Here is a 57,671-nt window from a genome sequence, read left to right as displayed (position 1 = left end):
TCCAGTAAGACGAGGAAGTTCACCAAACGGCCGCAAACTAATCGTTTCACCTGGCAAAGAGTAAATTTCCGACAATCGCATTCTGGACTCGCGTAATTCACTTAGATCTTCATAAAGATGACAAAGCCTTACGATAGGTTCCATTAGCAGTGAATACAAAATCAAAAATCCTAAAAAACTACCAAGAGATAATTGTTCATTCAAAACTTGATTTACCCCATAGGTAATCACTGCCACGAGTCCAATTTGTTCAAAAAACTTACTGACAAGTTCTAAAATTTGAACCCGTTTCCCAACTCGCAGATTTGTAAGAATGGTCCTTGCGATTTCATTTAATCCCTTGGAAAGATAACGACTTTCAATAGAAGATGACTTAATGATTTGGATACCTGAAAAAAGAGATAAAAAGAAAGTTGTGGTTTTCTTTTTGGATTCAAAACTATGTTTTTGTAATTTTTTGATTTTGGAGCTGGAACGAACCACTACCAAAGAATAAATGATCAGAAAAAATAATCCAAGAAAGGATAACCCAACATCCAAACGGAACAAAATGAAAAGATAAATTGGCAATGTAATTAAATCTAAAACCAAAAACAATCCAGATCGTTGCGTAATTTCCAAGATCCTTTGATTTTCCTTTAATCTTTGCGTAAAATCTCCTGTTTCAAATTTCCGAAACTCAGGCAAAGTTAAATTCAGAATATGTTGGAAAAATCTTACAAAATAATTATATTCTAAATTTTGCATGAGCCCAATCGAAATCAAATTTCTAAATAGAGAGAACATCGTTTGAAAAAAAACGGCAAAAGTGACACCAATGACGATCGTAAATAAGTAGTTTCGATCTGAAAACACCAGAACTTGGTCTACAACTTGACGCACTAGATATGGTAAAGACAGAGATAAAATGGCAGAGAAGAAGGTTGCCACCATCACCCAACGGATTTCTTTTTTTTTCGGACTAAACAACATCCTTAGTTCTTTAAAAAAACTCAGTAAACTGACTTCGGCTGATAAACTGGCAGGAGCAACTGAAAATTGTAAGATCACACCATCCCAAATTTTGAGAAATTGATCTTTGCTTAATTCATAAACTCCTTTGATCGGATGTGATATTAGAACTGCATCCAATTCTGAATCTACCAAATACAATAAACATGGTATGTTTTCATCATCTGTAATGAAAACTGGATTCTCCAAGTTTGTTAACTCTATAAATGGAATTTGTAATTGTTTGGTTAAAAATCCATGTTTTTCTAATTCGATCGCAAGTTCAAAAATACCTGGGATCATATTGCGACTTAATTCATTTTTGATTCTAATTTTCCAATTGGAAGGAAGTGGTTTATCAAAAACTCGTAGTGCCAGTTCCGAACAAACCAAACCAACCAAACTCAATTGATCTGTTGTTACTTGTTCAATTAAAATGGTTTCTGTCGGTTTTTTGATTTCATAACGTTTGGAAACAAACGGTCGAATTGAATTTTCTTCTTTTTCTTTTGATTTGTAAGTGGAATATCGTAGTAACCTAGATTGAACAATCTCTTCTAGTTTGTTACCCTTTTCTGCACCAATCACCTTTCGAAAGATAGTTCCAGGAATTTGATACAGTTCGGAATCTTCGGCTGTGACAGCACTTGCCAAACGTTTCTGTTGTTTGAAGATGGCAATTTCACCGAGGATATCTCCCGATTTCATAATCGATATGATTTTCCTTGGGTTCTCCGTTCGAATTTGTACCTTACCTGATCGGACAATGTAAGCCGATTCCCCCTCTTCTCCTTCCACAAAAATGAACTCTCCTTGTGGAACTTTGATGAGTTGGATCGATTTTAAAATGGATTTGATTTCATCAGGAGAAAGTTCATCAAAAAAACTTAGTTTTCTTACATAATGAAATTTTTCTTGTTCTTCTTCTCGATGTTTAGCTTTCTGTGCAATCTCTGGATGTGAATCCACTAACTTCAAAAAACGAGAAGTAGGTAATAATAAAACTATGGATGGTTCTAACGCATAATAATCATGTTTCGAAGGAGTTTTGGTTAATGTAATCCTCTCACCAATAGATTCACCAACTTCAACAAATGCATAACGTCCTAAATTTAGGTCCTGTTTGTTTTGTTTCATACCAAATTTTCCTGTGAGCACAAAATGAATGTGTTCAGGCATTTGGTTTGCTTTGATTAAAGTTTGTCCGATCCTTAAAAATTTTAATTCAATAAAAGGTAAAAGTGCTTCTCTTTCCGTTTCTTCTAATTCTGCTAATAGATAATTGGTTCGAAAGACTGCACGAATTTTATCTAGATTGCGCCTAACATCAGATAACATTTATTTTTCCGCTAACAATAACATATGTGTCACTGGAAAATCAAAGGGAACCAAGTCTTCCGATTTGTTTGGATTTTGTGAGTTTGAGATAAAGAGTTTTACCTTACCTTCATATCGATTTTTGACCAACCACTGATTTCGATATTCAGAAGATTGAGGAGAAATTCGAAATCCAATGGATTCTAAATTTTTTTTCCACTCATCAAAACTCCAAAAACAAAAAGATTCATGCATTTCACTATCCCAATTGTCCGTGTAATCCTTTTTGGAAAGATATTCGCAAATGTCTTTGAGTTTCATACGGTGGTATTCTATACCATCGACGTAAATGGCACTCGTCCTAAGCACATAACCTTCTTCTTTACGAAAGTCCTGTTGGAATTGGAAAAATCGTTCTTTGGTGGATAAAGAGTCGAGGTATTCTTTGAAATTGGAAAACTCTTCGGGACTACGGCCGTGATTTCTACTCGAGTCCTCTTCCATCCAAACAAATACTTCCCTTTCTTTGTCTTCGGGGCCTACCACATCCCGATTGATCCAGACCCCACCCATCACGAGTTCCTCATACCGATTTTTGAGAAAGGATAGTAGTTGTGACCGACCCCCATAGGACTCGATCTCATGCGTGAGAGAAGAGGTATGAATTGTATTCATACTCATCCTTGGAAAAACAAGTCCACTCACAGCATTCTTTCGTAAAAAGAAAACATTGGAATTTGCAAACTCACCATTTTCTTTTCTTTGTTCACAGATCTGGTAAAGATGACGTGCAATCTCCACTCCATAAAAATCAGACTCGGCAAAATTCGGATCTTTACCAACTAGTTTGATCCAAGAACCAACGGCACATCCAATGTCGCCAATGCGACCTGGTTTCACATATGGTTTGGTCTCTTGGAATTTGAGTTCGGCGATTTCATCCATCTCACGAACATAAGTATTATAATCTCTTGATTCTGTTAAATCTCCATCATCACCAATTAAGGTGTCAGAAAACAACATATCTACTTTTTCAAAAAGACCGTAGTCTTTCCACAAACGGATGCAAGCTGGGTCTAGGCTTTTAAGGATTGCTTCATCGGAAGAAGGAATTTGGATTGGATGATCACTATTTGATTGGGCAAGAGATCCAGAAGGATTTTTGTTTTCGGCTTCTTGTTTTCGTTTGGAGACAATGTCTTCCAATTCTTCCCAAGGAAGTTTTGCATAAAAGGAAAGTTTGGGTCCTGGAACTTTTTCCACAGGAAGCACAAAAAAACCAAGTTCCAAATACAAATTGGCAACTGGTGTGGAACAAAGAACGATCGTATTTTCTTTTGTTAACTGAAGTTTCAGTTCTGTTTCCACTTCAATTTTTTTTAATGTATACGAAGCAAAGTTAGGTGACTGACCAACATCATCGATGGGAATCACAAAACTAGGAATGCAGAGTTCCCTAGAAAAATCCTGAATCATCATTGCCCTTTGGTAAAGGGAAAGTGGATTGCGTCTTGTGTTGTTATGATTGGCCGAAGTAACGGCAAAGATGATGGCAGTTGGGTGTTTGGAAATCGATAATGGATTTCCAAACACATCCAAGGCTTCCGAGAGTCCATGTTTTACCAAATGGAGTAAATACTCTTTTTGGTACCTGGTGAGGAGATGGTGACGCCCCGGAAGGAGTAAGTACATTTTGTACTATGCTTTAGGGTTTTCTAAAACAATCGCGATTCCTTGTCCTCCACCGATACAAAGGGAAGCAACACCATACTTCACACCTCGTCTTTGCATCTCAAGAGCCAATGTCAAAGTCACACGGTTCCCAGAAGCTCCGAGTGGATGTCCAATCGCAACAGCTCCACCATTGACATTGGTGATTTTTGGATCCAAACCAAGTTCTTTTTGAACCGCTAAGTACTGTGCTGCGAACGCTTCGTTCACTTCCACAAGACCAATGTCTTTTAAACTGAGACCTGCTTTTTGTAACGCAGCAGGGATTGCAATCGCAGGACCAATTCCCATCTTCGATGGTTCGCAACCAGCATGACCCCAGGACTTCACAATCGCGAGTGGTTCTTTGCCGAGTTTTTTTGCTTGGGATGCGGAAGCTACGATGAGTGCAGAAGCACCGTCATTGATTCCAGATGCGTTTCCTGCAGTTACGGATCCATCTTTTTTGAATGCTGGTTTTAAAGTAGCAAGTTTTGTAGCACCCGCTTTTCCTTTGATGAATTCATCTTTATCAAATACAATTGGGTTTTTGCCACTGATAGTGATAGGATGAATTTCTTCTTTTAGAATTCCTTTGTTAGTTGCTTCTTCAGCTCGTTCTTGTGAAGTTGCTGCCCAAGCATCTTGTTCTTCTCGGGAAATTTTGTATTGGTCAGATAGATTTTCTGCCGTCATTCCCATCGGAAGTTCCACATAAATGTCTGTTAAACCTTGTGCGAGTGAATCTTCAAATTCAGCATTTCCATAACGAACGCCAAATCTTGCATTTCGCACTACATAAGGTGCATTACTCATGGATTCCACTCCACCAGCAAGAACGGTATGAGCCTCACCTAACATGATTTTTTTGGCAGCTTGGATCACTGCTTCCATTCCTGAACCACAAAGCCTGTTGAGTGTTAATGCAGGACTTGCAATCGGAACTCCTGATTTTAACCCGATGTGACGAGCCAAATAAATTCCGTCTTTTCCTGTTGGGATAACATTTCCAAAAATACTTTCTTCAATTATAGAAGGATCAACTCCAGTTTTTTGGAGTGCTGCTTTTGATACTTCGACCCCAAGGTCTACGGCACTCATGTCTTTGAGTGTTCCGCCAAAACTACCGAATGCGGATCTCAGTCCGCCCAAAATGTAAACTTGTTCCATAGATACCAGGAATGGGCAAAATTGGTCACCTGTCAGCTAAGAATTGAAATTTCACTTGAAAGAGAATGCCACTTAAATAGACTTCCTGCATGAATCGAGAACCAATGTTCGGCCTAGACACAGGTTTTATTTCCAAACAAACCGCAGGCCTCATTCGAGGGATCCTCCAAAAACGTTATTCCATTGGAGAAAGCTCCATTCCCTTATTTTCTTCCCCTTCGCCTCTGTATCCAGGTTTGGAACTCATTTCCGACAAAGGGCAAAACCCAATCGAAACGAGATTGGTTGTGGGAAGCATTCGGATGGGATACGGCCACCACAGAATGGCACTTTCTGTGTATTCCCATTCTTTGCAAAAAAACATCCCCACCTATTTGCATGACTTACTTGCCATCACATCTCCTGAGTCCAAAGCCATTGCGGACATTGATTCCGGTTATAGTTTTTTTTCTAGGATGAGTTCTGAAATTGGTGGGCCTGTGGAATGGGTTTGGGGACAACTTATGTCCCAAGGAAATCTTACCTCTCTTGAATTATCATGCCAACTTGCCGAGTTGTACAAAGGTCTTATGAATGGGATCCCAAAAGAAAGCCCAGTGATCACCACATATCCGTTAAATGGTCAAATTGCAGTGGCCTCTGGATTCAACAAAACCATCCATCTCATTTGTGATAACTACCCACAGTATTACTTACTCGTACCTGGAGCTTTGAACTTAGTCCAATCTCCTTCCTCTTATACCAAGTTCATTGAGATGGGAGTTCCCAAAGACAATATCGCTGTCGCTGGACATTGGGTTTCAGAAGACATTGTTTCCAATGCAGTGACTGATTCGGAAAACCGAGTGAGAAGAATTGATTCCAAAAAAGTCAGAAGGTTTTTAATTCCGATCGGTGGAGCGGGTGCACAAAAAGGATATATATTAGATCTCATTCGATTGACCAAATCCTATCTCACCAACAAAAAAGCCGTGTATTGGATTAACACTGGTGACCATGTGAAAGTTCTTAAGGCAATCGAAGAGTATTTGATCTTTCAAAAAATACCTTATCTATCGATTGATTCTTGGGAAGACTTACTCACTTTCATTACGCGTCATCCTTTAAGATCGGATGATCACGAAAACAATCCTCCTGTTGTATTATTTCATTTTCCAACTCACACAGAAGCATTTTCTGCAACAGACAAATTGATTCGCATTGCAGATGTTCTTGTGACCAAACCATCTGAGTTGGCTTTTTTTCCGATTCCTAAACTCTTTATCCGCAGGGTAGGAGACCATGAAGCAGCCTCTGTTGTACGTTCTTTGGAACTCGGAGAAGGAACTGTGGAGTGCAGGGAAGTAATGCATGCAAAAGAACTGGTTCAAATTTTTACCGAGTCCGATGATTTGTTACTCAGAATGAACGAGTCCATCATTAAAAATACGATCGAAGGGATTTATAGCGGAAGTAAAACGGCCGTCGAGATGGCGACCGCTAAATGAACTAAAAATAAGAACTTAAGAAGAAAACTTTTTTTCTAACTCTTGTTTGGTGGCATCCCAAATTCCTGCAATTTTTTTCCCTTCTGTGACGGAAGTATCTACATCCCCTTCCTTTACAAGTGCTTCTGCTTTCACCACTACTTCCGAAAGTGCAGTTAGTCCAAAATTGGCGGCCACACCTTTGATTTGGTGAAGTTCCGATTGTAGATCTTTGGGATCTTTGGCTACCATAAGCCGGTCCAAATTTTGAACACGAGTTGCCATATTTTCCAAAAGCGAAGTGATCATTTCCTTCAGCCATGCCTGGTCTTCCGGATCATTCATATCAACTAGAGATTCTATACGCGACCAGTCTATTAACAAGTTCACACCACCCTCTCAAAAGATAACAGACTCATAAAAGCGTGTAAATTACATTTTAAAAAATCATTTGCAGGGCTTTCGAATTGGTTTTTTTTGTAAATCAATATGAAAATTCACCCCACCGCCATCATCGATCCCAAAGCGGAATTGCATGAGTCCGTAGAAGTTGGACCATTTTGTATCATCGAAAAAGATGTCAAAATTGGAGAAGGTACTGTCATCGAATCCCACGTGAAAATTTTGTCTGGGACCCGCATTGGTAAGTTTAACAAAATTTCCTCGGGCGGAAGTTACGGTGGATTGCCACAAGATTTGGCTTTCAAACCTGAAACCAAAACCTATTTAGAAATCGGGGACCACAACCACTTTCGGGAAAATGTCATTTTCCACAGGGGGACTGTAGAAGGTAAAGCAACGGTTGTCGGAAATCATAATTACCTAATGGGGAATGTCCATATTGCGCATGACGTAGTGGTCGGAGACCATAACATCATGGTTCAAAATACAATGCTCGCAGGTCACGTAGTCATCGGAAACAAAGTCTTCATTTCTGGATCTGTTGGGGTTCACCAATTTGTAAGAGTAGCCGATTATGCTATGTTAGCAGGTCTTACTAAAGTAGTCAAAGACGTTCCTCCATATGCGACAGTGGATGGCCATCCAGGACTGATCGTAAGTTTGAATGTGGTTGGTATGAAACGTGCAGGAATTTCTGCAGACGTTCGTTTGGCTATCAAACGAGTTTACAAAGTCATTTACCACAGTGGATTTAACACAAAACAAGCATTAGCTGAGCTTAAGAAAGATCCAAACCCAGCTCCTGAAGTACAAAAAGTAATCGAATTCTTTGAAACAAGTAAACGTGGTGTTGTTGATCACCGATTTGTTTCTGGTGGATCCGACGAAGAATGAGAGTTCTCGTTACCGGGGGAGCCGGTTATATTGGAAGTCACATTGTCCTAGAACTAATGGAACTTGGACATGAAATCATCATCGTAGATGATATGCAAAAAGGAAACGAAGCCAATTTGTTTCCTGGAAATGAATTTATCAAAGGTGAAATCCAAGATCCAGAAATTCTAAAAAAAGCTTTTTCCAAAAAGGTTGATGCCGTATTTCACTTTGCCGCTTGGAAAGCAGCAGGCGAATCCATGACAGATCCACTCAAATACACAATGAATAATTTGAATGGAACCTTCACTTTGTTAAATGCAATGGTAAACTACGGTTGCCAATATTTTGTTTTTTCATCCTCTGCAGCAGTGTATGGAGCACCAAAATACTTACCAATTGATGAAAACCATCCTTTACAACCAGAGAATTATTACGGATATACAAAACTTTGTATCGAAGAAAATCTCGAATGGTTTGATAAACTTAAAAATTTAAAATCAGCAAGACTTCGTTATTTCAATGCCGCTGGTTATGATCCAAAAGGTCGCATCAAAGGTTTAGAAAAAACTCCAGCCAATTTACTTCCTATCATTATGGAAGCGGCATCTGGAATGCGGAATGGTTTTGAAATTTATGGAAACGATTATGAAACAGAAGATGGAACTTGTGTTCGTGATTATATCCATGTCAGTGATTTAGCAAAAGCCCATGTTTTGGCCCTAAACTACATCATGTCAAATAATCAAAGTTTAACGGTGAATTTAGGATCTGAATCTGGTTATTCCGTTAAGGAAATGACCGATTTATCAGAAAAGGTTGTTGGAAAACAAATTCCTCACAAAACAGCTCCTAGGCGACCTGGAGATCCAGCAAAGTTACTTGCCTCTTCTAAAAAAGCAAGGGAACTACTAAACTGGAAACCAATTTACAGTGATGCAGAAACCCTACTATCTAGTATGTGGAATTTGTATAAAAACTTATAAATTTGTGGAAGTGATCTTTTCACATTCCGGGTTGATGGATCTTACATAATCCATAGCCCGGTCACCTAACACCTCTGCTCCCATAAAACTACCTTCCAATTTGATTTCACCTAATTGAAATGATTTTACCCACTCTTTTGTGAGTTGGTTTGAAATTGGGGCATAGGACCAGTGCCATTTTTCTTCTTGGTATCCCTTATTGTTCCGAGTGGAGAGTGGGCTATACGGCTGGCAAAATCCATACTTCGCGGCATTTTCTTTTAGCCAGTTGTATAAAATTTTTCCTTTTCCATTGGACTCAAAATAACCGTTGTCCAAGGCATTGAGATCAAAATCAGTTCCCCAATGGTGGCGAGAGGTTCCTGGCGCACTAGAAAATTCTAAAATCAAACCAATGATTTCTTCCGATGACTTTCCTTTGATCGGTATCCGCATTTGTTTTTTGCCAGTAAACTTTGATTCCCAAATTCCTTTTTGGTGGCTGAAATTACGAAAACTAGAAACCAAAAAGATATGTTGTTTATAAGAACTCGGTTTTGATTCTTCAAAATCATTGATCATCTTATAAAGTGCTTTTTTTACGTCGGGACGTAAAAAATGTTCTTTGGAATCTTCTTCCAGTATAACAGGCGATAACGGCCCAGGTGAGTTAAACTTTCCGGTTAAGTAAGAAATCTTATCAACGCCTAAATATAAATCAGGTGAGGTTTGTTTGATCGGTTTTTCACCGCATACACATGATAATGATAACAAAAACAGAAATAAAAATTTCGTTCGGAACATGATTAGGTTCATTTAAAAATCTTGGACTAATTCGCAAATAAAAATTTGCCTTCGCTAAACCTTGTCATCAATTCTGAAACTTCTTTTGGATCATCTAATGGAATGGATCCTGCATCTTCCTTTGCTTCCTCTAACAGATCACGATCCAAAACCAAATCGGCAATTTTAAATTCAGGAAGCCCACTTTGTTTGACTCCCAAAAGCTCTCCTGGTCCACGAATCGCGAGATCTTTTTCCGCTAAAAAATAACCATCATTGGATGTAACCAGTGCTTCCAAACGATCCCGTCCTTCATCACTGATAAAATCCCCAGTCATCAAAATACAAAAACTTTCTATATCACTTCTTCCAACACGACCACGTAACTGGTGTAATTGGGAAATTCCAAATCGATCTGCATGTTCCACAACTAAGATGGTTGCGTTGGGAACATCCACACCCACTTCCACAACGGTAGTGGTAACCAAAATTTGAATTTCGCCTGATTTGAATTTTTCCATCACAGATTCTTTTTCTGCACTTTTCATTTTACCATGTAAAAGTCCAATTTTAAGATCAGGAAATACATTGGTTCTTAAATTTTCATACGCAACGGTACAAGATTCTAAGTCTACTTTTTCAGATTCTTCTACTAATGGATAAACGATATAACATTGCCTTCCTGAATTGACATACTTTCGAATGGAATTGTATACACCTGTTCTACGATCTTCTTTGTACCAACGAGTATCGATGGGTTTACGACCTTTTGGTTTAGTTTTAATATTCACGAGAGTTAAGTCCCCATACAATGTCAGACAAAGTGTCCTGGGTATGGGTGTGGCAGTCATCGCCAAGATATCAGGATTTTTCCCTTTGGAACGAATGGTTTCCCTTTGGTCCACACCAAACTTGTGTTGTTCATCAATGACCACAAAACCCAAATCGGAAAATATCACATCTTCTTGTAAAAGAGAGTGTGTTCCAATAATGATGTTGGACTCCCCCGTTTTGATCCGGCTCAATTTCTCTGCTCTGGATTTTTTGTTTTCGCCACCTAATAATAGTTCAATTCCAAGGAATGGCATATTTCCCATAAATTTATAAATGGTTTGGTAGTGTTGCCTTGCGAGAATTTCTGTTGGGGCAAGGAATGCCACTTGGATGTGGTTATCGATATAGTGAAGTCCCACAAGTAGTGCTGTGATGGTTTTTCCAGAACCAACATCCCCTTGTAATAAAAAAGCGGAAGGAGAATCAACATTTGTTTTGGATAGAATTGTTGTGACTGCTGTTTTTTGATCTTCGGTCAATTCAAACGGAAGATTTTTTTCTAAATTTGCGCGAGATGGTGAATTGGGAAGAGGCCATAACAAACGTTTGACTTTTTGTCGTTCCCTTTGTTTGTATAAAAGTAATCTTTGGAAATAAAAAAACTCCTCATATGCAAATCGTTTTCGTGCAATTTGTACGGTTTCCATCGTATCGGGGAAGTGGATCTTACGAAAGGATTCATCACGGCCGAGTAATTTTCTTTTTTTGATGAATATGGATGGGAGATTTTCTGCGATCTCACCACTTTCCAATACTTGGTGGATGAGTTTGCGTAATCCTTTGGAATCCAAACCATCTTCTTTTAATGCTTCGGTTGATGGATATAATGGAATGATCCTTCCTGCATGAATCGAATCTTCTGGATCCTCTGCATCCGATAAAAACTCATATTCAGGATGAATGATTTGATACCCTTTGAAGTATTCTAACTTTCCCGAAACCACAACTTTTTTATCAATGCTAAACAGTTTGTGGAAAAAATTAACTCCTCTAAAAAATACTAAATTGATCCTTTCGTTATTTAAGGTACGAAATCCAACTAGGAGTCGACTTTTTTTACCGTGCACAATGTAACTATCAACAATACTACCAAGTAAAGTGACAACATCACCTTGTTTTAAGATAATATCTTTAGTGAAATTGCGATCTAAGTAACGCCTTGGAAAATAAGTTAACAGTTCGTAATATGTAGAGACCCCATGTTCTAATAATACAGATTTCCGTTTGGGTCCAATCCCTTTTAAGTTGGATAAACTTTGCGTTACATCAAGCATGTTGGTTATATTTCATCCGTTGCTTTGGGTGGACCAAAAGGATTTTCATTCCCTATTGTGGGATTTGGATTATTTTTTTCGGAATCTAATATGAGATAACAATACTTACATCCATAAATTTGTGCCTGTTTTTTACCTTCACTATTGGTATAAGTAGAAATTGCTGCATATAAATACTCATCTTTGCGTAAAACTGTTCCACAAACAGGACAAAGGCGAAGCCTTGGAAGATTTGGATCTTTTTCCTTTCCATACACTTTACGTGGATCTCCCACTCTGAGATTTTCTTCTTTTTTAAGGCGTTCTTTTTCTTTTTGATTTAAACTTTGATTATCAACAGCAGAGAGTGCATATAAAAAAAAGGCTACTGTAAACAAAACGCCACAAATCGTTAGAAAGGTGACCATTTAATTTCCTCGAATGTAATCTTCGGAACTCACAGTGGAGATTGGATTTTGAGAAATGAGTTTTAATTGTTTTTCGGAACAATCTACTTCAATTAATGTATGCCAATCCTCACCTCTCAGTTGGCAAAGGTTGGATTGTACAACATCTTTTCCATCTAGAACAATTTCAGCAAAATACCCACCTTCTTGGAATCCATGTAACGAATCCACCGCACCGAAGTTAGATGGATTGATAAAAACAGTATTTCTTGTTTTTTTGATTCCTTGGTCTTCGTGAACATGACCAGATACCACAAGAGAAGGAGATTCATCATCCAAATACCGACGAATTCCTTGGCTGCCACATTTCCCAACACCTGGGATCGTATCAAAATACCCATATGCAGGATTATGAATCCAACAGATATCAGGAAGCTCTTCCCGAAAGAAATCCTCTGGTTCACTATAGTTTTTTCCATTTTTTGTGTACTCATGGAATACTACGGTTAGTTTTTCAGGAATCCCCGAAGTCCAAATGGGGGCACCACCATAACCAGAAACTTTGATATTTCGAAATTCAAAACTTTTACGATGTAATTCCCGTTGGTATAACTCTGTGTATTGTAAATCCAAATCATAATTCCCCGGCAAACAATATACAGGTGATTTCGCATACTTCAGAATGAGTTTTTCGATGATTTCGTATTTCTCTTTCATAGTTTTAGCAGCTAACTTGTATAAGTCTCTATACTTTTGTGATTTTTCTACAATCGCTGTGGAGTATTTTTCTGGAAAACGAATGGCATGAGTTGTAAAATCAAAAGGTGTGGAATCATCTTTTCTTTCTGTTAAAAGATAATACAATTCTTCTTGGACACCACAAAAATCAATGATACGATCAAATGAAAAAAATGCTTTGTAAATGATATCGCCAGAAAATAAATAGAGGTCTGCTTCCGTCGTTTGCAGAATTCTTTTTAGGCCGTGTAGCCCGTCATGGATATCTGTAAGATAAATAATCTTCATTTATTCATTTTCCCAGAGTAACATCTGAATATCACGATCCTCTTCTATATAATCGATCTTGAGATATTCTGGACCAAAAAAATCGACGAGTGGTTTTAATATTGTAGAAGATCTAACAAAGATATACAATTCATTATTGTCAGCGACTAGATACTGGATTTCGATTTTCCCAGCGATTGTTGGTACTAAATTTAAAAAATAATTGAGATCAAATAATAACTCCCATTGCAAACCAGTGATAGATAAAATATGGGGTGCAGCATGGATGATGGATTCAAAAACCTTTTTTTTGTGGAAAGGATCAATTTTAACAAACCACCTAACAAAATCAAAACGCCTAGGTTTTGTATCCCAAACTCGATATCCTACAATTTTTAAGCGGGCTTTATTATCTTTTACTAACACGGGTTTGAGTCTAACTCGATACCGAATGGAATTTACCTTTAGGAATCTGGCAATCCATAGCCATTCCATGCGGTAAGTCCCAGTTAAAATCACTTCCCCTTTGGCAGATCCCACTTCCATACTCTCCAAGTCTGGATCCTCTGCGATGATTTCCGTTTGTATGACTTTCTTTAAGCTACCGAGGAGCAAGGTAACTTTATAATTACTCTTTGGGACCACTTTTGGTGGCAAAAAGAGATTGAGTGGATTGAAACGGAGAAGATCCGTTAAAAGCATATTTTAATTTTATTTTCTATTGCCTTTTTGGAAAGCAGATTTAGAATACAGAACTCATGAAGATTGGAATCATTGGTGCTGGAAGTTTTGGCACTGCACTAGGTAGTATTTTGGCAGACAAAGGTTACGATGTCACCCTTTGGACAAGAAGTGAGGAACAGGCTCGTTCCATCAATCAAAACCATATGAATTCCAAACATATGCCCGATTTGGTCTTACCGGATCTGCTCAAGGCAAACACTGACCTGATTCAAGTGGTAAAGGACAAGGACATGATTGTTTCTGCTCCTCCAAGCCACGCCCTTTCTGGGATCCTAAAGGAAATCAAAGACCATATCCCACTCAAAGTGCCAATTGTTTCCGCTTCCAAAGGAATCGAAAATGAAAGTTTACGTCTTGTTTCTGAAATTTTTGAATCCGAACTGCCTGGCCAATACCATTCTCAACTTTCCTATCTGTCAGGTCCAAGTTTTGCGAAAGAAATGGTGAAACGGGTTCCCACCATTGTCTCCATTGCTTCGAAAAACGAAGCCACCGCCAAACGAGTGCAAGAGATCTTTAGTTTTACTTACTTCCGTACCTATTGGACTCCCGACGTTGTAGGAGTGGAGGTTGGTGGTGCCTTAAAAAACGTGATCGCCATCGCCGCAGGTGTCGCCGACGGACTTGGGTTTGGACAAAACACAAGAGCTGCCCTCATCACACGTGGGTTAAATGAAATCACTCGAATGGGGATCAAAATGGGTGCTGACCCCATGACCTTTCTTGGTCCTTCCGGAATGGGTGACTTGGTTCTCACTTGTTGTGGGGAAGCATCCAGAAACCGAACCGTAGGATACAGGTTGGGGAAAGGGGAAAAACTCAAAGAAATTTTGGCTTCTATGAATGAAGTGGCAGAAGGAGTTAAAACCACACTCTCTACCAAAAACCTGGCTGATAAACTGGGAGTCGAGATGGCCATCACCCAAGAAGTGTATCGCATGTTATACGAAGATAAAGATCCGAAAGAGGTGGTCAAAGCTCTGATGAGCCGTGACCTCAAACGCGAAGGGGTTTAAACCAAACGAACGAGTAAGATGATATAAGTTACAATTTGTGTCATATAAAAAGTAAAACGAATGTTAACGGCAATGACATTTGTGGCTATCAAATGAGTGAGGGACTGTAATACCCTTGCTCCTAAGATCACAAATCCAGCTTGGTTTACAAATTCATCTAACTTTCCTAAACTCACAGTCAAAAATACAACCGCAAGAAAGAGAGGTAGATTTTCTAAACTATTGAGGTGAGCGCGATTCAGTCGCCAGTTGAAGTCACTTCCATGTTGGATGCCTGCTGGAAATTCATTGGATTTCTTTTTACCGAGTAACACTTGTACACTTCTGTAACTGGTGAGAGTGACACCGAGTCCGAGTGTCCAAAGCGTGAATAAAATCAATGCCAAATAAATGGGTTCCACATTTTCTCCTTCGTATCCTTTCGCATTGTGATTCCGAATTGATACAGGCGAGAATTCTAAATGACTCTTGTTCATTTGTAAACCCATTTCTGAGTTTTTTATGACAAAAGAATTTCTTTTTTAGCCCCATCCGATGGACTGAATCTTAGCCCATACTCGTAGCCATGCTAACGAGAAAAAATGGTCTGGTGCTTCTGGAATTTCTACGAGGCGGATTTGGTGGTCATGGGCAAATTGAGTTGTATATTCTTTTGGAAACCATTTGTCCTCTGAGGGAAGGAAAATCGTCACATCGGTTTGTTGTTTCAAATCGGTGTTCTCCACACGAAATCCTGGTAAAAATAAATTTCGTAAAAACTGAGTGAGAGAACTCACATGAATCCTCGCATTTTGAACAGGAAAAGCCAGGTGATTGATCTCACCTGTTGTCAACCATGTTGGTGTGGCGAGAGTTTCTAAAATCTCTTGGTTGGGACTTTTGTCATCAGAGGTCCCTGGTAAAAGTAATAAACGACTGAACTCTTCAATCGAATCGGAAGCATACAAGTATTCTAAACTTAAAACACTATCTAAGATGGGTGATAATAAAAATAATTTTTGAAAGGGAACTTGTTTGGCATACAATAAAAGTGCCGCCCCTCCTCCACTATGGCCAATTCCATACAATGGTTTATCTAAATAATTTTGTTTGTTTAGATAATCATCTAACAAAGAAATGGCGGTTTTCGGATCGTAGTTTCCTTCCGAATTTCCATGGGAAGGGGGATTAAATCGAACCAACCGTAAACCGTATTCTGTCAGTTCCGAATCACGGATCCGATAGGACCTTGCATTCCCACCAGTACTTGGCCAAAGAATGAGAATTCCTTTTGCATCTCTAGGTGAAACACCTGATTCAATGATTTCCAGAGAATGCATCTAACAATTTACAATGTAGTGATGATGGGCTTTCCATTTTGCACAATCACTGTATGTTCACATTGTGCTACATAACTTAAATTTCCTTGTCTGTTGCCAGCAACAAGAGTCCAACCATCCGATTCTTCGTAAGCTGTTTGGCTACCTGTGGAGATAAAAGATTCAATCGCAAGCACAAGGCCTTGGTTTAATTTTCTATGGTCACGTTTGTCTTCGTACACCAATACTTGTGGTTCTTCGTGGAGTTTTTTTCCCGTTCCATGACCAGCTAGGTTTTTGATCACCGTAAAACCATTTTCTTTTGCGGCAGAATGAATTTCTCTTCCAATATGACGAAGGTAATTTCCAGTAAACGCCTGTTTCGTGGCACGCATGGTTCCTTCAATGGCAGTCTCACAAAGTTTTGACAAATGATGATTTGAATTTCCAACAACAAAAGATATACCTGTATCAGCATAATACCCATCAAGTTTTGCAGAAACATCTATGTTCACCAAATCCCCGTCTTTCAAAATGGTTTCCTTTTTGGGGATGCCATGAGCGATTTCAAAATTGGTACTAATACAAGTGTAACCAGGGAATTTGTAATCAAATTTGGGAGCAGAAAAAGCACCTGCCTTCTCAAACTCTTGTTTGGCGGCCATGTCAAGTTCCAATGTGGAAACACCTGGTTTTGCTAATAGTTTTAATAATTCACGAACTTTTGCGACAAATTTGCCAGCTTTTAAAATTCCCTGTAGGTCTTTTTCATTTTGGATTGACATTTATACAATTTCTCCACCACAACTAGAACCCGCGCCAGCTGTACATCCATAACAATGGTTTGCTACAACGATTTCGCGACCAAGAAAGGAGTGCAAATCGAAATCTTTGATGTGTTTCACTTCTTTTGATTTTAAATCCAACATTTGATTGAAATCACAATCATACACAGACCCATCATATCCCACAGAAATTTGATCGAGACACATCAGTCCATCTACAGTTGCTGGGTTGTATGCATTCACCAAAGTTTCCATGTACATTTCAAACTTACCACTTCGTGTTAGGGAACCTAAAAAGCGATTGATGGGAAGGTTATTGATACAAAACAATTGGTTAAATATAATTCCGTATTTTTTAAACAGATTCTCTTTGTATTCTTTTTCTAATTGAGCCTGACCCGAACTTAAAAAAAGTCCATTAGGATTGTATACCAAATGAATCGGGAGGTTTGTGCCGTAACCAAGTGCGTTTAACTTCTTTAAGGCGGTAATAGATTTTTGATACACACCCTTCCCTCTTTGGTTGTCCGTCACATTTTCCAAAACAGAAGGTAAGGATGAAATAATCTCAACCTCGTTTTCCTTTAGAAACTCATACAACCATTCATAACCGGGTTCTTCTAAGATGGTAAGATTACATCGATCTATCACTCGTTTGCCAAGACGTTTTGCTTCTGTTACCAGATATTTAAAATGTGGATTCCCTTCGGGAGCGCCACCTGTGATATCCACTGTTTCAATCTCAGGGATTTTCGAAATGAGGTTGATACAAAGTTTTGCAGTTTCTTTGTCCATCATCTCCGTGCGAATCGGAGAAGCATCCACATGGCAATGCCGGCAAGCTTGGTTACACCACTTTCCTACATTGATTTGAAATACCTTTAAAGAACGCGCTTGGATTGGTTTTCCAACGGTTTTTAAAAATGGATTTCCACTAAAACTTTGTAAGGTGGAATATTGTTCAGTTAGTTCCATAAATCAAAAAGAAAGTTCGTCAATTTTGTTTTGCATTTGCACACTATGCACTAAGTTAATGCCTGCTGCCATTGCTGCCGCCACATGCACTGCTTCATTCATTTGGGCTTCATCAGCACCTTTTTGGAGTGAAGTGGTTGTATAGGCATCGATACAGTATGGGCATTTGAGTGCATGAGCCACTGCAAGCGCAATGAGAGCCTTTTCCCTTTCCGAAAGTGCTCCTTCTGCCATCACTGCATTGTAGTATCCAAAAAATTTATCTGCTAAAGCGGGATTTGTGCGTCCAATCTCTCCAAATTTTCCTAAGTCTTTTGCGTTGTAATAATGATTTTCTGCCATGGATTTCCTCTTTCGTATAAATTGGACGGATTCCTATACTCGTCAAGGCGAGCCTTTTCGATCATTCGAAAAAAAATATCAAATCGATCAATATTTTAGGCAAAGGATACAGTTGGTAAGTATTGGATTGGAAAGGTTAGTTTTGTGGCACATTTGATCGAAACAGTGCCACAAAACAACGACTAGATATTTTAAGTACTAAACTTTGGCCTTCGTTTTTCAATGAGAGACAAAAATCCTTCCTGCCCATCAGGAGATAAAATCACCTTGGTAAAGAGATCTGCATCCATTTGGAATAAGGATTCCATCTGTGCGCGGTAAGGTTCTCGTAAGGCAGTTTTCATTCCACGACTGGAATTGTAGGTGAGTTTGGATAAGGATTCAGCAAACTTCATTGCTTCAGGTAATAAATCTTCTGCACTAAACAATTCATCCACAAGCCCAATTTCCTTTGCTTCTGGACCTTTGATTTGTTTCCCTGTGAATAATAAATCTCGAGTGGCCTTTACTCCAACTAAGTCTTGCAATACGATGGTTGGAATCGAAGGAAAATTTAGACCTACAATTGCTTCTGAAAAACCAATCCTTCCTCCTTTGTCCACCATATATCGATAATCCGAAAACAAAGCAAACACAGCACCAGCAGCCATACAATGGCCATTGATCACGGCAATGGTAGGAACAGGAAAATGGAAATAGGTCTGAGCAGTCCGTAACAATTTTTCCACGGAACGCCTAACATCAGCTTCTCCTTTTCCATACATGAGAGTGGGTTCAATCCCATTGGAAAAAAACTGAGTTTGTGCGGAGGTGAAAAGTAAAACACGCAAGTTTGGATTGTTTGCGTGTTTGTTTAGAATTTGTTGGAATAAAACAAAAGCTTCAAAATCAAATGTGTTCTTTTCATTGGACTGCATCTTGATTTCCAAGATGCGGTCTCCATGAAAGATCTCTGCAAAAGGAGTCATATTAACTGTTTTTGTAGAGCTCCAAAATTCTGTCTTTGTATTTTTCTGTGATCACATGACGTTTCATCTTCATTAGGTTTGTGAGTTCATCCCCAACTTCAAATGGTTTTGTGATAAGAGTCACATACTGCACTTGTTCAAAGTTTTTAAATCCAGTTTTAACACTGTTAAAATTACGAACTTCTTTTTTGTAGAATTCGACAATCTTAGGATGAGTGATCAGTTTCTCTGGACTCTTTTCAGTGATTCCGTTTTCTTCTGCCCAAGGGATGAGTGCATCGAAATCAGGTACGATGACAGCACCTAAAACCTTTTGATCTTGTCCCACAACCATCGATTGTTTGATGTAAGGTGACTCATCGATTTTGTTTTCGATTGGTACTGGTTCTACGTTTTCACCACCAAGTAATACAATTGTATCCTTCGCACGACCTGTAAGAGTCAGGGTTTTTTTGAAATTGATCATTCCAATGTCACCCGTGTTCATCCAATTGTCCACGATGGTTTTTTTAGTAGTTTCTGGGTTTTTGTAGTACCCCTTCATCACTTGAGGCCCTTTTAAATGAACCACACCTTTGACACCTAACTTACCAAAGATGATATTTTTTTTATCATCAATATGGCAAAGGACATTTCCAGCATCATCGCGAATTTGCACTTGGCTAAGAGGAACGATATCACCCACAGATCCCATAATCGGACGATCAAATGTACGAGCCGAAATGACTGGTCCTGTTTCTGTCATTCCATACCCTTCGAGAACTGTAATTCCGATATCCATAAAGAAAGCATCTACGTGTTTCTGAAGAGCACCACCACCAGAGAGAGTAGCACGCAAATGGCCACCTGTCGCTTGTCTGATTTTAGAAAGCACAATTCGATCCAGTGTCAAAGAGTTAAAAAGCACTCCAAGGCCAGCCAAAACGTAAAGTGGAGTTTTGAGAGCACTTCCTTCTGGAACTAAGAAATGAGATCCAAGTAACGAAAGGATGGTCACTGTAAACGGTCCAGTTAACAACAATTTCACGATCGAAACAATGGAAAGAAACAAAGATTGTAGGATGTTTCTTCCTTCGTAATCCACTTCCCAACCTTTGAGAAATCGAATTGCTGCATGGTAGTGTTTTGAGAAAAAGTAAGCTACCTTAAATAAAAATCGTCTGACAGGAGGAGTTTGTTTCGGGTCATTGATACGAGTGTAAATCCCGTTATAGATACTTTCCCAAACCCTTGGAGCAGATGCCATAAACGTTGGTCTTGCTTTTTGGATGTCATTGCGAAGTTCTGTCACTTTTGTATAATAAGTCGAACCACCGTTAATGATGGCGAAGTATTCTACCACTCGTTCAAAGATATGCCATACAGGTAGGATGGACAACATACGATCGTCGGGTGTCACTTTTGCAACACGAGGAACTACATAATGCATCTGGTGGATCATGTTGGAATGCATGAGCATCACACCTTTTGGCATCCCTGTGGTTCCAGAAGTGTAAATCAGAGTATACAAATCATCTGGTTTGATTCCAGCCATTCGTTTCTCTGCTTCTCGTTTCCCTTTTGCGCGCAGTTCTCTTCCTTTTTCTAAAAGGTCATAAAAATGAAGGATTCCTGCACCTGACTTGAGTTTGGTGTCTTTGTCCATAATGATGACGGTTTTTACCGACTTCACTTGGGATTTGTTGTTTTTGAATTTTTCGTAAACCTTATCGTTTTCTAAAAAAACAATTTTGGCTTCCGAGTGATTTAAAATATAAACGATTTCCGAATCCGTGATGTCAGAACCACGAGGAACATTCGCCGCACCAGCAGTTAACACGGCACAATCGGCAATGATCCATTCCACTCGGTTGTCAGCTAAAACACCGACATGTTCTCTTGCTTTTACACCCAAATCAATTAGGGCTTCTGCAAGTGCGATACCATCTTCATAAAGTTGTTTATAGGTTAAGGCTTGGTAATCCTTTTGTGCATTTTTATACCAAAACGCTGGTCTTGGACCAAATTTTTCTGCGGATTCCTTATAAACTTCTGCTAGGTTATTTGCCATATCTCTCCATCTAAAAGCGGTCTTTATGATAGACCCCACTTTCAGATGGTCAAGAGAAATTTAGGCAATTAGTCCCAGTGGAACCCTTCGCGTTGGTGTCCTTTTTTCAAATGGCGTTTGCGAATTTCGTGTAGTTTGGTCAATTGGGCGAGGTTCAGAAGGTTACGAGCCGCAAGTCCTTTTTGTGGGAGAAGGGATTCGTCTTCAGTGTTGGCAAAAAACTGGTTGGTTTTAACGAAGGAGCTCTTAAACTCCAAATTCATATCAGGATAGAAATCCATACAAGCCTCCGTGCTTTCCGGTTTCCGGGGTTTCTCTATTTTGAAGGTTCCCACCATCCGTGGTAGGTAGCCTCCCCCCAATATATGTATCGCCGAAATATGAATATCCTGAAGTAAAAAATTTTGCTTGTACTATTTTTTTTTCTCTGATTTTTGGTATTCGTTCATGACGATTCGATTAGAAAATTCTACAGGAAGACGAAGCGGGCGCTTTGTTGCTTATGAGTATGGAGAAGACCTATTTGGCACTCTGTATCTCAATAAGTTTTCTGGTCGCGAGAAAGGACGTCTCATCGACAAATGGAGATTAAATGACTTAGGAAGTCTCATCCGTGTCCTCGATACAGAGATTTCTCGTAGGGAAGAAGAAAATTACGAACGACCACTTTTCCACTAATCCGAGTTTTGGTTTCTTTCGCAAAAGAGAATCTAGGTTTACTTCTCTCCTACCTAAACTCAAACAAAAACTAAGAACTCTATCGATTCTTCGTTTGGTCAATTTTCTGACCTGTATCTCCTTAACCTTTCTCTTTTACCTCTTACAACTTTCGTATGTGTATACTCTTGGAATTTTGATCCTTCTTGTTCCTTTTTTCTTTTTAGTTCGCTTGTATCAAAAATTGAAATCGAGAATGGAAAACCTAGAAGGAAATATCGATTTTACAAGACAAGAATTGTTTCGTATCACAGGGAATCATAAAAACCTTCGAGTGAGAGAACCTTGGGAATATCCAGAATCCATCCGGAATCACCCTCTTTCCATTGACTTAGATTTATGTAATAAATATGGTTTTTTTTCTTACCTAGATACAACGGTCACGAAACAAGGTTTCCAAGAGTTTTTGAATGTATTTCTAAAAAACGATGTTGCAGGAAACAAAGAGATCTTAGAGCGGCAATCCTTTATCAAAGGAATCTCTGAAAAGAAATACAAGGCCTATCTCCTACTCAAATTCTTTCATTTGAAGATACGGGAACCACAAATCAAATCGGAAGGAAATGTATTTGTAAATCCTATCTCCTTTTGGAAGGGAAACTTTCGTAGGATTTTGGTTTATCTATTTCCCATTTTGAGTGTATTCACTCCTTTGTATGGAATCATATCCCTACTCTTTGACTTACCTCTCCTTCCACTGCTTCTCTTTTGTAATGGGATGATTTTTTTAAGTTATCGAAAGGAATCTCTTCGCACTTGGAAAGAAATTGCAAAACTTTCATCCACGGCTTCCGAGTTTTCAAAATTAATTTTGTATGTTTCGAAAGAGAAACGTACTACAAAAAAACAACTGAAACAAATCACAAGTCTTGGTGATTCCTATGAAATATTAATTTCACCCCTTCCTCATATCATATTGAATGTACTCTTTTTTTGGGATTTATGGAAGATTCGAAAATTTTCCCAATGGATCCATCATTATGGAGAGGTTTGGAATCAAAAATGGACAGAAATCGTCAAATTGGATTCCGTCTCACCTTTTGTGAATGATTCTTTTTTGCATCGGGAATATAACTTTCCGAATCTAACTGAAACGAATACACTGAAGGCATCCCAAATCACACACCCTCTTCTCCCAAAAGAGAAATCCGTTTTCAATCCCCTCACAGAAATTCACCCAGGTGACCTAGTTGTCATTACAGGTTCTAATATGAGCGGTAAAACAACTTACCTGCGTTCGGTGGCCGTTTCATTATTACTGGCGAGAGCAGGTTCCAAAGTTTGTGGTACAAGTTTTGAGTTTATGCCATTTCAAATCCATACCTTGATTCGTTCCCAAGATTCTCTGGAAGATGGAGTTTCCTTTTTTTATTCAGAAGTTAGAAGGCTTGCTGACATCTTAAATTCAGCAAATTCGGAATCACATATCCCCATTCTGTTTTTAGATGAGATTTTAAAGGGAACTAATTCGAAAGAACGCTATATTGCCACAAGGGAACTTTTGTTCGCATTACGCGAGAAAGGTGCCATTGTGTTTGTGACAACACATGATTTAAAATTGAGTGAAATTCCTTGGGCAAAACAATTCCACTTCACTGAACTAGAAGTCAATGGAAGGATGGAATTTGATTACAAAATTCGACCAGGTGTCTCCACATCTACCAATGCTTTAAAGATTCTAAAAAAAGAAGGAATCCCGATTCGAAACGAAGAAGTGTGAAAGGGGGTTGTTTCCATCGGTCACGGTTTGAATCGAGTTACAAAAGAATTGAAAGTTGTACTTCCTTTGGGAATGATCGCATTTTCTATGTCAACGGATGAAAAGCCAATCGCTGTATAAGAACCATCACAATGCCTCTGAAAGGAAGTAATCGTATTTCCTTTTGTATAATACCGAGAGATTTCTAAAAAATCGGATCGATTCACTTCAGAGATATAACCTGATAAGACTCCACTAGCACTCCTACTTCCCGATAGGATGAAACGATCTGTACTTTGATCGAGTAATCTCGCGGTTCCATGTGTGAGATACTCAGTGATTTTATAAATAAAACTGGAATAGTTTTCGTTTCCAGAACCATCTAACAAAAAAAATTGGGTTGCATCACCGGTCAATGGATTGGGGTGGTTGAGGCCTTGTGAAAACACGGCATCACCGTAAGTACTCCCTAAAGTAAAGGAAGAGTCTGAATAAGCGAGGTCAGATATGAACAACAAATCAGTTGTATTGGCACCAGATCCGACATACCGATACCATTGGTAGTCAAAGTTTTGGTCTAATTTCACAACTACCTTAGTCGAATTTGCAGGTTTTACATTTTTTCCGTTCGGATATAAGACACTCAAATCTGCCGCACTAGTACTAACTGAGGTAGAGAGATAAAATCCACTACCATTGGGTATTTCTGTGATTTTAATTGGGTTATAGTAAGTTACATCTCCTGGCACATTCATAACTTTTGTCCAAAGAGTGGTTCCCTCATAAGAAAGTTTTCGGATGAACCAATCCTCTCCAGAATAGGTACCAAGCAAAGTTCCATTATTGGTTAAACTGGTAGTGGTGTATCCAAAGAGATAAAGACCAGATCCATCTAAGCTATCAATAACAGAACCAAGCCTTGTATTGGATCCTAATACTGAATCATTAATATAGGTTGTCCAAAGAAACTCTCCATTAAAATTGAGTTTTCCTACGACCGCGTTGCCGGTAGTTCCCACAGTGCCAGCAAATGGATGTAATGTGAGAGGTAAACTTGTATCAGTTGCAAGAAAAAAGTATACTCCATCATCCTCTCTGAGTAAAACGTCAAATCGAGCGTCAGATCTTTTGCCAATATAATTGAACCACTCCATCCCACCTGTTGCATTCTTTTTGGTAATAAAAAAATTGATATCTGATCCTGGTGTCCCGGTAAAACCAACGCCACCCCCAGGAAAATTGAATTGGGATTGTCCAATTGAATAACTATTATAGTTCCGATCTACTTTGATCCCAAATCCTAAGGTTGTGCCACTCGTAGCAGTGCCTACAAAACTATCCCATGGCCCTGGAGCAGGTTTACAGGATTTACAGGCATCATAGACTCCTAAAGCACATAGTACAACAGCATTTTCAAAGTAACTTTTGGAGTTTGGATCAGCGGGATTATTCAGTGACAGCGGTTTGCAAAGAAATATATTTACGATGGAAATAATAAGCAAGTGAGAATAACACTGTTGCAGAAGATTCAATATGTGCTTTTTTTTATTTGATGTAAAAGATTCTTTGTATTGGAAATTTTTAGTTTCTCTCACCATGTTACTCAGTTTGGAATCAAAAAAAATCAATACAAGGAAATTTTTTATTAACAAAATGAAAATATAAAGAGATCAAAACATTTTAATCATTTGCGATCAATAGGAATCATACAAAGAGTACAATGATATTAGTATTTTGGTTTAAAACAAAATCGTATGTGAACTCCTTTGATTTTCTGTTACACCATTAGGGTTATAAATGAAATTGATTACGCAAAACAAGGGGACATTTCAATTCTAAGCCATCTTACTTAAGATGGATGGTTAGATCCAGAAGGATCAACATGATAATGACCAAGAGTCATCAAAGCAGAAGTTTCCAGACACAAAGGATCACTTGGTTCCAACTGAATGGCAGCATAAAACACCAGGTCTCTCTCATTTCTAAATACGCAGTCATGTTTTTTCCATCGAATGTATTCTTGACAAGGATAGAAAATTCCACAACACTTGGTGAATTCTGGCAATTGCCATCGACTGGAGTGTTACGTGAAGAAAGGTTTCACATTTTTAATTTTCGCTTTGAGTTTCCATTTGTATGCGGGTGATCTAAAAGATGCCTTAAAAACTGCCGCAGATGACGCTGAAAAAATATCCATCCTATCGGAAATGGGGAAATCTGGTGAATCAAAGTATGTAAAACCAGTGACTGAACAGCTAGAGAAAGGGGAATCAAGCAAAATTCGCGCCCAAGCTGCCACTTCCTTAGGAGATCTCAAAGCAGGGATCAACGAATTACATAAGGCTTATGAGAATGATGATGTTTACGTTAGAGAATCTGCGATCGATGCTTTAGCAAGAATTGGGAATGCAAAATCACAATCTTATTTTGAAAAAGGAATCAAAGACAAAAGCGAAAAAATTCGTTTTTCTAGTGTTCAAGGATTATCAAAAGTTGGAAGAAGCGGAAATGCACCTATCTTCCGTAATGCGATTGAATGGAAAGATAAACCTACACAACTAGCAGCCATCCGAGGTCTTGGAAACATAAACGCTTGGGATGAGTGGAAGTATGTAAAACCATTCTGCACAAATCCAGATAAAGATTTTGTTATGGCTTGTTTATACAGTGCCGGAAAATTCAAAACTGACGAATCATTAGCAGCAATCGAAGGACTATTACCAAGTCCTGATACAGAAATCAGCAAAGAAGCATTTGATGCGATTTCCAATTTCAAACCTGCACAAGTGATTCCTACCTTGATTCGATTCAAAAAAACGAATCCAAATCACCCTAACTTGGCAGACTTAAGTGCAAACTTAAAAAAGTTAAAAGCGGCAAAACAATATGCAATCATCAATGTTTCAGACCGTTTGAATTTGAGATCAAAAGCGAATGAACGATCCGAAGTGATCACAGGTCTTCCAGGAAATGCGGTTGTTGAAATTGTATCTAGAGAACCTAGAAAGTATATCATCACCAATAGCAAAGGTGAAGAGATGGAAGACTTTTGGTACCAAGTCAAAACAAGTGACGGTAAAAAAGGATTTTTATTCGGTGAATACATCCATGTAGTGGATAGTTACTAAGAGAGTATTGATGATGAATCATTCAAAAAAAATCATTGGGATTCTTATCCTTTTGTCTGCTGTAGTTCTCATGAACTGCAGCAAAAAAAAAGTAGAGAATTTCACAGTTCCTAAAAAAATATTTTTTGTAGATCCAAAAGACACAATCGAAGTATTACAAACAGAAGAACCATTAGCTGAAAAAATCGGAACCATCGGTGATCTAGATGCCGTTCAAGTTGTAGCCTCTATCGCCTTTGAAAAAAAAGATATGGTATACAAAACATACCAAATCAAATGTCCCACTTCCATTAAACAAAAGTGTAAAACAGAATTTGGTTATATCCGAGAATTTGATGTAGCGGGAAGTGACTTTCTAAAATCGTCATCTTACAATGTTGCGAATCAGAAAAAGAAAATCATTGTCTCTGATGAGGAATACGACGAAAGTAATGATGTCAAAAAATGGATTCTGGATCCAAAATCTGTTAAAAGTTCAATCACGTTTAATTACTTCACGATTTTTCAATTTTTATTAGAAACATTGGTTTCGTCACCTGATGACCAACTTCTAAAAATCGAAGAACTGTACCAAGTGATCAAATTAGTAGAAAATCCTTCCAGAGAAGACCAATATGTGACTTCACTGAAGAAAAAGTATCCAATTCTAAATGAAGTAGATGAAGCTGGAGCCATTTCTTCCATTAAAACGAATAATGATTTTGATCAAAGATTAACGGAACTCCGAAATGAATTGGTAAATTCTTTCATTGCAGGTTTTCCACTACGATCTTCCACCTTCAAAGGGTTAGTTGGACAGTTCAACAAACTAAAAAATTATCCTTATCTTTCTGAAAAAGTATTCGAAACCTTATCAAAAGAAGGAGTTTATTCAGTTTCTGGATTCGAAAGCCAATATCTTGTAAATTCAGATTCAGGATCATTAGCGATTACCAAACTCAAAAAAATTGATCCTAATTTAGATCCAACGAAAACGGTTGGTCGATTTGAGATCTTATCGGAAGCCGGGGCTAATTTTCGAATCAAAATCCAAATTTTAGATGCAATGGGAAATGGTACAAAAGAAGAAACTTACTCGATTGTTTCCATCTCAGCAGAAGAATCCGGTTCCTCCATGGGATTTAAAGTAAAAACAGACAAACAAGATTTTATTTTGTCGCCTTTGGAAACAACACCTAACTTATTGATAGCGGGAGAAGGATTCAAAGAATATGTAAAAGCAATCCCAAGTGATTACAAAGACATCATCAAAAACAATAGCTACGAAAAAGCAAAAATGTTAATCGCATTAAAATTTGGCGAAGGTGGCTTTGATGATAAACTGGGAAAGATGGTTTATACTTTGTCTGCTTCCAAACGATATTGGATTATGTTAGATTTGTTCCGCTTTAATCCTTCAGTGACTCGTTCTACTGATTATTCTGGAACTTTGGAAACATCATTCTCAGTTGATGATAGCACATGTATTACTACAACAAAATGGAGACAACCGAAAGGTGAATTGTACATTACTGGTATCGAAAAAAGCTGTTATTCAGACTACGAAGAAACAGTGGAACCAAGTGAACTCATTTGTTTCTACGATGGTAGTACAAGGTACTTCCAAATCGAGTTTTCACCTTCTGAATTGAGATCCGATAATCCGAAGGTAGAGTTTAAATATGATGACTCTGGTGTTTGCCAAGTGATCCAACACATCATGTAACAAAAATATCATTACATACCAAAAATGTGGAAAAAACCAATGAAATCATTCCTTGGTTTTTTCTTCTTTTTTCTCTTCTTCTTCCTTTCCACCAAACAATGACTTAATCCCACTCCAACTTTTCTGCACACCTGTTGTCACATTGTCGACTGCTTTGTTTACATACTCAGACATTGCAGAACCAGCAATCCCTCCCACAGCTGCTCCCGCTGGACTTGCCAAGAAGATTGTTCCCGCATAAACGGAACCTAACCAAATAGGATCGATAAACGGTGTGGAGACGCCATAAGTACCGCGATAGATAATGGGGAGTTTTAATGCTTTGCCCGCTACTCCAGGAAAAGCAATGGTAAACTTCATATCAATTGCTTTGTTAAAACCAATTTTCCCACCTCCAGAACCTGCAATCCCATCAGCCTTTAAGGCAAAATTCTTCACATCGATGTTTTCTTTTGCATAGAAAAAATCAAATTTTAGTTCGTTATAAGGAGTGGCTCGGCTAAAGTCGATTTTTTTTAAGTTGATGATACTTCCAATAGAACTAATTGGTTTTAGAATGTTTGTATAACTGAGTAACTCACCATTTTTGGCATTGATATTACCAGTAATTTGTAAATTGTTTAGGAGTCCATCTTCCGTATCAGAAGGAGAAACAAGGACAAATTCAGAGTCCAGATTACCAGTGATAGGTGAAATTTTGAATATATCGGATAATAAGGGAGCAATCGCAGCATGTTGGATTTCTCCTTTGAGTGTCAAACCAACTGGACTCGTCCAACTATAGGTCCCAGTTCCTACTGCAATTCCATTATATGCTTTTAGCTCATAACGATTGATCGTTAATTTTCGTTTTGCATAATGTACATTTAACTTTAAAGAATCGGCTTTGAAATCAACTACTGATAAATTTCGTAGATGGAAGTTAAGATAGACATTCATTCGATTCGCGTATCCCGTGCTTGGAATATCACGAGTGAGAATCGATTTTTCAAAATCAGGATCTATCCAAATTTTAATGACCTTAATGATACTTGGAACATCGAGGTAGTCTGACGTTCCTTCAAAAGAAACTGTCGGTGACAAAGGTGGTTTTAGAAAATTGACAAAACCAGAACCATATAATTTTGACTTACCTTTCCACTCCACAATGATATTGGCAAAAGAAAGTTTGTCTTCACTGATATCATAATGCATTAAGGTAGAAACATGGCCGTCGGCAAAAGTTTTACCATCCTTTAACGCCAAGTCTTGAATGTGCATTCGATCTACTACTGCATAGATTTTTGCCGCATCACGTTTGTAAAATGGAATGGTGCCCGATGTTTTTGCAAATCGCAAATCACCTCTGGTAAATATAATTACGATATCATGTAAATCGATTCCCTTTAGATTTTGAAACGTAAATTCACCTTCCAATCGCAAGGATTCATAGGTCATCTTATCTTCTAAAAAGAGGAGATCGATACTGAGTGTAATGGGTTCGTTGTTTAATTTTCCATACACGTAAACATCAATATTTCGTAGATCCCTATCTAAGTGAAAGGTGGCACCCCAAAGATATAAATTGATATTTCTGGAATACAACTTATCTTCAAATAAAATCGTAATATTTTTGATTTCGATTTGATTTACGAAATTCGCAAATGTTTTAGCAAAATAAAGTTCAATTGGTTTGTCTATGTTGGTTTCTTCTGACCCGGTAACGTTCTGAGACTTGGTAATTGTAGATTGCGTTACCGTTTTGTTTTCTTTGTTTGCATTTGTGTTGGAGTTTGAATTACTTTTGGTAGCGATTCGTTCAAAGAGAGGAAAGGACTCATCTTTTTCACGTGTAATTTCTACAGTACCAGTATTCAGATAGATTTTTCGAATTTCTAATGGATTTCCAACAAATACTCCATAATACACTTCAATCCGAAGTTTTTGCACATGAATCAATTCATCATTTGATTTGGATACGGTAACATCGGTTAACTCAATTCCCGGAAAAGGAAAAAAAACAGGTTCCGAAGTTTTATAATTTACATTGAGTTCTGTTAGATTATAAGCAGTTTCTAGGATTAGATTTTTGTAGTAATCTGGATCAGCTAACAAAGGATACAAAACAAAAAACATTGTCATTGAAACGACAAAGATTCCGGTTAATAGGATTTTCCCAATTACACCTTTGATTGTATCACGTAGAGATAATTTCACAAAAATTCACTGCAAAGGAAAATGGCATTTCACCTTATGTGCATCCAAAGGATAAGTTTCCTTTGGTTCATCCGTTTTGCAAATCTCTTTTGCGATTGGACATCTTGTATGAAATTTACATCCTTTTGGTTGGTTAAGAATACTTGGGATTTCCCCAACCAATGGTTTTGAAGTTTTGTTTCGATCCTTCAAATCAAAACTAGCAGAAAACAATGCTTTTGTATAAGGATGGCGTGGTTTTTGGCTAATCTCATCCCGACTTCCTTCTTCTACAATTTGACCTAAATACATCACTGCGATTCTGTCTGACACATGTTTTACGATATTGAGATCATGTGAAATGAATAAGTAGGACAATCCGTACTTTTCTCTTAGGAATAACAAATTGTTAATCACTTGGGCTTGGGTGGAAATATCCAAAGCAGATACGGCTTCATCGCAAACGACTAAACTCGGTTCCAAAATGAGGGCACGAGCAATCGCGATCCTTTGCCTTTGTCCACCGCTGAATTCATGAGGGTATCTATGCAAAATATCCTCTGGTAAATTGACTTCTGACAATGCTTCGATTGCTTTTTCTTTTTTTTCCGCTGAACTTAGATTTGAAAAATGAATTTGTAATCCCTCGGTGACAATTTCTTCAATCGTAAAACGAGAGTTTAACGAAGAATAAGGATCTTGGAAAACAACTTGGATTTTTGATTTTAGAAGTTTTTGATTTTCCTTCGAAATGTTTCTGAGCTCTTGGTCTTCAAACGAAATATTCCCTTTATCATACGGTAACAAAGATAAGATGGCTCGACCAATCGTGGATTTCCCACAACCTGATTCCCCCACTAGACCTAAAATTTTTCCTTTGGGTATGGAAAAACTGACTCCATCCACTGCCACCAAACGTTTTGTAGAAAAGGATAAAGATTGTGTTTGTTTATAAGAAACAACTAAGTTTTCTACTTTAAGCACTTTCGTTTCCTCCATACAAAAAACATTCTACAATTTGTGACTCTGTAACCTTTGTTGGTTTGGGAACCTTAGTGTGGCAGATTTCCAATTTTTCCTTACAACGAGTATGGAATCGACATCCGGAGGGATAGGATTTGGGAGAAGGAACAATTCCATCGATCGTAATTAATTTTTTCCCAATATTTTCATGATTCGGGTAAGCTGAAATTAATGCCTTCGTATAAGGATGTTTTGGAGCATCAATGACTAAATCAACATTTCCTTGTTCTACAATTTTACCTGCATACATCACAGCGATTCGATCGGCAATATGACTCACAAGACCGATATCATGTGAAATAAACAAAACAGACATTCCATGTTCTTTTTTTAATTCTTTTAATAATTCAATTAACTGAAGTTGGATGGTTACATCAATGGCACTCGTTGGTTCATCAGCAATTAGGATTTTTGGATCACACATAAGTGCCATGGCGATACAAACTCTTTGTAACATTCCACCAGAAAATTGATTCGGATATTGTTCTAATCGATGTTTGGCGTCTGTGATCCCCACTCGTTCCAACAAATAAATTGCTTTATTTTCTGCTTCTTCTCGTGAACCCAGACCATGATGTAAAAAACTTTCCACCAATTGATTGCCAATTTTATGTAATGGATTCAATGCAGAAAAAGGTTCTTGAAAAACATACGTGATTTCCCTTCCACGAACAGATCGTAGATGCTCACTATTTGCTTTTAATAAATCATTTCCTTGAAACGTAATCGAACCAGTAGGGTATAAAGTTGTATTCGCCGGTAATAATTTGGTTAAAGCCAAACTGGTGATGGATTTTCCACAACCAGATTCCCCTACCAATGCCAATGTTTCTCCCTTTTCTAAATCAAAACTAATTCCACTGACGATAGGTAAAATTCCATCATCCGTTTTGATTTCGATGGATAAATTGTTAACTGTGATGGCTTTTGGATTGGATGTCATTCGTAAACCACCTTGTCTTTTGGATCAAACGCATCTCGTAATCCTTCACCAACAAATGCAGAAAATAAAATAGTTAAAAAGAGAGCAACAGATGGAAAAGTAATAAGCCACCATGCAGTAAGTCTTTCTCTCCCTTGGCCGATGAGTTCTCCCCAGGAAGGATTTGGTGCTGGGATTCCGTAACCCAAAAAGTCCAAAGCAGATAAAACTGAAATCGCCGATATTAAGATGAAAGGTAAAAAGGTCACAAGGGGTGTAAGTGAATTGGGTAACAAATGCCTCATGATGATGGAATAGGAAGAAGCACCTAATGTTTTGGCTGCATCAACAAACTGTTGATTACGAAGTTTCAAAAACTCTCCCCGCATATAATAACTGAGTCCAATCCAACTGAGAGAACCATAGGTCACGATCAGAACCATAAATCCTCTTCCAAAAAAAGAACCCATAATCAAAATCAAATAGAGAAACGGGATGGCTGATAGAATCTCAATGATCCTTTGCAAAAACAAATCCAATCTTCCTACAAAATACCCTTGGATCCCACCAATAAAGGAAGCGAGTAAAATCTCCACAACGATGAGGATCAAACTAAAGGTCATCGCAAGCCGATAACCATAGATAATTCTTGTGAATACATCTCGTCCCCTATCGTCTGTTCCCATCCAATGCCGAAGAGATGGTTTGGAGGGAGGATTGGTCCCCTCTTCTAAACTTTCCAAATTGTCTTCGTTCACTCCAAAGGGAATTGGAGGAAACACCATATAGTTGGAAGAATTTTGAAATCGATCTTCTCGATTTAGTTTTTTATAATTTGCTTCTGTTAGATTGACTCCACCAAACTTTGTTTCTGGATAAAACTGAAAGATCGGAAAGGAAACAGAACCCTCATACAAAACAAACAATGGTTTGTTATTGATGAGAATCGGCGAAAACAAAGAAAGAATATAAGTATAAAACAAAATCATCAAAGAATAATACGCACGTTTATTCTTTTTGAATTTTTCCCACTTACGAAGGTTTGCCGGGTTTGATATAAACTTCATTCGAAATCAATCCTCGGATCAATTAGGATATAACAAAAATCAGAGACTATTTTTCCAATGAGTCCTAAAAAACTTTGTGCCAAGAGTAAACCCATCATAAGGTCAGTATCTCTTTCTCGAACGGCCTCAAAACTGAGCAGTCCCATTCCATCAATGTTAAATACCAATTCAATAAAGAGAGAACCGGAGAAAATTAAAGTTAGGTTACTACCAAATCCTGTGGCTATGGGAATGAGTGAATTTCGAAATGCATGTTTAAAAATAGAATCCGAAAAACTAAGTCCCTTGGAGATTGCAGTTCTTACATATTCCTTTGCAATTTGGTCGAGCAAACTATTTTTCATTAACAAGGTGAGAACAGCAAAACTTCCGACCACATAACAGATCACAGGCAAAAACATATGAGCCAATCGATCTTTGATTTTTCCCCAAACACTTAAATCTTCGTAAAAATCAGATACTTCATGTCCCAAAGGAAAAAAGGAAAATACTTCCCCAGACGCAAATACATACAAGAGTAACATCGCAAAGGCGAATACGGGAAGAGAATACGTAAAAAAGATGATGAAACTGGTGATGAAATCAAAGCGACTTCCTTCTTTTAACGCTTTTTGAATTCCCAAAGGAATACAAATCAGATAAGTCAAAAAGAATCCTGATAAACCAAAGAAGAGGGAAACAGGAAGTTTTTCCACAATGAGTTCTGAAACTTTGCGGGAATGGAGTCTTGATTCTCCTAAATCAAATTGCACAATTTGTTTTAACCAATACAAATAGGCAACCGGTGCTGGTTTGTCTAAATGGAGTCTTTTTTTGATTAAATCAATTTCTTCTTGGGAAATTTGTTTGGTAGAAGCTCCTGCCAAATTGCCTGCACCTTTTAATTTTGCAATTTCGCTATTGAGAGGTCCACCAGGAGCAAAATGTGAGATTAAAAAAACCAAAAATGTGATTCCCAGTAAGGTTGGAAAAATCAACAAAAACCGTTTTAAAAAATATTTCCACATGGTTTAGAACTCCCACCAGTCTTTCGATTTTTGATAACCTTTCAATTCTAAATATCCTTTGGCTGAGTTTTTTTGATTAGAATCTTTCGCGACAACTGCCCCTTCCCAATAAACGGTTTTAGTAGATTCACTTCCATCAAACTCTTGTTCATTGAAAATCGGTTCGACCAACCACTCACCACCTGGGTATTTGATCTTCCAATGGAGTGGATAATGAATCTTTGTTTTCTTACTTTTCCAAGGATTGCCAATCGGATCCATTTGAACTTCGATCCCTTCTTTCCAATAGGTGATTTTTCCTTGGGGATCGCGGTAAGTTCCAAATATTTCAGGTGCTGCCTTTGGAGATTCTCGGAATCGAAAGAAAACATAATCCCCACCCTTTTCATCCATAAGACAGATCCAATCCCAACCAGATTGTCCCTTTGCTAACGTAGGAATAGAATTGGAAGATTTTTCACTCCACTCATGGTCCATCCAAGAATCCCCTGAAAGGATTCTTTCTTTTTTACCTTGGAACCAAATGGTTCCCTTTGTAGAGAGTCTCGGATAACTATAGTAATACGAAAATATATTTGGATTTCGTTTGGATTTGATGGAGATCCCATCTTTGCCATGCGATAGAATGTTTCCATTTCCAGTTAACAAAAGTTCCAGGGCCATTTTTTTTGATTTGGGATTTGCTTTGATCAAAAATTGATCTTTGGAAAGGATTTGAAATTCGTACTCACCACTATAAATTTGTTTTTCATGAAAACCTGCAAGATCACCCAAATTTCGTTTCAAAGTTTGGCTTGTCTCATGTTGTTTTTTTGTTAAATCAGAAATCGCAAAATGTACAGGATAAAGTTCTGGATTCCAGTCGTTTCCATCTGAAAATTTTAATCGGAAAAAAGATAGTTCATATCCATATAAATTTCCAGACTCTGCTTTGATATGGCCTACAAAATAACACCACTCCAAAGCAAAATCAGAATGAAAACTATGGTCTTTAGGAAAACTAAAATGAAAAAAACAAAGGGATAAAAGAAAAACTTTAAATCGATTCATCAGGTAATTGTTCCCACTTTTTTTCGAGGGGAAGGATGTGTAAGTAAGTCGCTTCAATGTGTTTCATTTTTTCGATGACATCTTTCATTTTTTGTTTTTGATTCAACTTACGATACAAATGAGCCAAATTGTATAAATTTGATAAATTAGAATCATTAATCGAATATGCTTTTTTCCATTCCAATTCTGCTTTTTCATACAATTCCAATTGGTAATAACAATATCCAAGAATTGCATGGGATTTAAAATGATTGGTTTTGAATTTATTATACGATTCCAACATTCCCACTGCTTTTTCATACTCTCCGCTATAAGCGAGGGCTTTGCCATAAGCAAGTTGTGTTGTCAATTCTCTTGGTAAAATTTGATGGGCTTCTCTGTAAAAGGTAACTGCTTTTTTATACTCTTTTTTCTGATAAGCATTATCTCCTTCTCTTTGCAGAACACGAAAGTCTTCTAACTTGGGAGACAACTGTAATCCAAGTAAGGTGATGTCATCCATCGCATCTGTTCCCATTGTGTATTCACGGTGTTGGTTCATGATGAGTTCTACCGTTTCTTGGATCGACAGTGAGGCACATTCTTCTATGAGTTGTAACAGTTTGGTTTCCCCAAACGCATTTCCTTTATCGTCTTCTGCTTCTGTTAGACCATCTGTATACAAAAAGAGTTTATCACCTGGTTCGAGTTGGATGTGTAAATCTCGGTAAGTATCACCGGCATCAGGAAACATTCCAAGAAAGGTCCCCTCTCCTTCACAGATCTCAGCTTTTCCCGTTTTCTGGCGAAATAAAATAGGTCTTGGATGACCTGCAATGGAATAAACAACTTTATAATCAGAATGGATGAGAAGGTAAACACAAGTGGTGTATCCTTGTTGTTTGACTAAGTCGAGTAACTCTCTGTTGATGAGTTTAAATGTTTCGGATGGTTTTGGTTTTTTAAAATTCGAAAACAACATTTTCGAAAGAGCCGTGATAAAGGCAGCAGGCACACCATGCCCCGAAACATCACAAACGGCCACACCTAACTTATCTGTATGGTAAGGAAAATAATCATAATAATCCCCACTCACTTCTTGCATCGGACTAAAACCTGTCCAAAATTGGATTCCATTCCAATCGGGAATGATTTCGGGGATCAAGCCTTTTTGGATGTTTTTTGCCAAACGAAGGTCTTTTGCCATGGAGAGTTGTTTTTTTTCCAACTCTTGTTTAAAGGATTTTAAAACTTCAACAGCCGCTTCCAAATCACGATTTTCGATCGCAAGTTCACGAGATTTGCCGACAACATCCCTAACATCCACGATAGACATCTCTTCCAATTCGGTTTCGGACCTTGATGTCACCATCACCTTATGGCGAGACGAAACGTTTTCTTTTGTTAGATGAGACCTCGACAAATATAAAACTTCATCATTCCATTTCATTTCATATTCGTTTGCATCAGATCCAAATTCAATTGACTCTCCCAATTCTTTATGGGAAACATGGATACCAAATAATTTGGTTTTTGTCATTTGGATTTGGAACTCTTTTAGTGCAAAGAGTACAGCAAGTCCATTTAACATCCCTTGAAAAAAAACAGCATCATACCATTTCTCTTGGTATTCAGGTAAATAAATAAAAACAAATTTTACACGTTTAGTTGAGACAGGTTTTATATTGAGATAAACTGCTCTCGTTAGGCGACCTATTAAAATCGGCAACCTGTGAATCATCTCCATCAAATCAATCCGCGAATCATCCAAAGGAAGTAAATCATAAGCATTGGTAATGAGCGCTTCTGTTCCCACATGGTATAAAATTCCCGAAATGTCTAGGCTTAAGGAAATTTCTTGGATGATTTTATCTTCCAGAACTTGCGAAATCCAATAATTTGGATCTTTTAAAATGCGAGTGTAGGTAACATCATCCAAAATCTCAGGAAAGGGATTTGTATGTTGTGTCAGATTCTGTTCCCGTTCGTAAACTTGAATGAGTCCTGATACACGTTTGGAAGATATTTCTCTTGCAGAATGCAGTGGCTAAACCCTCCCGAAGTTTCCCCTTCGGTAGGAGAAAAATAAATTTCAATCGATCCCTAGGCAATAGATTTTTCTATGGAGATATGATTTGGTATCTAAGAGTATTTGGGATCTTTGTTTTTGTGTTTTTTTACGCAGTCCTTGGTCAAAAGGAAAGTCGTTTGGAGCGATCCTGGGAAGTAAAACTAAAACCAGACCAAACTCAAAAGATTCTATACGAATCTTTCCAACCTAAATCCTATCGTACTCCGACTGTTGGGGAAGAGTGGGAGTCCAAAACCTTGGGGGAAACGGTGACATGTAAGACAATCGCCGTCACAAATCCACCGACAATTTCCTTCCAAATCCAAACAGAAGGATTCAAACATTACCAAATGCTAAAAGAGTCGTACCAATTAGAAGCGACTGAGAACGCCGTTCGTGTGAAAGGAGTTTGGGAAATCCAACCAATGCCAAATTTCCTATCCAAACTTTTGTTTTTATTTTTTAGCGATGCTGACTTAAACCTCATCGCCACTTCCAAAGAAAAACGATTCTAATTTGTTTTTTTCGTGCTCTCCACGAGTACGGTTGCCATTACCATCACACCTTCACTTCTCCCCAAAGCCCCCATTCCTTCGGAAGTGGTAGCTTTGATGGAAACACAATCTAACGGCAGTTTAGTGATACTAGCAAGAGATGCATTTAGTTCCGCACGGATGGGATTGATTTTGGGATGGTCCCCCACATAGGTGCAGTCAATATTCACAAGTTTGAATTTTTTTTCTGCCAAAAGTTCCAAACATCTTTCAATGATCCGAGTGGACTTCATATTTTTGTACTGAGGGTCTGTGTCAGGAAAATGGACTCCAATATCCCCCAGTGCCAAAGAACCTAAAATTGCATCCGCTACCGCATGCAAAATCACATCCGCATCACTGTGACCTAAAAAAGCAAATTCCGAATTGATTTCCACACCCGCAAGGACTAAAGGACGAAAGGGTTCGTGGATTAATTTATGAAAATCGATTCCGTTTCCAATTCTAAACATATTATTTTTTATAACTCAACTCTAACATTCGATTCACAGATTTTTGAGCAAGCCTGATCACTTCCTCATCCAAAAAGATTTCAAATTGTTCTTTTAATAAAGCATCTCTTACTTTTTCCAAAGTAATTTTTTTCATATGGGGACAGGTTTGGCAAGTAGAGACAAATTCTTTTTCAGGAAACTCAGCACGAAGGTTGTCACCCATCGAACACTCTGTCACAAGCATGATTTTATCTGTTTTACTTTTGCGGATAAAATCTACCATTTGAGAAGTAGATCCAGAAAAATCTGCCTCTTTCACCACATCTTCATGACACTCTGGATGAGTGATGACTGTTACCCCACCAGGAAACAACCGTTTTGTGGATCGAATGTCTTCGGGAGTGTACATCTCATGCACCATACAGCGACCTGGATGAGAGATGATAGTTTTTGTAGTTTGGTTCCGAACATTTCCTGCCAAATATTCATCTGGCAAGAAGATCACGGTATCTCCTTCCACCGCATTCACAATTTGAACGGCATTGGCTGACGTACAACAAACATCAGTTTCTGCTTTGACTTCCGCCGAACAGTTGACATACGTCACAACAGGAACTCCTGGATATTTGGCCTTTAACGCTTTTACATCTTCACGAGTGATAGATTCGGCAAGAGAACAACCCGCTTTTGGATCAGCAATGAGGACCTTTTTTTCAGGTGATAATATCTTGGCAGTTTCTGCCATGAAGTGAACCCCATTGAACAAAATGAGATTCGCTGTGGTTTCCTTTGCCATTTTGGAAAGATACAAAGAATCACCGATGATATCAGACACTCCCCAAAACACATCGGGTGTCATATAATTATGACCCAGGATCACTGCATTTTTTTCTTTTTTGAGGCGATTGATCTCTTCCGCTAGAGGTAAAATTCGTTCCTCTATTTCATGGGGAAGGTAAATGGGATTTAATTTTTGAACCAATTGGTCTTTGGAAACTAGTGACATTTGATACTCCTAATTACATTTATTGGAAAGGATCAGATCCTAAAATGGTATCTGTTTCCTGAAGGCCCGAATCAGCGGGAGGAACGGCATTTTCAAGAGAACCACATTGGTTCATCGCTTCTTGCCATGAAATTTCAGCAGGAGAAGTTCCTGTACGTTGGACTCTCCGATATTCCGTATTCGAAGCAAAAGAATTTTGGTTACACGCCTTAGCACTATTATAAACCAAATTGATTTTAGAAAAACAATCAAAATACAAAATGGCCACAGCATCCGTATTCAATTCTCTTGGTTGGATTTGGTCTTTTAATTTTGAAATGAGACTGGGGCAGGCAGATACACTCGAATCGGGTATCGCCACACAATTCGCTTCTGTGAGAATAAATCTTTGACAAGCAGATTGGATGGGACTCCCTTGAGTGAGTAACGTACTCAAAAGTTCTGTATTGGAATCTTGATTTGATTTTTTTGTACAGGCAAAGTCCCAAAAAAGAATGCCAACAAACAAAAAGAAAATTACCATTCTCCTACTCATCACGATTCTACTTTCCTTCTTACTTGGTAGTCTTGTCTATATCCTTTTTCTGAAAAAAACCAATGCAGATCCCAAGGAATCTTCGTTTGATTCGCGTTCTGAGATCTATTGGAAGAGGTTACAAAATCGTCCAGAGGTCCTTGGAAGTGTAGGGTATCCAAATGATTTACGAGATTTTTTAGAAACTCTGCGAGGGAAAGAATCCTTTCTCTGGAATGGGGATCGAGACGAAACCTATCGTTACCTACTTTCGGAATTTCCGGACGAAAGGGGACATATCCTCTATGCAGTTTATGTTGCTTACATGAATTGGAAAGAAAAAAGTAAGGAGATTGAATCTTCTACGTCTCTTACGAGTTATGAAAAACTAACGGCCGTAAACCGTCTAAAAGAAGAGATCTTCCCTGGAGTAATCCACCAGTTGATTTTTCCCAAACACCCAACCACTCCTCCAACCATTCTTGTTTCCTACTTGGAAGATTACATTCAGAGAAATCCCTATAGTTATGCAAGGGAACGCAAACGGATTTTCCTAAGGAAAAAAGAAGAACTGTACCAAAAAGAAAAATGGGACATCCAAACTTGGGAAAGCCCAAATTTTTACCGTCAGGTGGTGAGTCTCATTTACGAAAGGGAAATGAAGGAAATGACCGAAGAGGAAAAAACTTTTTATCTTACTTCTAAAATCGAGGAATTGAAATCGGATTTTTGGAATTGACAAGACATGTTTCGATCCCCCATATAAATGGGGTTATGAAACAAATTCTCTTCTCTTTTCTCTTAGTAGGATTCTTATTCCAATGCAGTTCCAGTCCTAAAAGGCTCGACAATGCGGATGATTATATCTCCGACTCAGGTGGACTTACGAGCCAAGAATTGGTCAAAGCGGCCGATAAACTAGCAGGCCAAATTGGGGAGTATTTCAAAGAAAACCCACATGAAGAAGGTGTTTTTGTGGCACACTTCCCTACACGTAACGACACTTCGGAACAAATCCAAACCGAACTGTTTGACAACGCGTTTGTTTCCAAACTCATCAAAAGCAAAATTTATACAGTTCGTACGAAAACGAGAGAACAGTCTCTCAACGAAATCCAATTCAGTTTGTCTGGCCTTACTTCCAACAGACTTTCCATTGGAAAACTGAAATCACCTAACTTCTTTGTTCGTTGTGAAATCAATGAAAACATGTTTACTTCTGACGGTGAAAAAATCGTAGAACAGTCGATCAACATCGAACTTGTAGAAGTAGAAACAACCATTGCTGTTTGGTCAGAAAAGGTATCCTATCGAAAATTAGCGGTCAGAGGAAACAAAGGGGTTAGTTGGTAATCCCTTCCACCATTACATGAAAAAATCATTTCTCTTTCTTTTTCTTTTCATTCTCGGTTGTGCCAGTGACTACAACAAAGTCATTGAAGCAACCGAATCGGCATACTACGGTCAAAACTATGACTCTGCCATTCCTAAAATTCGAGAACTATATGAAGGTTCATCCAATAAGGACAAACTTCTATTTTTGATGGAAGCTGGTATGATCTTTCATACCAAAGGTGACTACGTCACTTCCAACAAAGTGTTTAAGGAAGCAGAAGAGATCTCTGACAATATCAAAGTCAGTATGACGCGGTCTGGACTTTCGTTTATCCTTTCGGACAACGAATCCAATTATACTGGGGAAGATTTTGAAAGGGTAATGATTAAGTTCTATATCGCGAACAATTACCTACTACAAGGTGATACCAATAACGCTAAAATTTATTTTAGACGTTTGGATTTTGAACTCAAAGAAATGCGTTTTTTGGCCGCGGAATACCGCCAAAACAATGCTGCTAGGTTAATTGATGCCTATGTATCTGAATCCTTAGGTCGTTACAATGATGCTCGTGTTCAATACAAAAACATGGAGCAACTCATCGGCAAAAGCCAAAACCTAATTGCCGACAGATATTTGTTAGCTGCAAAAGAAGGAGACTCTGGAGACAAATCCAGATACGGAGCTGGTCGGTCTAGTTTACAAGCTTACAACCGTTCCATGCAAAGAACCTCTCCCGAAAATGAAAAACTTTCCGAAGTCATCATCATCCATGAAGCAGGGAAATCTGCGATCAAGATGTCTCGTGGGAAACTCATCCAAGATGAATACTTTGCTGTAGCCTTACGTGGAGCTGTAGAAGGTGGATTACGTGCGAAGGGTGCAGGTGCTTCTCTTGCAGGTGCCATTGCTGCTTTATCCGTCGCAGAAAATCCAATTCCAATTTACAAAGAAAGAGATCCCAAAGGTTCCCTTCCCAAAAAATACTACATCAATGGTGTAGATGTTGGTTATTCCGATATCATGAATAATTATTCTGAAACAGCGATGAATAATTTTAATGAGAACTACAAAGCTCTCATCACAAAAAACCTAACTTCACTTGCAGTGAAGGTTGTCGCGGCAGTCATTGCTTCGGAAGCGATGGCTCGTGCCATTGAGTCAGGAGGTCGTGGGAAAAACAATGACCTCGTTTCCAGCCTCATTCGTGTGGCGGCTGGCGCTGCGGCAGGGATTGCCGTTTCTCAAACCATTGCTCCTGACTTACGTTGTTGGCGAACCATTCCAGCTAATTTCCAAGTGAAACGGGTTTTACTCGCTCCAGGAGAATACGACTTTAAAGTGGAATCTCCCGGTTCTGTGGTGACAAACGCTCCGAAAAAGATTGTTGTGGAAGAAGGCAAACCTTTGTTTGTTTCGGTTCGCTCTTATTCCAATTAATCCTTCCTCTGGACTAAGACCTTTGTCTTAGTCCGATTTCCTTCTTAAAAACGCTGGGATATCGTAATCTTCTCCATAATTTTGGAAGGGAGAGGATTGTTTTTGTGCTCCAAAACTGCGATTGGTTTGGCGGATTCCTCTCGTTGGTTCTTGGTCTCTCGTGAACCCAGATTCCTTTTCTTCTGATTTTTTGATATAAACCATAGGAGAGATGGATTCTTCTCCACCCACTACCTTTTGTTCCCTTTGGTATTGTTTTCCTTTTTTGGCAAATCCAGTTGCGATCACCGTTACCCGAATTTGATCTGTTAGGTTTTGGTCTTCATTGAGTCCAATGATGATGTTGGCATCGGGATCGGCTTGTGCTGTGATGATTTGAGAGACTTCGTTCCATTCATGAATGGTGAGATCATGTCCACCAGTGACATTGATGAGAAGGGATTTGGCACCTTGGATACTCGAATCTTCAAGTAAGGTATTATTGATGGCTTGTTCCACTGCTTCTGCAACACGAGTATCACCACGACCTTCCCCCACACCTAAGATTGCATCCCCCGTATCTTTCATGATGGTTTTCACATCGGCAAAATCTACATTGATGATCCCTGGATGATTGATGATGTCACTGATTCCGCGAACCCCATTTAACAAGATATCGTCGATCACTCGAAAGGCCATGTCCACAGGAGTATTTTTATCTACCACTTGGAAAATAGAATCGTTCCGAATCGTGATAAGGGTATCCACATTGGCTCGGAGTTGGTCAATGCCTTGTTTGGCAAGTTCCGCACGGCGTTTGCCTTCAAAAGAAAATGGAACCGTTACCACTCCCACTACCAAACACTTGAGCTCTTTCGCAATGGCAGCAATGATCGGAGCAGCACCAGTTCCTGTTCCACCACCCATACCTGCCGTGACAAACACCATGTCTGCACCTTTTAAAGCAGAAACAATTCGTTCCTTGTCTTCAATGGCCGCTTTTTCTCCGAGTTCTGGATCACCACCAGCACCCATTCCACGAGTCACTTTATTTCCCAATTGGATTTTGACTTCTACGGGAGATTTGAGTAATACTTGTTCGTCGGTGTTCATCACAATGAAGTCAACACCTGTCATTTTAGAATTTACCATACGAGTGACGGCATTCATTCCACCACCACCAACTCCAATGACTTTGATTATGGCAGGGCTAGTTTTTTCTTCTTCTAGGTATAACATTCACTTTTCCTTAGAGATTATTCTCCATCCAACGACGAACCTTCTTCATCCATCCTTCTCCGTCAGATACGGAATGCATGTTTCTTTGCTCTAAATTTTGTATTTTTGAACTGTATTTGATTAAACCTACAGCAGTTGCGTATTCGGGGCTTGCAATTCGTTCTACCAGTCCACTGAGGCCTGCTGGTTTTGCACGACCAACCGACAATCTTAAAACTTCTTCGGCAGTGGCTTCAATTCCTTGTAAAAGGGATGTTCCACCAGTTAAGATGACTCCTCCCGCCAAACTCGCCTTATATCCTGAACGCACTAGTTCATGATCAATCATCTCTAAAATTTCACGAACCCTTGGTTCTAAAATTTCAACGAGTTCTTGGCGAAACACAGATCGTGCTGGCCTTCCTGATATGGATGGAATTTCGAATTTTTCAGTTGGGTCCACCATATCAATTCTGGTATGACCATAACGTTTTTTGATGATTTCTGCGGTTTCCACAGTGGTTTTCAGACCAATGGAAATATCACTCGTGATATGAAATCCACCAAAAGGCACTACGGAAGAAAAAGCAATTCCACCATCTACATAGATGATGATGTCACAAATCCCAGCACCAATATCAATCACTGCTGTACCTAAGTCCTTTTCCCCCGCTGTTAAAATCGCTTCGGAAGATGCAAGACTGGAAAGTACTTTATCCATTTGTTGAAGTCCTGCCTGCTCCACACAACGATCAATATTATTGAGTGCTGTATTCCCACAAGAGACAATATGAACTTCTGCTTCCAAACGAACACCTGTCATCCCTATTGGATCTTTGATATTCACTTGGTCGTCTACTTTGAATTCTTTGGTTAAGACATGGATGACTTGTTGGTCATTGGGAACATGGACTGCTTGTGCCGCTTCCACAACACGCATGATATCCATCTCTGTTACAATTCGTTCTCTGTTCGTAACTGCGATGATTCCTTTTTCATTAAAACCATGTACTGATTTTCCTGATACATTCACTACAACAGAAGTGATTTCTTGTCCCGCCATTAGTTCAGCATCACCAAACGCTTCTATGATGGACTTGGTTGTAGTTTCAATGTTAACGATGGAACCGTTTTTAATTCCAGCGGATGGATAAACTCCCGTTCCAATGATTTCAATTTCATGGTCTCCCATCAGTCGTCCAATGACAACTTTTATCAGAGAAGAACCTAAATCCAATGCAGTTATGATGGGTGAATCATCTTCTATCATATTAATGGTAAACTGCGTCTTCTCCTCTTAAATCAATCGAAACAGCTTGGATCGACTCGGCTTCCATATAAGCAAGAGATGCATATAATTTACGAAATAAATTGAGTTCTAATTTATCACCTAAAAACACTTTCATGGGTTTGGGTGATTTTAAATACATAGTATAATTTCCGTCACGTTCTGCGACGAGTTCAGATATTCGAGTGGATAGTGCAGGGTAAAGGGAAAGGGCATATCGCATTTCTTTGGTGATATCAAAAATCTGTCTGCCTTCTAGTTTTTGTTCCCCTACAGTAAATGGCCCACTAATCACAATTAAGTGAGTATTTAAGACCTGATCTTTGGATAAAATTTCTAATGTTTCATCCACTTCATAAAGAGAACTACCTACATGTATGACAAATTCTGCAACTTTCTCCTCTATATGAATCAGTAAAAATCCATCTGGATCCCTTGTGATTCGAACTTTTTTGATCCTTGGGTGATTGGAAATTTTTTTCTCCCAATCCTTCCACTCATTCGTGTTTGGTGATTCACCACCTACCCCGATAAAGGCCAAAACATCTGGTGGAGTTAGGTATTGTAAACCTTCCCACTCCAAACGTTCCACTGGTTTCACTGGTCTTCCCCAACGAAAGAGTAAACCGAGAGCCAAAAGTCCCGAAAGGACAAGAAGGATCGGAATCACACGCCCAAATCGTTTTTCTTTGATTTCTTGGGGGGTGTCAACCATATATTGATTATGTCACATAGTTAGGTTCTTTGGAAAGCATTTATCCTGAGGGCATAAAAAAAGGCCAGGCGAACCTGACCTTTCTCGCTATACTCAATTTGGAATTGAGTGGCTTAGTTTTGTGCTACTTGTTTGGAATCTGCACGGAGATCCATAGACACATTTTGGTATTTCTTAGCTTCTTTTTCAAGAGCATCTGCACGGCGAAGAAGTTCTTTCTTCTCGTTCATTTGGCTAAGAATTTTACCACCACGAGGTGACCCAGCTCTTTCACGAAGTGCTTGAGCCAATTCTGTTTTTTCTTTTGCAACGTTCGCAAGGTATTCTGAAACAGCAGACTTTTGCGCTGGAGTGCTAGCTTGTTCAATCATAGCAGTTTCCAAAAGTTCAAGTCTTTCGTTTGTGTCCAAAGCATGTAGGTTTGCTGTTGCAAGTCCCATTGCCAAGATCCCTGTTGCGATTATTTTTGTTGTTTTCATGTGATCCTCTCTAGATCTGGGAACCTCTTTTTCCGATTCCCTTTTTCTTATATGACTATAGAATTCCGAAAATGGGGATTAAATTCAATCGTAAAAAGAGGAAAAAAACTTCGTTTCCACCCCAAACCATGAAATTTCTTTCATTTCGGATTAATTTTAATCTTTATTGGATTAAAATTAATCATTTGGCCTATTTTCGACTCTGAAACTCCGTTTTGGAGGGAGATTCCTTAGTTTTGGATGGGAAAACTTGAGTATCGGAGGCGCTTAACTGATGTTCTTTTTCGCTAAAAAGGCAATTGATGTCTTCTGAAGAAGAGAATGGGGAAAGAAGGGAAGAAAAAAAAGACCCTCCTTAGAGGGCCTTCCCGCAAAATTCAGACACCCCAACCATTTTGTTAGGGTGTTTGAATGGAATCGAATGAACCTTTTGGTTAGTATTTGGTTTTGGTATAACTCAATTTTTTATTGAGGATGATCTCAACCGTAGTCACTTCCCCCGGTTTCACAACGATCTCTGAGTTTTCGAGTTTCATTTCTTCCATGAAACTAGCTCGGATTTCGTATTTCCCTGGTTTTAAGTTGGTAAACCAAAAATATCCATCTTTGTCCGTTGTGACCTTAAAGATTTGGTTTGTGGACACAACTGTTGGCATATAGATGGGATGTTTTTCAATGGGGTTGTCCAATGTTTTGAAAAACACACGTCCTCTGATCGCTCCAAATCCGTCCATGGAACTCATCGCATCTACAGTCACCGTTTGTTTAGGGATCACAGCGGTAGCTGTTTTGTAGATGGGATAGTTGTCAGCACGGACTTCGATTTGGTGAACTCCCGCTGGTAAGTTGTCAATTTTCACATTATAGATATCACCAGGGATTAGGGTTCCGTTCCGAGTGATGGATCCCCAAATCTTCGATTTCTCCGTTGTGACTTGCGCTTTGTATTCCTGGTCATCGACAAGCACCTTAATCGCTCTCACCTTCTCTTCTGGAGGAGATGATTTGAGTTTTCCTTGTTTGTTGAGAAGGTCATACGGAGACTTCGTTGCTGCTCCACCATAGGTTTTGTCTTTGATGATGGAAGTTCGAATGAGGATATTTCCAGTGGAAATAGAAGGAGGTGCCGGTGGCTCTACTTCCGTAATCGGTGGTATGACCACAGTGGTTTCGTTTGCAGGAGTCGGTTGTGGCTCTGGTGCAACGGGAGTCGTTGTGGTGGTTTGGTTATTCGGAGTTGTTGTTTCCACAGGTGTGATGGGAACGTTCACAACAACATTGGGTGGTTTTGGCGGAGGGGTTTGTGGAGTAGGAGATCCAGAAAGGAAAATCCCTGCTGCATTTCCCGAAACTTGAGGGGTTTGCTCATGGTTGAACTGGCGCGCCATTTTCACAGTTTCTTCTTTTGCCACAAAGAACGCTTCTAGGGCCGTCACCACACTGTCTTTGTTGAGGTCGGCTTTTTCTAATGCATTCCCAAAATTGTAAGTGAAAATCCCGTGATTGATGGTTCCACCCACTTCGATCGAAGTTTGGTCATCATCCGAAGAGGAAATAACAGCTTTGTCTTGGAAAAAATAGTCCTCTGCGTTTTGACGAACCACCCCATCATTCCCTTGGGCAATCGGGATTTCTGCGGCACCACGAGTGTTTTTCCCTTTTTTGGCAATTCCACCCGAATAACAACAATCCATGACAAGGACGGTTTTCGGAGATTTGATATCAGTTAAAAATTCATTCAGTTCTTCATCAGAAATATGCGGTCGATCATAACAGATTAAGTAGTTACGCATTCCATTTTTGGCTTTCGCATCTTTCATGTACATCCCGTGGCCAGAGAAGTATAAAAACACCGAATCTTCTTTCCCAACTACTTTACCAAGTTGACTGATCGCGTTTTTGACATTTTCCCTTGTCACCATGGCACCTAACAGGACTTTGATATCCTTAAAGTTACCTTTTTTTTGGATTTTTTCTTTTAAAAAATTCGCATCGGCTTCACAGAGATTCAACTCAGGGATTTTTGCCTTGTTCCCTTTGTAGTTCGTTCCTATGAACAACGCATATCGGTTCTGCGCAAACACCGGTAATCCGATGAGATAGGCAGATAGAATACAAACAAATATGTTTCGTAACGAAAACATGATTGGGTTTCCTCTTATCCGGATGGAGTGCCTCATTCTCCAACACTAGAAATCGAAAATCAATTGGATTTTTGTTTGGAAGACAAAAAACGAAAGACTTGTGGCAACACAAATTGCCGAAATTCTGCGTTTACCCGTTTTTCTCCTCGGCAATCGTAATGGATATTATCTACAAAACGCTCCGAAGGGTAGGAAGAATCGGGAAAAAAGAATATTTTGGCATCGGGATTTTGGGAAAAAAATTCTTTCAGATCGGCCAATAAATCTAAGGACTCTTTGGTTTCCTGTCTCTCTTTCAACCACGGCATATAAACCAAACCAAATTCGATTCCATTGGCTCTTGTGTAGGCCAGTAAGTCACTCAGAACACGGAAGTCAGGTTTTTGATAGGTATAAGGAGTTTGGTTTTTTTGTTCATCTTCCAATTCCTTTTGCACCAGTTGTTTGGAAAAGAGCACGAGTTCTGGTTTTAGGCGATTCGAAATATTATATTTGCCATAATGACGAGTGATTTGGTCTTCAATGGTCAAATTGTCTTCGAGTTGGGAAGGAGATGGTTTACAAAGTCCAACTTCAATATTTTCACAAGATTCACAAAACAAAGATTTTTCTTTGTATTGTTTGTCCACTTTCCAATTCGATTCACTCAAAGAATTCCGAATGGCACCATGGAAACGGTAGGATTCATATAATAAAGGAGCTGCTTTCGATAAAATAAACAAGCGCTCTACACCGGAATAGTTTTCTGAAAGTTCCGAAAAAGTAAATTGGTGGAGATACCTATGACCAAAAAACTCCCAAAGGATTTGGTTCATGTCCTCTTGTTTTCCACTATAACTGATGAGATTGGATTTTGTGGGAGTTCGAAAAAAGTTTTTCTCTAAACCTTCTTTCCACCTTCTTTGCATGTAAGACGAAATGGATTCGTTTTCAGTAACAGCTTTAGCATCAGGGTCATACAAAGGTGGTCCGTAACCAGTAGAATATAACTTTGGCGAAGCGGCAAACAAAACCATTTTGGGTTTTTTGTTTCCTTTTTTCAGATACTTATCCAAAAAGAATCGGTAGTATCGAGGTCCCATCGCTGGCAAACTATGATTGTATACGGAATATTCTGTATTTTGATCTTTTCCATAACCTGCAAGTGCCATAGAGCGAGAATCACCTAACACAATGATGTCAGCATCACCTTTGCCAGATTCCACAAAGTTTTTTTTGAGATTCACGAAAAAGATCTCGGGTTGTTCTAGGTAATGAATTCCCGTCACTCTAACGGTAATTTCTAAGATCAAAAAAAATAAAAGAGCGAAGCCAATGCCTAAAAATTTAGAACGCAAAGTAAATTACCTCTTTTCCAAATACTCCTCTGGTGAGGATGAGAAATGCCATAAACGATAAAACAAAAGCTTGGATTAGAGGATGTGTGAAAAAGATCCAATACCTTTCTTTTTTGAAATAGGTGATTCCATCGATGATGAGAAGTGGAAGGAAGATTTTGAAATACTCTTCCCAAAGTCCAAACATCGATTTGATGTTGTTATTAGGAGAAAGGTCCCAAGTCCAAACGGCAACAAACTTCTGTAAATATACAAGCATCATATTCGCATCATAAGTTCTAAAAGCAACCGCACTATAGGCAATCAAGGTTAAAACCGTAATTCGGCTAAGAGTTCCAGTTATAATACTCATCATTTTAGAAGAGATGGTATTTGTCTCCTCAATGGTTTTGTCTCCTAAATCTTCTTTCTTTTTAGCAAAGAAAATAAGGTAAACCATGGTATACAAACCTTGCAAACAACCCCAAGTGATAAAGGTCCAATTCGCACCATGCCAAAGACCAGATAGGAAAAAGATAATACATAAATTTCGGTATTGGATGAGTTTTCCGTACTTACTGCCACCAAGGGAGATATAAATATAATCCCGAAACCAACGATTTAAAGTCACATGCCAACGATTCCAAAATTCTGTTGGTGTTTTGGAAAACTCAGGAGTTTCGAAGTTTACGGTAAGTGTCACACCAAGTAATCTAGAGATCCCGAGGGCAATAAAAGAATACCCGGCAAAGTCACAATAAATTTGAGTCAAAAACAAAAATCCACCAGCAAACACTTGTGAGCCGTCAACGGAAAAAATGAGTTCAGGGTTTTGTGTGTAAATGGATTTGGCTGCAAAAAATACTTGGTCAACATAGGTAGATAAATTGTCAGCCACATACACCTTCATGAAATAACCAAGAAGGATATCATACAAACCTTTTTGGACTCCATCCATCGTTGGGAACTTTGCTTGTTTTAATTGTGGAAGTAAGTCTTGTGCCCTTTCAATCGGACCTGCTACGAGTTGTGGGAAAAAGTTCACAAACAGTGCAAAGTCAAAAAAATCTTTTTCTGCTTTGATTTGTTTTCTGTACACATCGATTGTATACGACATGGTTTGGAAGGTATAAAAACTAATCCCAACAGGGAGGATGATGTTTTTTAGTAAGTAGGTGCTTGAATCATTCGCCACTGTGCCGCCGAGCCAAACCATGATTTGGTTCCAAGAATCGATCAGATTCACGGCAAAAAAATCGTAGTACTTCATGGTAAAAAGTAGGCCCAAATTGGCAAAAACCGAAACTGAGAGGTAAAACCTCCTTCGGTTTTGGTTTTCTGAGGAATCGATGAGCCTTGCTGCTACGTAGTCAATGATGGTGCTAATCAGGATGAGGATGAGAAAAAACCACTCCCACCACCCGTAAAAAAAATAAGAAGCAAAGAGTAACCAAAGGTTTTGTGCGCGATAAGCCCACCTCTGTTTTTTGGCAAACCATCCAAAACCTAAAAATACCGAATACACAATGAGAAAGAATAATAAAAATACAAAGGTGTTAAAAAGCATCGGTCTTCGTTATGATTTCAGGGTCATCGGTTTCTGTAAAATTCAAAAATGAGGCAAAAAGGGAGAATCTTATCGTTGACCCGTTCTTATTTCCCAAAAATCTAAGAGTTACCTTGGATCTATTTTCGGAACTCAAAACCAAATTCGGTTTTTCAGAATTTCGCCCAGGCCAAAGGGAAGCCATCACCTCCGTTTTGGAGGGAGAAGATACACTCGCCATCCTTCCTACAGGAGCGGGAAAGTCTCTTATCTACCAACTTCCAGCAGCCATTCAAAAAGACAAATTGACCCTTGTCATCTCCCCTCTCATTGCTCTGATGAAAGACCAAACGGAGAGTTTACTCGCCAAGGGAATTCCTGCTGCATTTTGTAATTCCACCCAAGATGAAGTGGAACAAATGACAATTCTTGCAAAAGCGGTTAGAGGAGAACTTCGTGTTTTACTCGTTTCCCCAGAACGAGCACTCTCTAACGGGTTTTTACGAATTTTTCGAGAGATGAAATTATTTTCATTGGTGGTGGATGAAGCTCATTGTGTTTCGCAATGGGGCCATGACTTTCGACCTGAATACCGCCAAATCCATGTTTTACGAGAAAAACATCCGAATCCCAATTTTCCCATTTTAGCACTGACTGCCACAGCCACTGAAAAAGTACAAACCGATGTACAGGCCTCCCTAGGAATGCGTTCACCAAACGTAGTACTCTCTACATTTTTTCGTCCTAATTTAAAATTCAGCGTGGAATACCCAAGCCAGGAACGGGATAAAGCAGACCGTCTGATGGAACTACTGGAACCTTGGAAAGATGGAAGGAAATTCCCTGGTCGTGCCATTGTATACTGTGCCACTCGTAAAAAAACAGACGAAGTTTATGATTTACTAAAAGACTTTGGGTTCTCGGTCGGAAAGTACCATGCAGGTAGAACCGATGGAATCCGCGAACGAACACAAAACGCCTATACTTCTGGAAAAGTTCCCATCCTTGTTGCCACCAATGCTTTTGGAATGGGTATGGATCAACCTGACGTACGTTTGGTGGTTCACTACCAAGTTCCTGCATCCCTGGAAGCGTATTACCAAGAAGCGGGTCGTGCGGGTCGAGACAACTTGCCATCAGAATGTGTTTTGTTTTACAAAGCGGGAGATGTGGCCACTCAAGTTTTTATGTTGTCCAAAGAGACAAACTTCAAAGGAGGTGATACCCTTCTCAAATACATCAAAGAATATGCAAACAATGAAGTGTGTCGGCAAGTCCAACTTTGTTCTTATTTTGGAGAAACAATCTCTCCTTGTGGGAAGTGTGATATTTGTACGGAATCAGGTTCGGACATCAATCGCTCTAAATTTATAGAATCTGAAAAAGTAAAACTCCAGAAAAAAAATGAAAAAAGGGAACACCCACTAACAGAGTGGGAAGAAGATACCATCCAAAACTTTTTAAAAGAACACCCAGCAGTGTTTGGAAAAAACATCATTGCCAAAACCCTTGTTGGCAAACGGACAAAAGATGTACTTCGGTACCGAATGGAACGAAATCCATTTCATGGTAAGTTGGAAGGAATTCCTGAAGAAGCTGTAGTTGCAAAATTAGAAACATGGGTAGAAGAAAAAAAAGTTTTGGTGGCGGGTGCAAAGTATCCCAAATTATACTTACCAAATTTTTCCAAAGTCAAAGGAAAAACCTTATCACAGTCTAACGGAAGTGATGCGACAAAAGAATCAATTAAACCAAAAAAAATCCCTACATTACATTCACAAATCTTACGGGAACTTATGAATTACCGGGACCGAAAGGCAAGACAACTCAAATGGAAAAAGTTTATGGTCTTTCAAAATCCTGTGTTGAAACGAATTGCCGAACGAAAACCAAGAACTCTTTCTGAACTCGAAGCCACCAAAGGAGTTGGTCCTGCGAAGGTAGAACGTTTTGGGAATGATATCATTGAAATTTTGGCAAAGTGGGACTAAACAAAACAAAATCCTTTTTATGAATCAACAAATGTCGATTTGAGATATTCTTCCCTTCTTTTGACAAACACATTCAAATATCTGATTAGAATTCATTGTAAATTCCCTTGAAACTTTCCTTCCCTCTTAGAATCTGCTGATTCAAAGGGTGATTATGGAAACAATTGCAGGAAGGATCGTTACTCACGAAAAAGAGTTTTTGGGAACTGTCGAATTTGATGTCACAACAGGGCTCATCACTCAAGTAAAAGCAGGGATCGACCCCAGTGCTCGCCGATTTTCGGATGATTGTGTGATTTTTCCAGGATTTGGAGACATCCACATCCATGCCAGAGAAGACGTAAGTGGTAAACATACTTACAAAGAAGATTTTTTATCCGCAAGTTCTGCTGCCATCAATGGTGGTGTGATCCATGTGGCAGATATGCCAAACAATCCTGTGCCTCCCATTGATGATGAAACCTACACCGCCAAACAAGCGCTCACCAAAAAAGCACCGATCCACATCACTTTGTATGCAGGAATTGGTCCTCATACAAAACCACTCTCCAAAAAAGTTCCTTATAAAGTGTTTATGGGTCCTTCGATTGGAGAATTATTTTTTCATGACAATCCTTCACTCGAAGAAGTGATCAAACATTACCATGGACAAGATGTAAGTTTCCATTGCGAAGACCCTGAGATTCTAATTGCAAACCAAGACAGACCAACACATGAAACAAGGCGTCCAAAAGAAGCAGAAACCGTTGCCACTGATTTTGCATTGTATCTCATTGAGAAATACAACTTAAAAGGAAAACTCTGTCATTATTCGACAAAGGATGGTCTTTCTAAGATCGTTGCTGCCAAGAAACGAGGTGTGAATGTCACCTGCGAAGTCACTCCCACACATTTGATGTTTGATACAGACATGTTAACAGAAACAAACCACAAATGGTTTCAAATGAATCCACCTCTTCGTGGTCGTGAAGACAGAGAAGCCATGGTAAAAGGGATACTTGATGGGCATATTGACTATTTAGCAACCGATCATGCTCCCCACTCCATTGAAGAAAAACAAAAAGGAACCAGTGGTATCTCCCAATTGGATACCTATGGTCTTTTTGTCACATATATGATACTGAAATTAAACATTCCGATGACTCTCATTGCAAAAATCTGTTCCAAAAATCCTGGAGAATTCGTTCGTCCTTATTTACCTAAAGAATTTGGAAAAGGAGTTGGTGTCATTAATGAATGTTATGCGGCGAATTTTTCTATTCTAAATTTAAAAAAACCAGTTGAATTTAAAAAATCCATGATTAAAAGTAAGTCCGGATGGTCACCTTTTGAAGGATTCGAATTTCCAGGATCCATCGAAGCGGTTTATTATTTAGGCAAAGAAATAAATGCGAAATGAGCCTTTAGGCAGTAAAATTCTCTCTGGTCTCACTGTTAAATCCTTACTGACGGAATATCCCAATAGTTTCCAAGTTTTGGATTGGGATGGAACTTTTGTCTCTGTCACAGAGAGGTTTGCTCGATTTTTAGAATTTGAACCCAAAGAAATTGTGGGTAAGTCCATCCTCGAATTCACGCAAGAAGACGATAAAGAAAACACAGAAAATACCTTTTCTAGTTTGGGTGAAAATCCGAATATAGTGAACTTTGAAAACCGTCTCGTCACCAAATCCAAAGAAGAAGTTTGGATCATCTGGTTACTCATCCCACTTCGCGAATCCAAAATCATTTTAGGTTTTGACCGAGATGTCACGATCCAAAAAGATATCTCCTTTGAATTTTTATTACAACAACAGAAGTACAAGTCGATTTTTGACAACCTTCCCATGGGGATTGCCATCACGGATGAAAAAGGGAAAATCATCGAAACCAATAAAACGGCGAGGACTTATTTTGACATCCAAGATGGGGAACTTCTCAACCGCACTCTGAACATTCGTAAGTATACGTTAATCCAACCAAACGGAACCAAAATTTATCCAAGAAAATCGAGTTTGATGCGAGCCCTTCGGCATAAAGAAGTGATTCGTAATTTAGAAATTGGTTTGATCAAAGAAGATAAAATCACTTGGTTTGATATCTTAGCAACTCCCATTCCTATTGAAAACTTTGGATTGGCGGTTGCCTTTCTTGATATCACACAACGAAGACATGCGGAAGAAAAAATTGCCTATATGGCTTTTTTTGACCAATTGACAAATCTTCCGAATCGCAACTCACTCATTGATAAACTCTTTCCTATTTTTGAAGAAGCAAGACGCCATGGAAATTTGGTGGGTATCCTTGCGATTGATTTGGACAATTTTAAAATCATCAATGATTCTCGTGGTCATGACTTCGGAGATAAAATCATCAAACTCGTTGCCTATCGCATTCGAGAAAGCATTCGTGTTTATGATCTCATCAGTAGACAAGGTGGTGATGAGTTTAATGTAGTTTTACCTGACTTATCCAATGAACGTGATGCAGCTGTCATTTCAGAATCTATCTTAGATGCCATGACCCATCCTTTTGTCATCGATGGAGAAAGAATCTTTGTCAACATCTCGATTGGCATCGCCTTATACCCAACAGACGGAAAAGATACCAATACCCTTTTGAAAAATGCAGACAGTGCACTGAACTTGGCAAAATCGCAAGGGAAAAATTGTTATGTGTTTTTTACAGAAGAGTTGCAAACAGTTGTAGCAGAACGGTTGGAAATTGAAAACCGTATGCGGATTGCCATCATCGAAAACCAATTCACTTTGATGTACCAACCAAAAATTGATTTGTACACGAGAAAACCTGTGGGTGTAGAAGCACTGATTCGTTGGCGCCATCCCGAACGTGGACTCATTTCACCAAATGTATTCATTCCGATATCAGAAGAAACAGGTATGATCCTTGCGATTGGTGAATGGGTGATTAAATCTGCCATCAAAACGATGCGTGAATGGAAAGATGCTGGGATCAAAAAGATTTCCATGGCTGTGAACATTTCCACCAAACAGTTCAAACACGAAAGACTCATCTCAACAATAGCTGAAAATCTAAAATTATTCAAAGTAGACCCTCATGACTTAGAAGTGGAACTAACTGAAAGTTCGGTGATGGAAAACGCGGATGCCGCCGTTCGCACCATGCAAGAGATCCGAAAACTAGGTGCCAAAATTGCCATTGATGATTTTGGAACGGGTTACAGTAGTTTGGGATACTTAAAAAAACTACCGATTTCCTCGCTAAAAATTGACCGTTCATTTGTCTCCGAAATCACCACAGACAAAGATTCCAAAACCATCATCCATGCTGTTTCCAATTTAGCACATAACCTTGGTTTGTGCGTTGTGGCAGAAGGTGCCGAAACAGAAGAACAGGTGAAATTACTCGCTGAAAGTGGTGTAGACCAAATCCAAGGGTTTTATTTTGCCAAACCGATGACGTCGGAAGATTGCCTGCATTTTCTGAAAACAGAACTTGGAATTTCGGATTGACCCGTTCGCTTTCTCAACGTTTTTAACAAATAAGGATTTCTCTTGAAACTTTCAGTTGATTGGTTAAACGAATTTGCCCCTCTCGCCCAGATTCCGTTCGAAAAGGTTCTGGAAAAAATTAATACGTCCATTTGTGAAATTGACGATGTAGAAGAATTTAAATCCCACCTAACATCGGTGATCACTGTCAAAATCAAATCACTGGAAAAACATCCAAACGCAGAGAAATTACAAACGACCATCGCAACCGATGGCACAAAAGACTACCAAATTGTCACGGCTGCCACCAATGTCAATGTAGGAGACATTGTTCCTTTAGCTCTGCCAGGAACCAAATTGGAT

Annotated in this window: 52 protein-coding genes (2 of these 52 cut by a window edge); 17 read left to right on the top strand and 35 right to left on the bottom strand. The window is 38.8% G+C overall.

Annotated elements, in window-relative coordinates:
• The 3 genes in view from EHQ59_RS07575 to EHQ59_RS07565 are tightly spaced (at most 6 nt apart) and all read right to left on the bottom strand, a layout consistent with a single transcriptional unit that may run on beyond the window.
• Positions 1-2,328: the 5' portion of a peptidase domain-containing ABC transporter gene (locus EHQ59_RS07575; protein ID WP_135618887.1), read on the bottom strand. Its footprint begins 738 nt before the window's first position; 2,328 of the gene's 3,066 nt are visible here — the first part of the coding sequence; the start codon lies at positions 2,326-2,328; the stop codon falls past the left edge of the window.
• Complete coding sequence (locus EHQ59_RS07570; RefSeq protein ID WP_135618885.1) at positions 2,329-3,999, bottom strand: class I SAM-dependent methyltransferase; 1,671 nt, start codon at positions 3,997-3,999, stop codon at positions 2,329-2,331. It lies immediately after the preceding gene.
• Positions 4,000-4,005: 6 nt separating this feature from the next.
• Complete coding sequence (locus tag EHQ59_RS07565; RefSeq protein WP_135618883.1) at positions 4,006-5,187, bottom strand: acetyl-CoA C-acetyltransferase; 1,182 nt, start codon at positions 5,185-5,187, stop codon at positions 4,006-4,008.
• Between the two features lie 104 nt (positions 5,188-5,291).
• Between EHQ59_RS07565 and EHQ59_RS07560 the strand changes: the two genes are divergently transcribed.
• Complete coding sequence (locus EHQ59_RS07560) at positions 5,292-6,674, top strand: DUF6938 domain-containing protein (protein WP_244245434.1); 1,383 nt, start codon at positions 5,292-5,294, stop codon at positions 6,672-6,674.
• 15 nt (positions 6,675-6,689) lie between these two features.
• On the opposite strand, the gene EHQ59_RS07555 is transcribed toward EHQ59_RS07560, so the two are convergent.
• Positions 6,690-6,998 carry an Hpt domain-containing protein gene (locus EHQ59_RS07555; protein WP_135618879.1) on the bottom strand — a complete coding sequence of 103 codons (309 nt, stop codon included), beginning with the start codon at positions 6,996-6,998 and terminating at the stop codon, positions 6,690-6,692.
• A gap of 144 nt (positions 6,999-7,142) precedes the next feature.
• Between EHQ59_RS07555 and lpxA the strand changes: the two genes are divergently transcribed.
• Together lpxA and galE are read left to right on the top strand one after the other, a co-directional pair.
• Positions 7,143-7,949, top strand: a complete 807-nt coding sequence (gene lpxA, locus EHQ59_RS07550) for an acyl-ACP--UDP-N-acetylglucosamine O-acyltransferase (protein ID WP_135618877.1) — start codon at positions 7,143-7,145, stop codon at positions 7,947-7,949.
• Entirely contained in the window at positions 7,946-8,914 is a 969-nt protein-coding gene (gene galE, locus EHQ59_RS07545; RefSeq protein WP_135618875.1) for a UDP-glucose 4-epimerase GalE, read from the top strand. The genes lpxA and galE overlap by 4 nt, the downstream gene beginning before the upstream one ends.
• Here galE and EHQ59_RS07540 read toward each other — a convergent pair.
• The 5 genes from EHQ59_RS07540 to EHQ59_RS07520 are packed head-to-tail and all read right to left on the bottom strand — an operon-like array spanning position 8,909 to position 13,877.
• Positions 8,909-9,709 carry a M15 family metallopeptidase gene (locus EHQ59_RS07540; protein ID WP_135618873.1) on the bottom strand — a complete coding sequence of 267 codons (801 nt, stop codon included), beginning with the start codon at positions 9,707-9,709 and terminating at the stop codon, positions 8,909-8,911. The two genes, galE and EHQ59_RS07540, sit on opposite strands and share 6 nt — an antisense overlap.
• A 14-nt stretch (positions 9,710-9,723) precedes the next feature.
• Positions 9,724-11,784 (bottom strand): ATP-dependent DNA helicase RecG, encoded by a 2,061-nt coding sequence (gene recG, locus EHQ59_RS07535; protein ID WP_208652336.1) that lies wholly within the window; start codon positions 11,782-11,784, stop codon positions 9,724-9,726.
• A 5-nt stretch (positions 11,785-11,789) separates the two neighbouring features.
• Positions 11,790-12,191 carry a hypothetical protein gene (locus EHQ59_RS07530; RefSeq protein WP_135618869.1) on the bottom strand — a complete coding sequence of 134 codons (402 nt, stop codon included), beginning with the start codon at positions 12,189-12,191 and terminating at the stop codon, positions 11,790-11,792.
• Complete coding sequence (locus EHQ59_RS07525; RefSeq protein ID WP_135618867.1) at positions 12,192-13,196, bottom strand: metallophosphoesterase family protein; 1,005 nt, start codon at positions 13,194-13,196, stop codon at positions 12,192-12,194. It abuts the gene before it with no gap.
• A complete protein-coding gene (locus EHQ59_RS07520) occupies positions 13,197-13,877 on the bottom strand; it encodes a hypothetical protein (protein WP_135618865.1) in 681 nt (226 codons plus the stop codon).
• 56 nt (positions 13,878-13,933) lie between these two features.
• Here EHQ59_RS07520 and EHQ59_RS07515 point away from each other — a divergent pair, with 56 nt between their 5' ends.
• Complete coding sequence (locus EHQ59_RS07515; RefSeq protein WP_135618863.1) at positions 13,934-14,935, top strand: NAD(P)H-dependent glycerol-3-phosphate dehydrogenase; 1,002 nt, start codon at positions 13,934-13,936, stop codon at positions 14,933-14,935.
• Here the strand turns inward: EHQ59_RS07515 and EHQ59_RS07510 are convergent.
• From EHQ59_RS07510 to EHQ59_RS07475, 8 genes are all read right to left on the bottom strand, one after another.
• The gene (locus EHQ59_RS07510) at positions 14,932-15,336 is read right to left on the bottom strand and encodes an MAPEG family protein (protein ID WP_135618920.1); all 405 of its coding nucleotides are present in this window, start codon (positions 15,334-15,336) and stop codon (positions 14,932-14,934) included. The two genes, EHQ59_RS07515 and EHQ59_RS07510, sit on opposite strands and share 4 nt — an antisense overlap.
• A 120-nt stretch (positions 15,337-15,456) precedes the next feature.
• Positions 15,457-16,254 carry an alpha/beta fold hydrolase gene (locus EHQ59_RS07505; protein WP_135618861.1) on the bottom strand — a complete coding sequence of 266 codons (798 nt, stop codon included), beginning with the start codon at positions 16,252-16,254 and terminating at the stop codon, positions 15,457-15,459.
• An 8-nt stretch (positions 16,255-16,262) separates the two neighbouring features.
• Entirely contained in the window at positions 16,263-17,018 is a 756-nt protein-coding gene (gene map, locus EHQ59_RS07500; RefSeq protein WP_135618859.1) for a type I methionyl aminopeptidase, read from the bottom strand.
• The gene (gene arsS, locus EHQ59_RS07495; protein WP_135618857.1) at positions 17,019-17,993 is read right to left on the bottom strand and encodes an arsenosugar biosynthesis radical SAM (seleno)protein ArsS; all 975 of its coding nucleotides are present in this window, start codon (positions 17,991-17,993) and stop codon (positions 17,019-17,021) included. It abuts the gene before it with no gap.
• A gap of 3 nt (positions 17,994-17,996) precedes the next feature.
• Positions 17,997-18,335 carry an arsenosugar biosynthesis-associated peroxidase-like protein gene (locus EHQ59_RS07490; RefSeq protein WP_012387371.1) on the bottom strand — a complete coding sequence of 113 codons (339 nt, stop codon included), beginning with the start codon at positions 18,333-18,335 and terminating at the stop codon, positions 17,997-17,999.
• 191 nt (positions 18,336-18,526) lie between these two features.
• Entirely contained in the window at positions 18,527-19,303 is a 777-nt protein-coding gene (locus EHQ59_RS07485; protein ID WP_135618855.1) for an enoyl-CoA hydratase/isomerase family protein, read from the bottom strand.
• A gap of 1 nt (position 19,304) precedes the next feature.
• On the bottom strand, positions 19,305-21,353 hold the full coding sequence (locus EHQ59_RS07480; protein WP_135618853.1) for an AMP-dependent synthetase/ligase: 2,049 nt from the start codon (positions 21,351-21,353) through the stop codon (positions 19,305-19,307).
• Positions 21,354-21,421: 68 nt separating this feature from the next.
• Positions 21,422-21,634 (bottom strand): hypothetical protein, encoded by a 213-nt coding sequence (locus EHQ59_RS07475; protein ID WP_425270129.1) that lies wholly within the window; start codon positions 21,632-21,634, stop codon positions 21,422-21,424.
• 166 nt (positions 21,635-21,800) lie between these two features.
• Between EHQ59_RS07475 and EHQ59_RS07470 the strand changes: the two genes are divergently transcribed.
• Both EHQ59_RS07470 and EHQ59_RS07465 read left to right on the top strand, forming a co-directional pair.
• The gene (locus tag EHQ59_RS07470) at positions 21,801-22,031 is read left to right on the top strand and encodes a hypothetical protein (RefSeq protein ID WP_012476097.1); all 231 of its coding nucleotides are present in this window, start codon (positions 21,801-21,803) and stop codon (positions 22,029-22,031) included.
• Between the two features lie 94 nt (positions 22,032-22,125).
• Positions 22,126-23,790, top strand: a complete 1,665-nt coding sequence (locus EHQ59_RS07465; protein WP_341867141.1) for a MutS-related protein — start codon at positions 22,126-22,128, stop codon at positions 23,788-23,790.
• Positions 23,791-23,810: 20 nt separating this feature from the next.
• On the opposite strand, the gene EHQ59_RS07460 is transcribed toward EHQ59_RS07465, so the two are convergent.
• Complete coding sequence (locus tag EHQ59_RS07460) at positions 23,811-25,271, bottom strand: hypothetical protein (protein WP_135618851.1); 1,461 nt, start codon at positions 25,269-25,271, stop codon at positions 23,811-23,813.
• A gap of 31 nt (positions 25,272-25,302) precedes the next feature.
• On the opposite strand from EHQ59_RS07460, the gene EHQ59_RS17945 reads away from it, so the two are divergent.
• The 3 genes from EHQ59_RS17945 (at position 25,303) to EHQ59_RS07450 (ending at position 28,602) form a co-directional block, all read left to right on the top strand.
• Positions 25,303-25,434 carry a hypothetical protein gene (locus tag EHQ59_RS17945; protein WP_279638178.1) on the top strand — a complete coding sequence of 44 codons (132 nt, stop codon included), beginning with the start codon at positions 25,303-25,305 and terminating at the stop codon, positions 25,432-25,434.
• A gap of 422 nt (positions 25,435-25,856) precedes the next feature.
• Entirely contained in the window at positions 25,857-26,897 is a 1,041-nt protein-coding gene (locus tag EHQ59_RS07455) for a HEAT repeat domain-containing protein (protein WP_135618849.1), read from the top strand.
• A 13-nt stretch (positions 26,898-26,910) separates the two neighbouring features.
• Complete coding sequence (locus EHQ59_RS07450) at positions 26,911-28,602, top strand: hypothetical protein (RefSeq protein ID WP_135618847.1); 1,692 nt, start codon at positions 26,911-26,913, stop codon at positions 28,600-28,602.
• Positions 28,603-28,647: 45 nt separating this feature from the next.
• On the opposite strand, the gene EHQ59_RS07445 is transcribed toward EHQ59_RS07450, so the two are convergent.
• From EHQ59_RS07445 to EHQ59_RS07415, 7 genes are read right to left on the bottom strand one after another with little or no spacing between them, the layout of a single operon-like run.
• Positions 28,648-30,798: an AsmA family protein gene (locus tag EHQ59_RS07445; protein WP_135618845.1), complete on the bottom strand. Its 2,151-nt coding sequence runs from the start codon at positions 30,796-30,798 to the stop codon at positions 28,648-28,650.
• Positions 30,799-30,804: 6 nt separating this feature from the next.
• Positions 30,805-31,761: an ABC transporter ATP-binding protein gene (locus tag EHQ59_RS07440; protein ID WP_135618844.1), complete on the bottom strand. Its 957-nt coding sequence runs from the start codon at positions 31,759-31,761 to the stop codon at positions 30,805-30,807.
• Complete coding sequence (locus tag EHQ59_RS07435) at positions 31,754-32,743, bottom strand: ABC transporter ATP-binding protein (RefSeq protein WP_135618842.1); 990 nt, start codon at positions 32,741-32,743, stop codon at positions 31,754-31,756. Before EHQ59_RS07435 ends, EHQ59_RS07440 begins: the two co-directional genes overlap by 8 nt.
• Positions 32,740-33,789 carry an ABC transporter permease gene (locus tag EHQ59_RS07430; RefSeq protein ID WP_135618839.1) on the bottom strand — a complete coding sequence of 350 codons (1,050 nt, stop codon included), beginning with the start codon at positions 33,787-33,789 and terminating at the stop codon, positions 32,740-32,742. The genes EHQ59_RS07435 and EHQ59_RS07430 overlap by 4 nt, the downstream gene beginning before the upstream one ends.
• Positions 33,786-34,796, bottom strand: coding sequence for an ABC transporter permease subunit (locus tag EHQ59_RS07425; RefSeq protein WP_135618837.1), 1,011 nt, complete (start codon positions 34,794-34,796; stop codon positions 33,786-33,788). The genes EHQ59_RS07430 and EHQ59_RS07425 overlap by 4 nt, the downstream gene beginning before the upstream one ends.
• A 3-nt stretch (positions 34,797-34,799) precedes the next feature.
• The gene (locus EHQ59_RS07420; protein ID WP_135618835.1) at positions 34,800-35,846 is read right to left on the bottom strand and encodes a carotenoid 1,2-hydratase; all 1,047 of its coding nucleotides are present in this window, start codon (positions 35,844-35,846) and stop codon (positions 34,800-34,802) included.
• Positions 35,833-37,764 (bottom strand): SpoIIE family protein phosphatase, encoded by a 1,932-nt coding sequence (locus EHQ59_RS07415; protein WP_244245433.1) that lies wholly within the window; start codon positions 37,762-37,764, stop codon positions 35,833-35,835. Before EHQ59_RS07415 ends, EHQ59_RS07420 begins: the two co-directional genes overlap by 14 nt.
• A 191-nt stretch (positions 37,765-37,955) precedes the next feature.
• Here EHQ59_RS07415 and EHQ59_RS07410 point away from each other — a divergent pair, with 191 nt between their 5' ends.
• Positions 37,956-38,411: a hypothetical protein gene (locus tag EHQ59_RS07410; RefSeq protein ID WP_135618831.1), complete on the top strand. Its 456-nt coding sequence runs from the start codon at positions 37,956-37,958 to the stop codon at positions 38,409-38,411.
• Here the strand turns inward: EHQ59_RS07410 and ispF are convergent.
• The 3 genes from ispF to EHQ59_RS07395 are packed head-to-tail and all read right to left on the bottom strand — an operon-like array spanning position 38,408 to position 40,425.
• Entirely contained in the window at positions 38,408-38,902 is a 495-nt protein-coding gene (ispF, locus tag EHQ59_RS07405; protein WP_135618829.1) for a 2-C-methyl-D-erythritol 2,4-cyclodiphosphate synthase, read from the bottom strand. The two genes, EHQ59_RS07410 and ispF, sit on opposite strands and share 4 nt — an antisense overlap.
• Position 38,903: 1 nt before the next feature.
• On the bottom strand, positions 38,904-39,890 hold the full coding sequence (nadA, locus tag EHQ59_RS07400; RefSeq protein ID WP_135618827.1) for a quinolinate synthase NadA: 987 nt from the start codon (positions 39,888-39,890) through the stop codon (positions 38,904-38,906).
• 19 nt (positions 39,891-39,909) lie between these two features.
• Complete coding sequence (locus EHQ59_RS07395; RefSeq protein WP_135618825.1) at positions 39,910-40,425, bottom strand: hypothetical protein; 516 nt, start codon at positions 40,423-40,425, stop codon at positions 39,910-39,912.
• Here EHQ59_RS07395 and EHQ59_RS07390 point away from each other — a divergent pair.
• The 3 genes from EHQ59_RS07390 to EHQ59_RS07380 are packed head-to-tail and all read left to right on the top strand — an operon-like array spanning position 40,385 to position 43,180.
• Positions 40,385-41,143, top strand: coding sequence for a hypothetical protein (locus EHQ59_RS07390; RefSeq protein WP_135618823.1), 759 nt, complete (start codon positions 40,385-40,387; stop codon positions 41,141-41,143). The genes EHQ59_RS07395 and EHQ59_RS07390 overlap by 41 nt on opposite strands.
• A gap of 35 nt (positions 41,144-41,178) precedes the next feature.
• Complete coding sequence (locus EHQ59_RS07385) at positions 41,179-41,757, top strand: hypothetical protein (RefSeq protein WP_002977008.1); 579 nt, start codon at positions 41,179-41,181, stop codon at positions 41,755-41,757.
• 16 nt (positions 41,758-41,773) lie between these two features.
• The gene (locus tag EHQ59_RS07380) at positions 41,774-43,180 is read left to right on the top strand and encodes a COG3014 family protein (RefSeq protein WP_135618821.1); all 1,407 of its coding nucleotides are present in this window, start codon (positions 41,774-41,776) and stop codon (positions 43,178-43,180) included.
• A gap of 27 nt (positions 43,181-43,207) precedes the next feature.
• On the opposite strand, the gene ftsZ is transcribed toward EHQ59_RS07380, so the two are convergent.
• From ftsZ to EHQ59_RS07345, 7 genes are all read right to left on the bottom strand, one after another.
• Positions 43,208-44,398, bottom strand: coding sequence for a cell division protein FtsZ (gene ftsZ, locus EHQ59_RS07375; protein ID WP_135618819.1), 1,191 nt, complete (start codon positions 44,396-44,398; stop codon positions 43,208-43,210).
• Positions 44,399-44,408: 10 nt separating this feature from the next.
• A complete protein-coding gene (ftsA, locus tag EHQ59_RS07370) occupies positions 44,409-45,647 on the bottom strand; it encodes a cell division protein FtsA (protein ID WP_135618817.1) in 1,239 nt (412 codons plus the stop codon).
• 1 nt (position 45,648) lies between these two features.
• Positions 45,649-46,380 carry a cell division protein FtsQ/DivIB gene (locus EHQ59_RS07365; RefSeq protein WP_135618815.1) on the bottom strand — a complete coding sequence of 244 codons (732 nt, stop codon included), beginning with the start codon at positions 46,378-46,380 and terminating at the stop codon, positions 45,649-45,651.
• 113 nt (positions 46,381-46,493) lie between these two features.
• A complete protein-coding gene (locus EHQ59_RS07360; protein ID WP_135618813.1) occupies positions 46,494-46,859 on the bottom strand; it encodes an LIC_10421 family protein in 366 nt (121 codons plus the stop codon).
• 434 nt (positions 46,860-47,293) lie between these two features.
• Positions 47,294-49,006 (bottom strand): caspase family protein, encoded by a 1,713-nt coding sequence (locus EHQ59_RS07355; protein WP_425270130.1) that lies wholly within the window; start codon positions 49,004-49,006, stop codon positions 47,294-47,296.
• 56 nt (positions 49,007-49,062) lie between these two features.
• Positions 49,063-50,340 carry a DUF1574 domain-containing protein gene (locus EHQ59_RS07350; RefSeq protein ID WP_135618809.1) on the bottom strand — a complete coding sequence of 426 codons (1,278 nt, stop codon included), beginning with the start codon at positions 50,338-50,340 and terminating at the stop codon, positions 49,063-49,065.
• Positions 50,330-51,886, bottom strand: a complete 1,557-nt coding sequence (locus EHQ59_RS07345; protein ID WP_135618804.1) for an MBOAT family O-acyltransferase — start codon at positions 51,884-51,886, stop codon at positions 50,330-50,332. Before EHQ59_RS07345 ends, EHQ59_RS07350 begins: the two co-directional genes overlap by 11 nt.
• A 113-nt stretch (positions 51,887-51,999) precedes the next feature.
• On the opposite strand from EHQ59_RS07345, the gene EHQ59_RS07340 reads away from it, so the two are divergent.
• The 4 genes from EHQ59_RS07340 to pheT all read left to right on the top strand — a co-directional run.
• The gene (locus tag EHQ59_RS07340) at positions 52,000-53,856 is read left to right on the top strand and encodes a RecQ family ATP-dependent DNA helicase (protein ID WP_135618802.1); all 1,857 of its coding nucleotides are present in this window, start codon (positions 52,000-52,002) and stop codon (positions 53,854-53,856) included.
• Positions 53,857-54,007: 151 nt separating this feature from the next.
• On the top strand, positions 54,008-55,255 hold the full coding sequence (locus tag EHQ59_RS07335) for an amidohydrolase family protein (protein WP_208652339.1): 1,248 nt from the start codon (positions 54,008-54,010) through the stop codon (positions 55,253-55,255).
• Positions 55,245-57,329, top strand: coding sequence for a sensor domain-containing protein (locus EHQ59_RS07330; protein WP_135618798.1), 2,085 nt, complete (start codon positions 55,245-55,247; stop codon positions 57,327-57,329). The genes EHQ59_RS07335 and EHQ59_RS07330 overlap by 11 nt, the downstream gene beginning before the upstream one ends.
• Positions 57,330-57,371: 42 nt before the next feature.
• Positions 57,372-57,671, top strand: partial view of a phenylalanine--tRNA ligase subunit beta gene (pheT, locus tag EHQ59_RS07325; protein ID WP_135618796.1) — the start only. 2,100 nt of this gene lie beyond the right edge of the window; only the first 300 of its 2,400 coding nucleotides appear in the window; it begins with the start codon at positions 57,372-57,374; its stop codon lies off the right edge, out of view.

Origin of the sequence: Leptospira kemamanensis, assembly GCF_004769665.1 — a bacterium.
Classification (GTDB): Bacteria; Spirochaetota; Leptospiria; order Leptospirales; family Leptospiraceae; genus Leptospira_A; species Leptospira_A kemamanensis.
The sequence above is the reverse complement of the archived record's forward strand: the minus strand, read 5'-3'. Positions and strand labels throughout refer to the sequence as shown.

Bases quoted from the DNA above. Each gene is read 5' to 3' on its own strand.
- EHQ59_RS07505 (WP_135618861.1), bottom strand. From the start codon at position 16,254: ATGCATTCTCTGGAAATCATTGAATCAGGTGTTTCACCTAGAGATGCA.
- nadA (WP_135618827.1), bottom strand. From the start codon at position 39,890: ATGTCACTAGTTTCCAAAGACCAATTGGTTCAAAAATTAAATCCCATT.
- EHQ59_RS07380 (WP_135618821.1), top strand. From the start codon at position 41,774: ATGAAAAAATCATTTCTCTTTCTTTTTCTTTTCATTCTCGGTTGTGCC.
- EHQ59_RS07560 (WP_244245434.1), top strand. From the start codon at position 5,292: ATGTTCGGCCTAGACACAGGTTTTATTTCCAAACAAACCGCAGGCCTC.
- ftsA (WP_135618817.1), bottom strand. From the start codon at position 45,647: ATGATAGAAGATGATTCACCCATCATAACTGCATTGGATTTAGGTTCT.
- EHQ59_RS07365 (WP_135618815.1), bottom strand. From the start codon at position 46,380: ATGGTTGACACCCCCCAAGAAATCAAAGAAAAACGATTTGGGCGTGTG.
- ispF (WP_135618829.1), bottom strand. From the start codon at position 38,902: ATGTTTAGAATTGGAAACGGAATCGATTTTCATAAATTAATCCACGAA.
- map (WP_135618859.1), bottom strand. From the start codon at position 17,018: ATGTCAATCCAAAATGAAAAAGACCTACAGGGAATTTTAAAAGCTGGC.
- EHQ59_RS07425 (WP_135618837.1), bottom strand. From the start codon at position 34,796: ATGTGGAAATATTTTTTAAAACGGTTTTTGTTGATTTTTCCAACCTTA.
- EHQ59_RS07330 (WP_135618798.1), top strand. From the start codon at position 55,245: ATGCGAAATGAGCCTTTAGGCAGTAAAATTCTCTCTGGTCTCACTGTT.
- EHQ59_RS07530 (WP_135618869.1), bottom strand. From the start codon at position 12,191: ATGGTCACCTTTCTAACGATTTGTGGCGTTTTGTTTACAGTAGCCTTT.
- EHQ59_RS07360 (WP_135618813.1), bottom strand. From the start codon at position 46,859: ATGAAAACAACAAAAATAATCGCAACAGGGATCTTGGCAATGGGACTT.
- EHQ59_RS07525 (WP_135618867.1), bottom strand. From the start codon at position 13,196: ATGAAGATTATTTATCTTACAGATATCCATGACGGGCTACACGGCCTA.
- EHQ59_RS07345 (WP_135618804.1), bottom strand. From the start codon at position 51,886: ATGCTTTTTAACACCTTTGTATTTTTATTATTCTTTCTCATTGTGTAT.
- ftsZ (WP_135618819.1), bottom strand. From the start codon at position 44,398: ATGTTATACCTAGAAGAAGAAAAAACTAGCCCTGCCATAATCAAAGTC.
- EHQ59_RS17945 (WP_279638178.1), top strand. From the start codon at position 25,303: ATGTGCTTTTTTTTATTTGATGTAAAAGATTCTTTGTATTGGAAATTT.
- recG (WP_208652336.1), bottom strand. From the start codon at position 11,784: ATGCTTGATGTAACGCAAAGTTTATCCAACTTAAAAGGGATTGGACCC.
- EHQ59_RS07395 (WP_135618825.1), bottom strand. From the start codon at position 40,425: ATGAGTAGGAGAATGGTAATTTTCTTTTTGTTTGTTGGCATTCTTTTT.
- galE (WP_135618875.1), top strand. From the start codon at position 7,946: ATGAGAGTTCTCGTTACCGGGGGAGCCGGTTATATTGGAAGTCACATT.
- arsS (WP_135618857.1), bottom strand. From the start codon at position 17,993: ATGGAACTAACTGAACAATATTCCACCTTACAAAGTTTTAGTGGAAAT.
- EHQ59_RS07450 (WP_135618847.1), top strand. From the start codon at position 26,911: ATGAATCATTCAAAAAAAATCATTGGGATTCTTATCCTTTTGTCTGCT.
- EHQ59_RS07410 (WP_135618831.1), top strand. From the start codon at position 37,956: ATGATTTGGTATCTAAGAGTATTTGGGATCTTTGTTTTTGTGTTTTTT.
- EHQ59_RS07385 (WP_002977008.1), top strand. From the start codon at position 41,179: ATGAAACAAATTCTCTTCTCTTTTCTCTTAGTAGGATTCTTATTCCAA.
- EHQ59_RS07480 (WP_135618853.1), bottom strand. From the start codon at position 21,353: ATGGCAAATAACCTAGCAGAAGTTTATAAGGAATCCGCAGAAAAATTT.
- EHQ59_RS07515 (WP_135618863.1), top strand. From the start codon at position 13,934: ATGAAGATTGGAATCATTGGTGCTGGAAGTTTTGGCACTGCACTAGGT.
- EHQ59_RS07540 (WP_135618873.1), bottom strand. From the start codon at position 9,709: ATGAACCTAATCATGTTCCGAACGAAATTTTTATTTCTGTTTTTGTTA.
- EHQ59_RS07435 (WP_135618842.1), bottom strand. From the start codon at position 32,743: ATGACATCCAATCCAAAAGCCATCACAGTTAACAATTTATCCATCGAA.
- lpxA (WP_135618877.1), top strand. From the start codon at position 7,143: ATGAAAATTCACCCCACCGCCATCATCGATCCCAAAGCGGAATTGCAT.
- EHQ59_RS07485 (WP_135618855.1), bottom strand. From the start codon at position 19,303: ATGACTCCTTTTGCAGAGATCTTTCATGGAGACCGCATCTTGGAAATC.
- EHQ59_RS07490 (WP_012387371.1), bottom strand. From the start codon at position 18,335: ATGGCAGAAAATCATTATTACAACGCAAAAGACTTAGGAAAATTTGGA.
- EHQ59_RS07420 (WP_135618835.1), bottom strand. From the start codon at position 35,846: ATGAATCGATTTAAAGTTTTTCTTTTATCCCTTTGTTTTTTTCATTTT.
- EHQ59_RS07570 (WP_135618885.1), bottom strand. From the start codon at position 3,999: ATGTACTTACTCCTTCCGGGGCGTCACCATCTCCTCACCAGGTACCAA.
- EHQ59_RS07390 (WP_135618823.1), top strand. From the start codon at position 40,385: ATGCCAACAAACAAAAAGAAAATTACCATTCTCCTACTCATCACGATT.
- EHQ59_RS07430 (WP_135618839.1), bottom strand. From the start codon at position 33,789: ATGAAGTTTATATCAAACCCGGCAAACCTTCGTAAGTGGGAAAAATTC.
- EHQ59_RS07555 (WP_135618879.1), bottom strand. From the start codon at position 6,998: ATGAATGATCCGGAAGACCAGGCATGGCTGAAGGAAATGATCACTTCG.
- EHQ59_RS07470 (WP_012476097.1), top strand. From the start codon at position 21,801: ATGACGATTCGATTAGAAAATTCTACAGGAAGACGAAGCGGGCGCTTT.
- EHQ59_RS07475 (WP_425270129.1), bottom strand. From the start codon at position 21,634: ATGGATTTCTATCCTGATATGAATTTGGAGTTTAAGAGCTCCTTCGTT.
- EHQ59_RS07520 (WP_135618865.1), bottom strand. From the start codon at position 13,877: ATGCTTTTAACGGATCTTCTCCGTTTCAATCCACTCAATCTCTTTTTG.
- EHQ59_RS07565 (WP_135618883.1), bottom strand. From the start codon at position 5,187: ATGGAACAAGTTTACATTTTGGGCGGACTGAGATCCGCATTCGGTAGT.